At 66.1% G+C, this 55,630-nt stretch carries 58 protein-coding genes, 1 tRNA gene and 1 riboswitch (1 of these 60 cut by a window edge); of the genes, 35 read left to right on the top strand and 24 right to left on the bottom strand.

Going from position 1 to position 55,630, the window contains the following annotated elements; all coding sequences use genetic code 11:
• Positions 1-9 precede the first annotated feature (9 nt).
• From hydA to B2585_RS02770, 6 genes are read left to right on the top strand one after another with little or no spacing between them, the layout of a single operon-like run.
• Positions 10-1,467 carry a dihydropyrimidinase gene (gene hydA, locus B2585_RS02795; RefSeq protein WP_292019748.1) on the top strand — a complete coding sequence of 486 codons (1,458 nt, stop codon included), beginning with the start codon at positions 10-12 and terminating at the stop codon, positions 1,465-1,467.
• A gap of 1 nt (position 1,468) precedes the next feature.
• Entirely contained in the window at positions 1,469-1,891 is a 423-nt protein-coding gene (locus B2585_RS02790) for a VOC family protein (RefSeq protein ID WP_292019746.1), read from the top strand.
• A gap of 11 nt (positions 1,892-1,902) precedes the next feature.
• Positions 1,903-2,670: an ABC transporter ATP-binding protein gene (locus B2585_RS02785; protein WP_292019868.1), complete on the top strand. Its 768-nt coding sequence runs from the start codon at positions 1,903-1,905 to the stop codon at positions 2,668-2,670.
• A 39-nt stretch (positions 2,671-2,709) separates the two neighbouring features.
• Positions 2,710-3,573, top strand: coding sequence for an ABC transporter permease (locus B2585_RS02780; protein ID WP_292019744.1), 864 nt, complete (start codon positions 2,710-2,712; stop codon positions 3,571-3,573).
• The gene (locus B2585_RS02775) at positions 3,570-4,421 is read left to right on the top strand and encodes an ABC transporter permease (RefSeq protein ID WP_292019742.1); all 852 of its coding nucleotides are present in this window, start codon (positions 3,570-3,572) and stop codon (positions 4,419-4,421) included. The genes B2585_RS02780 and B2585_RS02775 overlap by 4 nt, the downstream gene beginning before the upstream one ends.
• A 34-nt stretch (positions 4,422-4,455) precedes the next feature.
• A complete protein-coding gene (locus B2585_RS02770; protein ID WP_292019740.1) occupies positions 4,456-5,439 on the top strand; it encodes an ABC transporter substrate-binding protein in 984 nt (327 codons plus the stop codon).
• A gap of 53 nt (positions 5,440-5,492) precedes the next feature.
• Here B2585_RS02770 and B2585_RS02765 read toward each other — a convergent pair whose 3' ends face one another.
• The 3 genes from B2585_RS02765 to B2585_RS02755 are packed head-to-tail and all read right to left on the bottom strand — an operon-like array spanning position 5,493 to position 8,859.
• On the bottom strand, positions 5,493-5,993 hold the full coding sequence (locus tag B2585_RS02765) for a GFA family protein (protein WP_292019738.1): 501 nt from the start codon (positions 5,991-5,993) through the stop codon (positions 5,493-5,495).
• 44 nt (positions 5,994-6,037) lie between these two features.
• On the bottom strand, positions 6,038-6,430 hold the full coding sequence (gene cueR / locus B2585_RS02760) for a Cu(I)-responsive transcriptional regulator (RefSeq protein ID WP_292019736.1): 393 nt from the start codon (positions 6,428-6,430) through the stop codon (positions 6,038-6,040).
• Positions 6,427-8,859 carry a heavy metal translocating P-type ATPase gene (locus tag B2585_RS02755; protein ID WP_292019734.1) on the bottom strand — a complete coding sequence of 811 codons (2,433 nt, stop codon included), beginning with the start codon at positions 8,857-8,859 and terminating at the stop codon, positions 6,427-6,429. The genes cueR and B2585_RS02755 overlap by 4 nt, the downstream gene beginning before the upstream one ends.
• A gap of 138 nt (positions 8,860-8,997) precedes the next feature.
• Here B2585_RS02755 and B2585_RS02750 point away from each other — a divergent pair, with 138 nt between their 5' ends.
• The 8 genes from B2585_RS02750 to dxs all read left to right on the top strand — a co-directional run bounded on the left by B2585_RS02750 (position 8,998) and on the right by dxs (position 15,691).
• Positions 8,998-9,198, top strand: coding sequence for a heavy-metal-associated domain-containing protein (locus B2585_RS02750; RefSeq protein ID WP_292019732.1), 201 nt, complete (start codon positions 8,998-9,000; stop codon positions 9,196-9,198).
• A gap of 61 nt (positions 9,199-9,259) precedes the next feature.
• Complete coding sequence (locus B2585_RS02745) at positions 9,260-9,502, top strand: DUF4170 domain-containing protein (RefSeq protein ID WP_292019730.1); 243 nt, start codon at positions 9,260-9,262, stop codon at positions 9,500-9,502.
• Between the two features lie 7 nt (positions 9,503-9,509).
• The gene (locus tag B2585_RS02740; protein WP_292019726.1) at positions 9,510-10,793 is read left to right on the top strand and encodes a 3-deoxy-D-manno-octulosonic acid transferase; all 1,284 of its coding nucleotides are present in this window, start codon (positions 9,510-9,512) and stop codon (positions 10,791-10,793) included.
• Positions 10,790-11,683 (top strand): tetraacyldisaccharide 4'-kinase, encoded by an 894-nt coding sequence (gene lpxK / locus B2585_RS02735; protein WP_292019724.1) that lies wholly within the window; start codon positions 10,790-10,792, stop codon positions 11,681-11,683. The genes B2585_RS02740 and lpxK overlap by 4 nt, the downstream gene beginning before the upstream one ends.
• A gap of 31 nt (positions 11,684-11,714) precedes the next feature.
• Positions 11,715-12,650, top strand: a complete 936-nt coding sequence (locus B2585_RS02730) for a histone deacetylase family protein (protein WP_292019722.1) — start codon at positions 11,715-11,717, stop codon at positions 12,648-12,650.
• Positions 12,647-12,889, top strand: a complete 243-nt coding sequence (locus tag B2585_RS02725; RefSeq protein WP_292019721.1) for an exodeoxyribonuclease VII small subunit — start codon at positions 12,647-12,649, stop codon at positions 12,887-12,889. The genes B2585_RS02730 and B2585_RS02725 overlap by 4 nt, the downstream gene beginning before the upstream one ends.
• On the top strand, positions 12,889-13,749 hold the full coding sequence (locus tag B2585_RS02720) for a polyprenyl synthetase family protein (RefSeq protein WP_292019719.1): 861 nt from the start codon (positions 12,889-12,891) through the stop codon (positions 13,747-13,749). Before B2585_RS02725 ends, B2585_RS02720 begins: the two co-directional genes overlap by 1 nt.
• A gap of 13 nt (positions 13,750-13,762) precedes the next feature.
• Positions 13,763-15,691 carry a 1-deoxy-D-xylulose-5-phosphate synthase gene (gene dxs / locus B2585_RS02715; RefSeq protein WP_292019717.1) on the top strand — a complete coding sequence of 643 codons (1,929 nt, stop codon included), beginning with the start codon at positions 13,763-13,765 and terminating at the stop codon, positions 15,689-15,691.
• A gap of 72 nt (positions 15,692-15,763) precedes the next feature.
• On the opposite strand, the gene B2585_RS02710 is transcribed toward dxs, so the two are convergent.
• A complete protein-coding gene (locus B2585_RS02710; protein ID WP_292019715.1) occupies positions 15,764-16,630 on the bottom strand; it encodes an SDR family oxidoreductase in 867 nt (288 codons plus the stop codon).
• Positions 16,631-16,704: 74 nt separating this feature from the next.
• Here B2585_RS02710 and ade point away from each other — a divergent pair, with 74 nt between their 5' ends.
• The 3 genes from ade (at position 16,705) to B2585_RS02695 (ending at position 20,420) form a co-directional block, all read left to right on the top strand.
• Positions 16,705-18,510, top strand: a complete 1,806-nt coding sequence (gene ade, locus B2585_RS02705; RefSeq protein WP_292019713.1) for an adenine deaminase — start codon at positions 16,705-16,707, stop codon at positions 18,508-18,510.
• Positions 18,510-19,994: an AMP nucleosidase gene (locus tag B2585_RS02700; RefSeq protein WP_292019710.1), complete on the top strand. Its 1,485-nt coding sequence runs from the start codon at positions 18,510-18,512 to the stop codon at positions 19,992-19,994. Before ade ends, B2585_RS02700 begins: the two co-directional genes overlap by 1 nt.
• A 138-nt stretch (positions 19,995-20,132) precedes the next feature.
• Positions 20,133-20,420 (top strand): HU family DNA-binding protein, encoded by a 288-nt coding sequence (locus B2585_RS02695; protein WP_292019708.1) that lies wholly within the window; start codon positions 20,133-20,135, stop codon positions 20,418-20,420.
• A 59-nt stretch (positions 20,421-20,479) separates the two neighbouring features.
• On the opposite strand, the gene B2585_RS02690 is transcribed toward B2585_RS02695, so the two are convergent.
• A complete protein-coding gene (locus B2585_RS02690; RefSeq protein ID WP_292019706.1) occupies positions 20,480-21,043 on the bottom strand; it encodes a YdeI/OmpD-associated family protein in 564 nt (187 codons plus the stop codon).
• A gap of 115 nt (positions 21,044-21,158) precedes the next feature.
• Here B2585_RS02690 and B2585_RS02685 point away from each other — a divergent pair, with 115 nt between their 5' ends.
• Complete coding sequence (locus B2585_RS02685) at positions 21,159-22,055, top strand: DMT family transporter (RefSeq protein WP_292019704.1); 897 nt, start codon at positions 21,159-21,161, stop codon at positions 22,053-22,055.
• A gap of 9 nt (positions 22,056-22,064) precedes the next feature.
• On the opposite strand, the gene B2585_RS02680 is transcribed toward B2585_RS02685, so the two are convergent.
• A complete protein-coding gene (locus B2585_RS02680; RefSeq protein WP_292019702.1) occupies positions 22,065-22,682 on the bottom strand; it encodes a glutathione S-transferase family protein in 618 nt (205 codons plus the stop codon).
• Between the two features lie 78 nt (positions 22,683-22,760).
• Between B2585_RS02680 and B2585_RS02675 the strand changes: the two genes are divergently transcribed.
• The 3 genes from B2585_RS02675 to B2585_RS02665 are packed head-to-tail and all read left to right on the top strand — an operon-like array spanning position 22,761 to position 24,625.
• The gene (locus tag B2585_RS02675; protein WP_292019701.1) at positions 22,761-23,444 is read left to right on the top strand and encodes a helix-turn-helix transcriptional regulator; all 684 of its coding nucleotides are present in this window, start codon (positions 22,761-22,763) and stop codon (positions 23,442-23,444) included.
• A gap of 60 nt (positions 23,445-23,504) precedes the next feature.
• Positions 23,505-24,200, top strand: coding sequence for a cytochrome c biogenesis CcdA family protein (locus tag B2585_RS02670; RefSeq protein ID WP_292019699.1), 696 nt, complete (start codon positions 23,505-23,507; stop codon positions 24,198-24,200).
• Positions 24,201-24,211: 11 nt separating this feature from the next.
• On the top strand, positions 24,212-24,625 hold the full coding sequence (locus B2585_RS02665; protein ID WP_292019697.1) for a thioredoxin family protein: 414 nt from the start codon (positions 24,212-24,214) through the stop codon (positions 24,623-24,625).
• Here the strand turns inward: B2585_RS02665 and B2585_RS02660 are convergent.
• Together B2585_RS02660 and aroC are read right to left on the bottom strand one after the other, a co-directional pair.
• On the bottom strand, positions 24,622-25,545 hold the full coding sequence (locus B2585_RS02660) for an AEC family transporter (protein ID WP_292019695.1): 924 nt from the start codon (positions 25,543-25,545) through the stop codon (positions 24,622-24,624). The two genes, B2585_RS02665 and B2585_RS02660, sit on opposite strands and share 4 nt — an antisense overlap.
• The gene (aroC, locus tag B2585_RS02655) at positions 25,545-26,648 is read right to left on the bottom strand and encodes a chorismate synthase (RefSeq protein WP_292019694.1); all 1,104 of its coding nucleotides are present in this window, start codon (positions 26,646-26,648) and stop codon (positions 25,545-25,547) included. Before aroC ends, B2585_RS02660 begins: the two co-directional genes overlap by 1 nt.
• 212 nt (positions 26,649-26,860) lie before the next feature.
• Positions 26,861-26,967: riboswitch (TPP riboswitch) on the top strand.
• Positions 26,968-27,008: 41 nt separating this feature from the next.
• Here aroC and thiB point away from each other — a divergent pair.
• The 3 genes from thiB to B2585_RS02640 are packed head-to-tail and all read left to right on the top strand — an operon-like array spanning position 27,009 to position 30,212.
• The gene (gene thiB / locus B2585_RS02650) at positions 27,009-27,995 is read left to right on the top strand and encodes a thiamine ABC transporter substrate binding subunit (protein WP_292019691.1); all 987 of its coding nucleotides are present in this window, start codon (positions 27,009-27,011) and stop codon (positions 27,993-27,995) included.
• On the top strand, positions 27,971-29,533 hold the full coding sequence (locus B2585_RS02645; protein ID WP_292019689.1) for a thiamine/thiamine pyrophosphate ABC transporter permease ThiP: 1,563 nt from the start codon (positions 27,971-27,973) through the stop codon (positions 29,531-29,533). Before thiB ends, B2585_RS02645 begins: the two co-directional genes overlap by 25 nt.
• A complete protein-coding gene (locus tag B2585_RS02640; RefSeq protein WP_292019687.1) occupies positions 29,520-30,212 on the top strand; it encodes an ATP-binding cassette domain-containing protein in 693 nt (230 codons plus the stop codon). The genes B2585_RS02645 and B2585_RS02640 overlap by 14 nt, the downstream gene beginning before the upstream one ends.
• A 1-nt stretch (position 30,213) precedes the next feature.
• Here B2585_RS02640 and B2585_RS02635 read toward each other — a convergent pair whose 3' ends face one another.
• The 9 genes from B2585_RS02635 to dapF form a co-directional block, all read right to left on the bottom strand.
• The gene (locus B2585_RS02635; protein WP_292019685.1) at positions 30,214-30,969 is read right to left on the bottom strand and encodes a pyrroline-5-carboxylate reductase family protein; all 756 of its coding nucleotides are present in this window, start codon (positions 30,967-30,969) and stop codon (positions 30,214-30,216) included.
• A gap of 96 nt (positions 30,970-31,065) precedes the next feature.
• On the bottom strand, positions 31,066-31,863 hold the full coding sequence (locus B2585_RS02630) for a cytochrome c1 (protein ID WP_292019683.1): 798 nt from the start codon (positions 31,861-31,863) through the stop codon (positions 31,066-31,068).
• 19 nt (positions 31,864-31,882) lie between these two features.
• Positions 31,883-33,205: a cytochrome b gene (gene petB / locus B2585_RS02625; protein ID WP_292019681.1), complete on the bottom strand. Its 1,323-nt coding sequence runs from the start codon at positions 33,203-33,205 to the stop codon at positions 31,883-31,885.
• Positions 33,206-33,216: 11 nt separating this feature from the next.
• Positions 33,217-33,780, bottom strand: a complete 564-nt coding sequence (petA, locus tag B2585_RS02620; protein WP_292019679.1) for a ubiquinol-cytochrome c reductase iron-sulfur subunit — start codon at positions 33,778-33,780, stop codon at positions 33,217-33,219.
• A 221-nt stretch (positions 33,781-34,001) separates the two neighbouring features.
• On the bottom strand, positions 34,002-34,607 hold the full coding sequence (locus B2585_RS02615; protein WP_292019867.1) for a glutathione S-transferase: 606 nt from the start codon (positions 34,605-34,607) through the stop codon (positions 34,002-34,004).
• An 8-nt stretch (positions 34,608-34,615) separates the two neighbouring features.
• Positions 34,616-34,894, bottom strand: coding sequence for a hypothetical protein (locus B2585_RS02610; RefSeq protein ID WP_292019677.1), 279 nt, complete (start codon positions 34,892-34,894; stop codon positions 34,616-34,618).
• A 58-nt stretch (positions 34,895-34,952) separates the two neighbouring features.
• Positions 34,953-35,573 (bottom strand): FMN-binding negative transcriptional regulator, encoded by a 621-nt coding sequence (locus B2585_RS02605; protein ID WP_292019675.1) that lies wholly within the window; start codon positions 35,571-35,573, stop codon positions 34,953-34,955.
• Complete coding sequence (mtaB, locus tag B2585_RS02600; protein WP_292019673.1) at positions 35,573-36,835, bottom strand: tRNA (N(6)-L-threonylcarbamoyladenosine(37)-C(2))-methylthiotransferase MtaB; 1,263 nt, start codon at positions 36,833-36,835, stop codon at positions 35,573-35,575. The genes B2585_RS02605 and mtaB overlap by 1 nt, the downstream gene beginning before the upstream one ends.
• Positions 36,835-37,668, bottom strand: a complete 834-nt coding sequence (dapF, locus tag B2585_RS02595) for a diaminopimelate epimerase (RefSeq protein ID WP_292019672.1) — start codon at positions 37,666-37,668, stop codon at positions 36,835-36,837. The genes mtaB and dapF overlap by 1 nt, the downstream gene beginning before the upstream one ends.
• A gap of 95 nt (positions 37,669-37,763) precedes the next feature.
• Between dapF and B2585_RS02590 the strand changes: the two genes are divergently transcribed.
• Positions 37,764-37,839 (top strand) — tRNA-Lys (locus B2585_RS02590).
• A gap of 164 nt (positions 37,840-38,003) precedes the next feature.
• On the opposite strand, the gene B2585_RS02585 is transcribed toward B2585_RS02590, so the two are convergent.
• The 3 genes from B2585_RS02585 to B2585_RS02575 are packed head-to-tail and all read right to left on the bottom strand — an operon-like array spanning position 38,004 to position 40,059.
• Positions 38,004-38,459, bottom strand: coding sequence for a DUF3237 domain-containing protein (locus B2585_RS02585; protein WP_292019670.1), 456 nt, complete (start codon positions 38,457-38,459; stop codon positions 38,004-38,006).
• An 8-nt stretch (positions 38,460-38,467) separates the two neighbouring features.
• Positions 38,468-39,397, bottom strand: coding sequence for an alpha/beta hydrolase (locus B2585_RS02580; protein ID WP_292019667.1), 930 nt, complete (start codon positions 39,395-39,397; stop codon positions 38,468-38,470).
• Between the two features lie 2 nt (positions 39,398-39,399).
• Positions 39,400-40,059, bottom strand: a complete 660-nt coding sequence (locus B2585_RS02575) for a TetR/AcrR family transcriptional regulator (protein WP_292019665.1) — start codon at positions 40,057-40,059, stop codon at positions 39,400-39,402.
• Between the two features lie 140 nt (positions 40,060-40,199).
• Between B2585_RS02575 and B2585_RS02570 the strand changes: the two genes are divergently transcribed.
• The 5 genes from B2585_RS02570 (at position 40,200) to B2585_RS02550 (ending at position 45,838) form a co-directional block, all read left to right on the top strand.
• Positions 40,200-41,078 (top strand): shikimate dehydrogenase, encoded by an 879-nt coding sequence (locus B2585_RS02570; RefSeq protein ID WP_292019663.1) that lies wholly within the window; start codon positions 40,200-40,202, stop codon positions 41,076-41,078.
• A 21-nt stretch (positions 41,079-41,099) separates the two neighbouring features.
• Positions 41,100-42,074 carry a TRAP transporter substrate-binding protein DctP gene (gene dctP, locus B2585_RS02565; protein WP_292019661.1) on the top strand — a complete coding sequence of 325 codons (975 nt, stop codon included), beginning with the start codon at positions 41,100-41,102 and terminating at the stop codon, positions 42,072-42,074.
• Positions 42,075-42,140: 66 nt separating this feature from the next.
• Positions 42,141-42,662, top strand: a complete 522-nt coding sequence (locus B2585_RS02560; RefSeq protein WP_292019659.1) for a TRAP transporter small permease — start codon at positions 42,141-42,143, stop codon at positions 42,660-42,662.
• Positions 42,655-43,950: a TRAP transporter large permease gene (locus B2585_RS02555; protein ID WP_292019657.1), complete on the top strand. Its 1,296-nt coding sequence runs from the start codon at positions 42,655-42,657 to the stop codon at positions 43,948-43,950. The genes B2585_RS02560 and B2585_RS02555 overlap by 8 nt, the downstream gene beginning before the upstream one ends.
• A 4-nt stretch (positions 43,951-43,954) precedes the next feature.
• Complete coding sequence (locus B2585_RS02550) at positions 43,955-45,838, top strand: bifunctional sugar phosphate isomerase/epimerase/4-hydroxyphenylpyruvate dioxygenase family protein (protein ID WP_292019655.1); 1,884 nt, start codon at positions 43,955-43,957, stop codon at positions 45,836-45,838.
• 6 nt (positions 45,839-45,844) lie between these two features.
• Here B2585_RS02550 and B2585_RS02545 read toward each other — a convergent pair whose 3' ends face one another.
• The 3 genes from B2585_RS02545 to B2585_RS02535 form a co-directional block, all read right to left on the bottom strand.
• The gene (locus B2585_RS02545; RefSeq protein ID WP_292019653.1) at positions 45,845-46,873 is read right to left on the bottom strand and encodes a Hint domain-containing protein; all 1,029 of its coding nucleotides are present in this window, start codon (positions 46,871-46,873) and stop codon (positions 45,845-45,847) included.
• Positions 46,845-47,717, bottom strand: coding sequence for a hypothetical protein (locus tag B2585_RS02540; RefSeq protein WP_292019651.1), 873 nt, complete (start codon positions 47,715-47,717; stop codon positions 46,845-46,847). The genes B2585_RS02545 and B2585_RS02540 overlap by 29 nt, the downstream gene beginning before the upstream one ends.
• A gap of 296 nt (positions 47,718-48,013) precedes the next feature.
• Entirely contained in the window at positions 48,014-49,456 is a 1,443-nt protein-coding gene (locus B2585_RS02535) for a mannose-1-phosphate guanylyltransferase/mannose-6-phosphate isomerase (RefSeq protein WP_292019650.1), read from the bottom strand.
• A gap of 158 nt (positions 49,457-49,614) precedes the next feature.
• On the opposite strand from B2585_RS02535, the gene modA reads away from it, so the two are divergent.
• From modA to modC, 3 genes are read left to right on the top strand one after another with little or no spacing between them, the layout of a single operon-like run.
• Positions 49,615-50,373, top strand: a complete 759-nt coding sequence (gene modA, locus B2585_RS02530) for a molybdate ABC transporter substrate-binding protein (protein WP_292019648.1) — start codon at positions 49,615-49,617, stop codon at positions 50,371-50,373.
• 3 nt (positions 50,374-50,376) lie between these two features.
• The gene (modB, locus tag B2585_RS02525; RefSeq protein WP_292019646.1) at positions 50,377-51,066 is read left to right on the top strand and encodes a molybdate ABC transporter permease subunit; all 690 of its coding nucleotides are present in this window, start codon (positions 50,377-50,379) and stop codon (positions 51,064-51,066) included.
• Positions 51,063-52,145, top strand: a complete 1,083-nt coding sequence (gene modC, locus B2585_RS02520; RefSeq protein WP_292019644.1) for a molybdenum ABC transporter ATP-binding protein — start codon at positions 51,063-51,065, stop codon at positions 52,143-52,145. Before modB ends, modC begins: the two co-directional genes overlap by 4 nt.
• On the opposite strand, the gene B2585_RS02515 is transcribed toward modC, so the two are convergent.
• Complete coding sequence (locus tag B2585_RS02515) at positions 52,142-53,008, bottom strand: 2-dehydro-3-deoxygalactonokinase (RefSeq protein WP_292019642.1); 867 nt, start codon at positions 53,006-53,008, stop codon at positions 52,142-52,144. The genes modC and B2585_RS02515 overlap by 4 nt on opposite strands.
• A 124-nt stretch (positions 53,009-53,132) precedes the next feature.
• On the opposite strand from B2585_RS02515, the gene B2585_RS02510 reads away from it, so the two are divergent.
• Both B2585_RS02510 and B2585_RS02505 read left to right on the top strand, forming a co-directional pair.
• Positions 53,133-54,278 (top strand): UDP-galactopyranose/dTDP-fucopyranose mutase family protein, encoded by a 1,146-nt coding sequence (locus tag B2585_RS02510; RefSeq protein ID WP_292019640.1) that lies wholly within the window; start codon positions 53,133-53,135, stop codon positions 54,276-54,278.
• Positions 54,279-54,347: 69 nt separating this feature from the next.
• Positions 54,348-55,630, top strand: the 5' portion of a protein-coding gene (locus B2585_RS02505) for a M10 family metallopeptidase C-terminal domain-containing protein (protein ID WP_292019638.1). 625 nt of this gene lie beyond the right edge of the window; 1,283 of the gene's 1,908 nt are visible here — the first part of the coding sequence; the start codon lies at positions 54,348-54,350; its stop codon lies beyond the right edge, outside the window.

Raw genomic sequence — 55,630 nt, 5'->3', positions numbered from 1 at the left:
AGAGAGAACATGGCCACCAAAGTCATCAAGGACGGAACCATCGTCACCGCCGACCTGACCTACAAGGCCGACGTGCTGGTCGAGGACGGCAAGATCATCGAGATTGGACAGGGGCTTTCGGGCGACGAAACGCTCGACGCGACAGGCTGCTACGTCATGCCCGGCGGGATCGACCCGCACACGCACCTCGAGATGCCGTTCATGGGCACCTACTCCTCGGACGACTTCGAGAGCGGAACGCGCGCAGCCCTTGCGGGCGGCACCACGATGGTCGTGGACTTCGCCCTGCCCAATCCGGGCGAGAGCCTGCTGGACGCGCTCAAGCGCTGGGACAACAAATCGACCACGGCCTCCTGCGACTACTCCTTCCACATGGCTGTGACATGGTGGAGCGAGCAGGTCTTCGACGAGATGGAGACGGTGGTGAAGGAGCGTGGGATCAACACGTTCAAGCACTTTCTCGCCTACAAGGGCGCGCTGATGGTGAACGACGACGAGCTTTATTCTTCGTTCATGCGCCTTGCCGACCTTGGCGCGACCCCGATGGTCCATGCCGAGAACGGCGACGTGGTCGCGGAACTGTCGGCCAAGCTGATCGCCGAGGGCAACACCGGGCCCGAGGGCCACGCCTATTCCCGCCCCCCGCAGGTGGAGGGCGAGGCGACGAACCGCGCGATCATGATCGCCGACATGGCCGGCGCGCCGCTCTACGTCGTTCACGTTTCGTGCGAGGACAGCCACGAAGCGATCCGGCGGGCCAAGATGCAGGGCAAGCGCGTCTGGGGCGAGCCGCTGATCCAGCACCTGACGCTGGATGAGAGCGAATACTTCAACCAGGACTGGGACCACGCCGCACGCCGCGTCATGTCGCCCCCGTTCCGCAACAAGCTGCACCAGGACAGCCTGTGGGCGGGCCTGTCCTCCGGATCGCTGTCGGTCGTGGCGACCGATCACTGCGCCTTCACCACCGAACAGAAGCGCTATGGCGTGGGCGATTTCACCAAGATCCCGAATGGCACCGGCGGGCTGGAGGATCGTATCCCGATGCTCTGGACCTATGGCGTCGGCACCGGGCGGCTGACGATGAACGAGTTTGTCGCCGTGACCTCCACCAACATCGCCAAGATCCTGAACTGCTATCCGCAGAAGGGCGCGATTCTTGTCGGGGCGGACGCCGACATCCTCGTGCTCGACCCGGAGAAGGAAAAGACGATCACGGCGGACAAGCAGGTGTCGTCCATCGACTACAACGTGTTCGAGGGCAAGCATGTGAAAGGCCTGCCCCGCTACGTCCTGACCCGCGGCATGGTCGCCGTGATGGATGGCGCGATGCAGGAGAAGCAGGGCCACGGCAAGTTCATCGCGCGCGAGCCGAACGCCACCGTGAACCGCGCCCTGTCCAAGTGGAAAGAACTCTCCGCGCCGCAGCCGATCGAACGGTCGGGCATTCCGGCGACGGGGGTGTGAATTGACGACCCCCGCCACACCCACCGGCGTTCTCGAAGCCGCGGTCTATGTCGATGACCTCGACCGGGCCGAGGATTTCTATGCCGGCGTGGTGGGGCTCGACATCGTGACGCGGAACGATCCGCGCCACATCTTTTTCGCCTGCGGGCCCAGCGTCGTCCTCGCCTTCGTGGCCGAGGAAACGCGCGTCCCGCCGAACGAAGACCAGCTTCCGGTCCCGCCGCATGGCGCGGTCGGGCCGGGGCACATCTGTTTTTCCGTACCGGGCGAAGACCTGGACGGATGGGTCGACCATCTGGTGACCAAAGGGATAGGGATAGAGTCGGACTTTCACTGGCCCCACGGGCCGCGCTCCATCTATGTGCGCGACCCGGCGGGGAACTCGGTGGAATTCGCCGAACCGAAATTGTGGGGACTTACGTGAGCAAAAAACCCGTGATCGAAGCCAATGCGCTCGATCTGACCTTCGAGACGAACGACGGCCCGGTGCAGGCGCTGAAGGGCGTCGACCTCGCCATCGAGAAGGGCGAATTCGTCAGCTTCATCGGCCCCTCGGGCTGTGGCAAGACGACCTTTCTGCGCTGCATCGCGGGGCTGGAAAAGCCGACGGGCGGGTCGCTGACCGTCAACGGCATGACCCCGGACGAGGCGCGAAAGGAACGGGCCTATGGCTATGTCTTCCAGGCGGCCGGGCTGTATCCGTGGCGCACCATCGCGGGCAACGTGCGTCTGCCGCTGGAGATCATGGGCTATCCGAAATCGGAACATGCCGAGCGGGTCGAGAAAGTCCTCTCGCTCGTGGATCTCGAGGGCTTCGGCAAGAAGTTCCCCTGGCAGCTGTCTGGCGGGATGCAGCAGCGGGCCAGCATCGCCCGCGCGCTGGCCTTCGATGCCGATATCCTGCTGATGGACGAACCCTTCGGCGCGCTGGACGAGATCGTGCGCGATCACCTGAACGAACAGCTGCTCGAACTGTGGGCGCGGACGGAAAAAACCATCGCCTTCGTCACGCACTCGATTCCCGAGGCGGTCTACCTGTCGACCAAGATCGTCGTCATGTCCCCCCGCCCGGGGCGCATCACCGACATTATCGACAGTCCGCTCCCGAAGGAGCGGCCGCTCGACATTCGCGACACCAAGGAATTCCTCGACGTGGCCCATCGGGTCCGCGAGGGCCTGCGCGAGGGGCACAGCTATGACTGAGGCAGCATACCGCAGTCGCCCCGTAGCGGAGGGGCGCGCATGAAAAGCATCGTCCCCATCCTCACGGTCGTCGCGGCCATCGTCGTCATCTGGTACGGCGCGGCGGTCTGGATGAATTCCCAATGGGCGCTGGATCAGGCCGGACGGGCCGAGGTCGAGCTGTCGTTCGGAGAACTCGTCACCGATACGCTCTCGCAGGAGCGCCCGCGCCTGCCCGCCCCGCATCAGGTGGTGGCGGAACTGTGGGATTCGACGGTCGGCAAGAGCATTACCTCCAAACGCTCGCTCGTCTTTCACGGCTGGATCACGCTGTCCGCCACGCTCCTCGGCTTCGCGTTCGGCACCGGAATGGGCATCCTGCTGGCCGTGGGTATCGTCCATAGCCGCGCGATGGACATGGGCGTAATGCCCTGGGCCATCGCGAGCCAGACGATCCCGATCCTCGCCATCGCGCCGATGATCATCGTGGTCCTCAGCTCGCTCGGCGTGACCGGGATCATCCCCAAGGCGATAATCTCGGCCTATCTGAGTTTCTTCCCGGTCGTCGTCGGCATGGTGAAGGGCCTGCGCAGCCCGGCGCATATGGACCTCGACCTCATGCACACCTACTCGGCCTCCAGAAATCAGACGTTCTGGAAGCTGCGGATGCCCGCCTCGATGCCCTACCTGTTCGCGTCGCTGAAGGTCGGCATCGCCGCCGCACTCGTCGGGACCATCGTGGGTGAGCTGCCCACCGGTGCGATCCGGGGCCTTGGCGCACGGATGCTGTCGGGGAGCTATTATGGCCAGACCGTTCAGATCTGGTCCGCCCTCATCGCCGCCGCGATCCTTGCCGCGCTTCTCGTGGGCATCATCGGGATCATCCAGCGCAACACGCTCAAACGGATGGGGATGGCGCAATGAGTTGGGGCTGGCTGATCTTCGCACTCGCGTTCTGGGCCGGGGCCTATGCGCTCAACGTCTGGCTCGCCAATTCGCGCTATTCGGACACGCGCGCGGTGCGGCTCGGGGTGCCGGTGATCTTCGGCATCACGATCCTCGTCGTCTGGCAGGGCCTCGTGCGCGGGCTGAACGTGCCGATGGTGATCCTGCCCGCGCCAACGGACATCTGGTTGCGTATCATCGCCTCGGTCCCGACGTTGTGGGAGGATTTCGTCCAGACCTTCGTGAAGGGCGCGCTCACCGGCTACGTCATCGGGTGCAGCGCGGCGGTCATCACGGCGATCCTGATCGACCGCTCGAAGTTCCTGCAACGCGGGCTCCTGCCCGTGGGCAACTTCATCGCGGCGCTTCCCATCGTGGGCACCGCGCCGATCCTCGTCATGTGGTTCGGCTTCGACTGGCAGTCGAAAGCGGCGGTGGTCGTGGTCATGGTGTTTTTCCCGATGCTGGTGAACACGGTCGAGGGCCTCGCGGCCTCGACCCGGATGCAGCAGGACCTGATGGCCACCTATTCGGCCAGTTACCCGCAGACACTGCGCAAACTGCGCCTGCCCGCAGCCATGCCGTTCATTTTCAACGGGCTTAAAATCACGACAACCCTCGCCCTGATCGGGGCCATCGTTGCCGAGTTTTTCGGCAGTCCGATCAAAGGCATGGGTTTTCGCATCTCGACCGAGGTCGGGCGGCTCAGGCTTGATATGGTCTGGGCTGAAATCGCAGTCGCCGCACTCGCCGGGAGTGCCTTCTACGGCGCGGTGGCACTGATAGAAAAAGGGGTGACCTTCTGGCACCCGTCGCAACGAGGCTGAGCACAAAAACTTACCAACGGGAGAAAGACCAATGATGAAAAAAATGACACTGACCGCCGCCGCGCTGGCGCTGACCTCCGGGGCCGCACTGGCCCAGGACGAGGTGACGCTCCAGCTCAAGTGGGTCACGCAAGCACAATTCGGCGGCTACTACGTCGCACTCGAAAAGGGGTTCTACGAAGAAGAGAACCTCGATGTCACGATCAAGCCGGGCGGCCCCGATATCGCGCCCCCGCAGGTCATCGCCGGTGGCGGGGCCGACGTGATCGTGGAATGGATGCCGGCCGCGCTCGCCGCACGCGAACAGGGCCTGCCGCTCGTCAACATCGCCCAGCCGTTCAAGTCGTCCGGCATGATGCTGACGTGCCTTGAAGAAAGCGGGATCACCAGCCCCGACGACTTCCCGGGCAACACGCTTGGCGTCTGGTTCTTCGGCAACGAATACCCGTTCCTGTCGTGGATGAGCACGCTGGGCATCCCGACCGACGGCGGGGAAGAGGGCGTCGAAGTGCTCAAGCAGGGCTTCAACGTCGACCCGCTTCTTCAGAATCAGGCCGCCTGCATCTCGACGATGACCTACAACGAATACTGGCAGGTCATCGACGCGGGCATCGGTGAGGACGAGCTCATCACCTTCAAGTACGAAGATCAGGGCGTCGCGACGCTCGAGGACGGTCTTTATGTGCTCGAAGAGAATCTCGAAGACCCCGAGTTCGTCGACAAGATGGCCCGCTTCGTCTCCGCCTCGATGAAAGGCTGGAAATGGGCCGAAGAGAACCCGGAAGAGGCCGCGATGATCGTGCTTGAATACGATGAAACCGGCGCCCAGACCGAGAAGCACCAGATCCGCATGATGGGCGAAGTCGCCAAGCTGACCGCCGGATCGAACGGCGCGCTCGACCCGGCCGACTACCAGCGGACCGTGGAAACGCTCCTCGGCGGCGGGTCGGACCCGGTCATCACGAAGGAGCCGGAAGGCGCCTACACGACGGAAATCACGGATGCCGCGCTGAACTGAGCGTCAGTCCACTGGCAAAAGGAAGGGCGGCCTGCGGGCCGCCCTTTTTCGTCTCATATCCCCCAATGCGCCTTGCCTATGACGACCGGCGTTTGGATCGTGACGGATGGGTTGAGGGTATCGTCCAGCTTCCGCATGTGCCCGTTGAAACAGGGAATACCCGGCAGGATCACCGCGTTCTGCTGCGCCGCCTCCAGAAAGATCTGCTTGCTCGCATCCGGTATGACGTCGAACCAATTCGGGTCGTCGAATGTGCCGGCATAGACCCCAACGATGTCCAGGAAGCGTTCGAACGACAGATGTGTCTTGGTTCCGCAGGTTTCGCAGAAATGGACATGGACCTTCATGCCGCTGCCGGCCGACCGGGTCGTCCACACCTTTGGCGCACCGGAAATGATGTCGAACACCGTCTTGTCGAAGATCGGTTCGACCATGTGTGTGCCCCCCGTTGCCCTCTGACAGAAATGACAGTGGCACAGCGTAACGTGGCCCGGTTCATCCCGCGCCTCGTACCGCAGACCGCCACACAGGCATCCGCCTTGCTGTGGTTTCATCCGCCCCCTCCTTCAATTCCGAGAACGTAAGAATACCACAGTTTCTACGACTCGCGTCCGCCCATGCTTTCAAGGATCGGGCAATCCGGCCTGTCGTCGCCGTGACAGGCATGAACGAGGTGCGTGAGCGTGTCGCGCATGGCGGTGAGATCCGCGATCTTGCGCTCGATCTCTTCAAGGTGACCCTTGGCGATCTTCTTGACCTCCGCCGAGGCGCGCCCCTTGTCCTCGTAGAGCGCGAGCAGGGCGCGACATTCCTGGATGGAAAAGCCCAGTGCGCGGGCGCGGGCCAGGAACGTCAGGTTGTGGATGTCCACGTCCGAGAACGCCCGGTATCCGTTCGGGTCGCGGTCCGGCGTGACCAGCCCGATCTCTTCGTAATACCGGATGGTCTTGGGCGGCAGGCCCGCCTGAGCGGCAGCGTCGGAAATGTTCATGTCGGCACCTTCACAAAACGGAGTCGGAGGGCATTCGTCAGGACGAAGACCGAGGACATCGCCATCGCAAAGGCGGCGAGCATCGGCGACAGCAGCACCCCGAAGGCGGGATAAAGCGCCCCGGCGGCGACCGGGATCAGCACAACGTTGTAGCCGAAGGCCCAGAACAGGTTTTGGCGAATGTTGCGCATGGTGCGGCGGCTCAGGTGGATCGCGGTCGGCACGCCGGTCAGTTCGCCCGACGACAGCACCACGTCCGCCGCGCCAATGGCCACATCCGTGCCCGTCCCGATGGCAAGCCCGATGTCGGCGGCGGCGAGCGCGGGGGCGTCGTTGATTCCGTCGCCCACAAAGGCGGTCGTGCCATGCGTCGCGCGCAGAGCCTCCAGCGCCTTGACCTTGCCACGCGGCAGGACTTCGGCGGTCACATGGTCGATGCCCAGTCGCCGCGCGATGGCATCGGCCGTGCCTTGCGCGTCGCCCGTGATCATCGCGACCTCGATGCCCATGTCGTGCAGCGCCTTGATCGCGCGGGGTGTGGTTTCCTTGATCGGGTCTTCCACCGCGACAAGCGCGGCCACCGCCCCGTCGATGGCGACGAAGAGTGGCGTCTTGCCGAGAGCGGCGAGCCGCGCGGCGTCCTCGGCCAGCGCGCTGGTGTCGACTTTCTCGCGGTTCATCGGCCGCTCGGCCCCGATCAGGACGGCGTGGCCCTCGACCTCGGCCTTCAAACCGAAGCCGGGAAGTGCCTTGAACCCCCTGGGTTCGGACAGCGTCAGGCCGCGTGCTTCGGCGGCCCGCTGGATCGCGCGGCCAATCGGGTGTTCGGATTGCGATTCGACGCTTGCGGCGAGCCGTAGCGCCGTGTCCGTGTCGTCGCCGATCAGGTCGGTGAGTTCCGGCTGGCCCTCGGTGAGCGTCCCGGTCTTGTCGAGCGCGACGACCTTCACCCCCTCCATGACCTGAAGCGCGTCACCCTTGCGAAACAGCACGCCCAGCTCGGCACCGCGCCCGGTGCCGACCATGATGGAGGTCGGCGTGGCAAGGCCCATCGCGCAGGGGCAGGCGATGATCAGCACCGCGACACCCGAGACCAGCGCGAAGGACAATGCCGGGTCCGGACCGATCGCGAACCAGACCGCCACCGTGAGCGCGGCGATGGTCATGACCCCGGGTACGAACCACCGCGTGATCCGGTCGACGAGCGACTGGATCGGCAGCTTGGCCCCTTGCGCCTGTTCGACCATGCGGATGATCTGCGACAGCGTGGTGTCGGCCCCCACCCGCGTGGCCTGCACCCGCAGCGCGCCGTTGCCGTTGACCGTGCCGCCGGTCACGGAATCGCCCGTCGCCTTCTCCACCGGCACCGGCTCACCCGTAATCATGCTCTCGTCCACCCAGGACTCGCCCGAGACGACCGCGCCATCGGTCGCGATGGCCTCACCGGGCCGGATGACGAGGGTATCGCCTGCCCGCACCTCGTCGGTCGGGAGATCCACGACGGTCCCGCCCCGTTCGACCCGCGCAGTCCGGGGGGCGAGCTCCATGAGCGCGCGGATCGCCTCGCCCGTCCGTCCCTTGGCGCGCGCCTCCATCCAGCGGCCGAAGAGGATCAGGGTCACGATCACGGCAGCGGATTCGAAATAGACGTTGGCGGTGCCCGCCGGGAAGAGCCCGGGCGCAAAGGTCGCAAGCGTGGAATAGACGAACGCCGCCGCCGTCCCCACCGCGACGAGCGAATTCATGTCGGGCGACAGGCGGACAAGCTGCGGAACACCGGCGATAAAGAACCGCCGCCCGGGGATCGCGAGGACCAGCGCGGTCAAGAGGAATTCGCCCACCCGCAGCGCCTGCATCCCGACCAGACCGTGCAGCCAGTCATGAAACGGCGGATAGGCGTGCCCCCCCATCTCGGCGATGAACACCGGCAGGGTCAGGAGCGCGGCGAGCCATGTCATCCGCTTGAGCCGCGTGGTCTCAGCCGCCTTGCGGGCCTCGAGGTCCAGCGAGCCGCCCGACCGCACCTCGGCGCGGTAGCCGGTCGCATTCACCGCCGCCGTGATGGCGGAGGGGGCGATGGTGCCGGCGGCAAAGACCACCCGCGCGGCGTCGCTCGCGGGGTTGGCATGGGCCTCAAGCACCCCCGGCAGGGCGTTCAGCGCCGCTTCGACGGTGGCGACCGCCGCCGCATCGACCAGCCCCTCGACCGCCAGCGAAATCTCATCGGTCACGACCGGATAGCCCGCCCGCGCCAGCGACTCGGCGGTTTCGCCCAGATGCCCCGGCTCGGTGAAGCTGAAGTTGGCGCTTTCTCCGGCGAGGTTCACCGACGGATCGGCCACGAAGGGCAGGCCCTTGAGCGTGTCCTCTACCCGGCCCACACAGGAGGCGCAGTGCATGCCCTCCACCTTGATCGTCATGTCGTTCATTCGCGTCGCTCCAGTGTCGACCCCTCACATAAGGCCTCCAGTCACTGGAAGGTCAAGAGGCCGCAATGCAAGAGCCGCCAGGGCGATTGACGAACGGGGGAAGCGGCCCTAGCTCACGGACAGACACAGGAGAGACCCATGACGACCTTTTCCGTACCCGAGATGAGCTGCGGCCATTGCAAGGCCAAGATCGAGGATGCCGTTCTCGATGCCGACGAGGGCGCTTTGATCGACTTCGACATGGACGCGCGGGAGGTCGATATCGATTCGACGCTCGACACCGCCGCGCTGGCGGAGGCCATCAAGACGGCCGGGTACGAGTCCAGCCCCAAGGCCTGAGCGGCTTTCACCTCTCCCGGCCCTGCGATAGGGTCGCGGCAGGCAACGGCGGAGACGGAACATGGCGCAACGACTTCACCTCGTGTTCGGGGGCGAGCTGGTCGATCCGACCAGAACCGAGTTCAAGGATGTGGACGACATCCACATCGTCGGCATCTTCCCGGACTATGCCACGGCCTATGACGCCTGGCGCGCCGAGGCGCAGCGCACGGTGGACAACGCCCACATGCGCTATTTCATCGCCCACCTGCACCGGTTGCGCGACGAGGAAACGCCCGCGTCGCCGACCGAGGAGCTGGAATAGGCTTCTCATGGCGAAACGCCCCGGCCTTTCGGTCTATCTCGCCTCCCAGAAACTGCGCGCCCGCTCCCGGGCCGAAGCACGGCTCAAACGCGGGCTGGCCGAAGGCTCGGAGGACGTGACCCGCGCGGCGGAGCGGTTCGGCAAGCCGCGCTGCGACCGCCCCGTAGGTCCGCTCGTCTGGCTCCATGCCGGAAACGAGGTCGAGGCGCTGGGGTTTCCCGAGCTGATCGACCGGCTGGCTGAAGAGCGCGACGACCTGAATTTCCTCGTGACCACGTCGGGCCACGACCCGGACCACCCGCTCGAGGCACGACTGCCGCCGAACATCATCCTGCAATACGCCCCTTACGATCATGCCGATGCCGTGGACACCTTCCTCGGCCACTGGAAGCCCGACATCTGCCTCTGGGCCGAAAACCGGTTCGAGCCGGGGCTGATAGACCGCGCGGCCAAGGCGGGCCTGCCCATGATACTAGTGGATGCGCGGGTGCCCGACAGGCCCGGCTGGCGTTGGCTTCCCGGCATCCGCCGCTCGCTTTTGCGCCATTTCGAACATGTGCTGGCGGGCGACACCGCCGCGCGGGACGGGCTGATCGCTTTGGGCGTCGACTCCCAGCGGGTCGAGGCAGTCGGGTTCCTCCAGGAGGGGACGGCCCCCCTCACCTGTAGTCAGGCCGAGCGTGACATGCTCGCCGAAGAGCTGGCCGCGCGGCCGGTCTGGTTCGCCGCTGGCGCCGATCCGGGGGAGTTCGAAGACCTCGTGCGCATCCAGCAACAGGTCATGCGCCGGTCCCACCGCCTGTTGCTGATCCTCGCCCCGCGCGATCCCGCGGACGGCCCCGGCCTTGCCCGCGCGCTGGAGAGTGACGGATGGGTCGTGGGTCTGCGCTCGGTCGAGGATGAGCCGGAACCGGATGTCGAGATTTTCATCGCCGACGTGCCGGGGGAATTCGGTCTGTGGTATCGCCTCGCGCCCATGTCCTTCATGGGCGGCACGCTCGCCGGTGGTGCCGTGCGCAACCCGTATGAGGCCGCCGCGCTCGGCTCGGCGGTGCTTTTCGGCCCCAAGACGGGACCGTGGCGCGAGAGCTTCGAACGGCTGCGCGGCGCGGGGGCGGCGCGGTCGGTGGAGGATGGCAAGATGCTGTCGCGCGCGGTGGAACACCTGCTCGCCCCCGATCAGGTCGCGCATATGGCCGCCGCAGCCTGGGACGTGACCACGAACGGGGCCGAGGCGACCGACCGGGTGGTCGAGATCACGCTCGACACCCTCGACCGGGTGGGCGCGTGATCCTACGCGACCGGTTGTTCGGCGCGCGGCCCCAGCCCGTCACCATGCCGGTTCCTGTCATCGCGGTCGCGAGCCTCACGCGGGGCGGCACGGGCAAGACACCGATGGCCATCGCCCTCGCCCAGCGCCTCCGCGATGCGCGGCGCACAGTCTCGGTGGTCATGCGCGGACCGGGTGCGCCGCTCAAGGTCGATGAACGCCGTCACGGCACGGCGGACGTGGGCGACGAGGCGCTGCTGTCGGCGGCCTTCGGCGCCACATGGGTCGGCGCTGACCTCCCTGCCACAGCGCGCGCCGCCTGCGGGGACGGGGCGGAGGTGCTGATCGTCGAGGAGGACGGGATGACCGCGATCGCGCCGGACCTGCGCCTTCTGGTCGAGGATGCGGTGAGCGGGTTCGGCAACGGGCGGCGCTGGCCTTTGGGTCCGCTGCATGAGCCGCTGTCCAAGGGTCTCGCCCGCGCCGACGCGCTCATCACGCCCGGCCCGACCAGCGCCCAGGAGCGATTCAGCCCAACCCCGATCCCGCGCTTTCCCGCCCGGCTCGCGCCGCTTCAGACCGGCATGAACTGGAGTGGCCTGCGCGTGCTGGCCTTCGCGGGTATCAGCCGCCCGGAGCGGTTCTTCGCCACGCTCCACGACCTTGGGGCCGAACTCGTTCGCACGCAGGCTCTGACCGATCATCAGGAGATGACTTCGACGCTCCTCACCCGGCTGGACCGGGAGGCGGCGATGGCCCGCGCGCAGCTTGTCACGACCGAGAAGGACGCCGTGCGCCTGCCCGCGCGATTCCGGCCCAAGGTGCTCGTCCTGCCAGTCCGTCTGGAACTTGCCGACTGGGCCCCGCTGGACCGGCTGATTGCCGAGCGGATCGGCCCCGCCTCTGCTTGATGCCACCCCGGCTTTCCCCTAGCGTCCGTGCATGACGACTGCATTGTTTTCCCACGACGCCTGCCTCGACCACGTCACCCCGCCGGGCCACCCCGAGCAGGTTGCGCGGCTGGAGGCCATCGGGCGCGCCCTCGCCACCGACACCTTCGCCCCGCTCGACAGGCGCGTAGCGCCACTGGGCGAGGAAAAGCATGTCCGCCTGGCCCATCCGCTGGTCCATTTCGACAGGATTCGCACGTCGGGGCCCGACGAGGGCTACACCCAGATCGACGCCGACACCTCCATGTCGCCCGGCAGCTTCGAGGCGGCCCTGCGCGCGGTGGGCGGCAATGTCGCCGCCGTGGATGCCGTGCTTGCGGGCGACGTGCGCAACGCCTTTGTCGCGACCCGTCCGCCCGGCCACCACGCGGAGAAGGCCAAGCCGATGGGGTTCTGCCTGTTTTCCAACGTGGCGATCGCCGCGCTCCATGCAATCGAGCACCACGGGCTCGACCGCGTGGCCGTGATCGACTTCGACGTCCACCACGGCAACGGCACGCAGGACGTGCTGTGGAACGAAAGCAGCATCCGCTTCGCCTCCAGCCACCAGATGCCGCTGTACCCCGGCACCGGCGCGCCCGGCGAGCGCGGGGCCTACGACCAGATCCTGAACGTGGGCCTCGGCTCCGGCAGCGGCTCGGACATCATGCGGCAGGCCTGGGGGGACCGTATCCTGCCGTGGATCGCGGACTATGAACCGCAGCTCATCCTCGTCTCCGCCGGGTTCGACGCGCATACCGACGACCCGCTCGCAGGGTTGAACTGGCGCACCGAGGACTACGAATGGGTCACCAACCGGATCGTCGATGCGGCCGAGGACGTGTGCGAGGGCCGGGTGGTCTCCACCCTTGAGGGCGGCTATGATCTCGACGCGCTGGCGGTCAGCACCGCGGCGCATGTGAAGACCCTGATGGAGCGTGGCGCATGAGTGAGACCCCGGTAAAAGACATGAGCTTCGAGCAGGCCATGCGCGAGCTTGAGCAGGTCGTGAGCCAGCTTGAACGCGGCGACGTGGCGCTTGAGGAATCGATCAAGCTTTACGAACGCGGCGCCGCGCTCAAGGCCCAGTGCGAGACCAAGCTCAAGGCCGCCGAGGAAAAGGTGGCCCAGATTACGCTGGATCGTGACGGGACCCCGACGGGAACGACTCCTGTCGAGACCGAGTGATGTTCACCGAGCTGCTGGCGGCCCATAACCGGATCGCGCGCTCCTGTCTGTCCGAAGCGCTGCCCAAGACCGGGCCGCTTGCCGAACCGATGGCCTATGCCTGCGAAGGCGGCAAGGGATTGCGCGGCTTCCTCGTGATCGAGAGCGCGGCCTTGTTCGGCATCCCGCCGGAGCAGTCGCGCTTTGGCGCCGCCGGAATCGAGGCGATGCATGCCTGTTCGCTCGTCCATGACGACCTGCCCTGCATGGATGACGACGACTTGCGCCGGGGGCGACCGACCGTCCATGTGAAATGGGACGAGGCGACCGGTGTGCTGGTAGGCGACGCCCTGCAATCCGTGGCGTTCGAGCTTGTCGCCCATCCCGACGCCGGGTCCGGCGAGGTGCGTGCCGAACTGGCCCGGACCCTCGGGCGCGGCGCGGGCGGGCTGGGAATGGTCATGGGTCAGGCGCTCGACCTCGCCGCCGAAGTGGCAACCGACCCGCTCACGCTGGACGAGATTATCGCGCTTCAGGCGGGCAAGACCGGGGCGCTGTTCGAATGGTCCGCCTTTGCCGGTGCGATCCTCGGCGAAGCCAACCGCGAACCGCTGCGCCAGTATGGTGCAGCACTCGGTCAGGCGTTCCAGATCGCCGACGACATCCTCGATATCGAGGGCGACCCCGACACCGTCGGCAAGGCCGTACGCAAGGATCAGGACGCCGGAAAAGCCACCTTTGTCTCGGCCCTTGGCATGGACGGCGCGCGAAAGCGTGCCCATATGCTGGTGGAAACCGCCTGTGACGTGCTGTCCCAATACGGCCCGAAAGCCGAAAACTTGCGGGAAGCCGCACGCTTCGCTATTTCGCGGACGAATTGATAACGAGGCCCCCATGCCCGACGCGCCAGCCACACCGCTTCTCGACCGCATCGCATCCCCTGCCGACATGAAGGGGCTGTCGGTGTCGCAACTGCGGCAACTGGCGGATGAGCTTCGGGCCGAGACGATCCATTCCGTGTCAAAGACCGGCGGGCACCTTGGCGCGGGTCTGGGCGTGGTCGAAATCACCGTCGCGCTTCACGCCATTTTCGACACGCCGCATGACAAGCTGATCTGGGATGTCTCGCACCAATGCTACCCGCACAAGATCCTGACCGGGCGGCGCGACCGCATGACCTCGATCCGGCAAAAGGACGGGCTGTCGGGATTCACCAAGCGCACCGAGTCGCCTTACGATCCGTTCGGCGCGGCGCATAGCTCCACCTCGATCTCGGCGGCCCTCGGGTTCGCCGTGGCCCGTGACCTTGGCGGATCGCCCGAGAACGGGATCGGGGATTGTATCGCCGTGATCGGCGACGGCGCGATGAGCGCGGGCATGGCCTTCGAGGCGCTGAACAACGCGGGCGCGCTCGACAAACGCCTGATTGTGGTGCTGAACGACAACGAGATGTCCATCGCCCCGCCAGTTGGTGCCATGTCCTCCTACCTGTCGCGCCTCTATGCGGGCGAGCCGTTTCAGGAGTTCAAGGCCGCCGCCAAGGGCGCCGTGCGCCTCCTCCCCCCGCCGTTTCAGGAGGGCGCGCGCCGCGCCAAGGAAATGCTCAAGGGCATGACCGTGGGCGGCACGATGTTCGAGGAGCTGGGCTTTTCCTATGTCGGCCCCATCGACGGGCACGACATGGACCAGCTCACCCAAGTGCTGCGCACGGTCCACGACCGCGCAACCGGCCCGGTGCTGATCCATGCGATCACGAAGAAGGGCAAGGGTTACGCCCCCGCCGAGGAACGCGATGACCGGGGCCATGCGACGGCCAAGTTCGACGTGCCCACCGGCAAGCAGCACAAGTCGCCCTCGAACGCGCCTTCCTATACCTCGGTCTTCGGCAAGACGCTGACCAAGCTGGGCGAGACCGACGACCGGATCGTTGCGGTCACGGCCGCCATGCCGGATGGCACCGGGGTCGACATCTTTGGTGCGCGCTTCCCGAACCGCGTGTTCGACGTCGGCATCGCCGAGCAGCACGGCGTTACCTTTTCCGCAGGCCTCGCTGCGGGCGGGATGCGGCCCTTCTGCGCCATCTACTCCACCTTCCTGCAACGCGGCTACGATCAGGTGGTGCATGACGTGGCGATCCAGCGCCTTCCCGTGCGCTTCATGATCGACCGGGCCGGACTTGTCGGCGCGGACGGAGCGACCCATGCGGGCAGTTTCGACATCGCCTATCTCTCGAACCTCCCGGATTTCGTCGTGATGGCCCCCTCGGACGAGGCGGAGCTGGTCAACATGATCGAAACCGCGCGCGGGATCGACGACCGCCCGTCCGCCGTGCGCTACCCGCGCGGCGCGGGTGTGGGCACCGAAATGCCCGAGACACCAACCGCGCTGGAAATCGGCAAGGGCCGCATCGTGCAGGAGGGCAAGCGCGTCGCGCTCCTGTCCCTCGGGCCCCGCCTCGCCCATGCCCGCAAGGCCGCCGAAACGCTGGCCGCCAAGGGGATCACCCCGACCATCGCGGACGCCCGTTTCGCCAAGCCGCTGGACGAGGAGTTGATCCTGGGCCTCGCGCGCGACCACGAGGTGCTCATCACCATCGAAGAGGGCGCGATCGGCGGGTTCGGAAGCCATGTCGCGCAGCTTCTGGCGGAAAACGGCGTTTTTGATTCGGGGCTGAAATATCGCTCGATGGTCCTGCCGGACACCTTCATCGACCAGGCCACCCCGGACGAAATGTACGAAAGCGCGGGCCTGACCGCTGACCATATCGTCGAGAAAGTGCAGGCCGCCCTGGGTATCGCGACACTCGGATCTCAGCGCGCCTGACGCCCCTGCACAACACGCGCGCTCGTCGGCCGGTCGCGGCACGCGGCGCGACCCGGCCCGCTCCGCTGAGCCTTAGCTTTCGGCGGCCAGAAGCGCCTCCAACCCTTCCCGGTAGGTCGGATAGATCAGCTCGACACCAAGCTCGTGCTTCATCCGGTCGTTCCGCACCCGCTTGGACTCGGCATAGAAACTGCGCGCCATCGGCGTCATCTCGGCCTCGTCGATGCTCTCCTCGGGCGGCACAGGCACACCCAGAAGCTCCGCGGCATAGGCGATGACGTCCTGCGGCGGCGCAGCCTCATCGTCACAGACGTTGTAAATCCGCCCCGGCCGTGGATGCGCGATAGAGGCGGCGAGCACCTGCGCAATGTCCTCCACATGAATGCGCGAAAACACCTGACCCTCTTTCACGATCCGCCGCGCCGTGCCCTTGCGCACCTTGGCGAAAGGTCCGCGCCCTGGGCCATAGATTCCGGCGAGACGGAAGATGTGAAGCGGGAGCATCTTGGTCTCCTTGGCGAGCATCCACCATTCGCCCTCGGCCTTCACCCGCTGCTTGCCGCGCTCGGTGCCGGGGGTCAGCCCCGTTTCCTCGTCCACCCATCCACCTTCGTGGTCGCCGTAGACGCCCGTGGTCGACAGGTAGCCAACCCAATCGAGCCGATCCGCGACCGCCGCGATCTCATCCCGCCAGTCCGCGATGACCGGGTCGCCGTTTTCGCCCGGCCCGGCGGAGACGAGGATATGGGTCGCCGACCGGATCGCCGGGGCGAGGTCTTCGCCCGGCCAGATCACGGGTTCGACCCCTTCCGCGCGCAAAGCCTCGGCCTTTTCCGCCGACCGCGTGGTTCCGAGGACCCGCCACCCTTGGGGGATCAGCTGACGGGAAAGCGCGCGGGCGGAGTAGCCATGTCCGAAGGAAAGCAGGGTGCGTGTCATACGGGCGCATTCTTCACCGGCTAGCTCCGGATGCAACCCCTTGCGCCCGCGCAAAATTACAGGACAATTGCTCCATGACAGAGTTTCCATTGAAATCATGGGCCGAGACCGCCCCGCGCCTCGTCGCGGTCGCCGCCGGACGCGAGCCCGCCGACCTCGTCATCCGGGGCGGCAAGGTCGTGAACGTCCACACGCGCGAAGTGCTCGACGGCTGGCAGGTGGCCATCGCCGAGGGCCGCTTCGCCTATGTCGGGCCGGATGCGTCGCACTGCATCGGTGACGCGACCGAGATCATCGAAGCCGAAGGCAGATACCTGATTCCCGGCCTGTGCGACGCGCATATGCATATCGAAAGCGGCATGCTTACCCCCGCCGAATTCGCGGCCGCCGTGATCCCGCATGGCACGACCAGCATGTTCACCGACCCGCATGAGATCGCAAACGTGCTGGGGCTGGAAGGCGTGCGGCTCATGCATGACGAGGCCGCGCTTCAGCCGGTCAACATCTTCACCCAGATGCCCTCCTGCGCGCCTTCCGCGCCGGGGCTCGAGACCACCGGGCGCGAAATCACGCCGGAGGACGTGGCCGAGGCCATGACATGGCCCGGCATCATCGGGCTGGGCGAGATGATGAACTTTCCCGGCGTGGTCCACGGCGATGCCAAGATGCTGGCCGAGATCGCCGCGACGCAGAACGCGAACAAGACGGTCGGCGGGCACTATGCCAGCCCCGACCTCGGGCCGGCCTTTCACGCCTATGCGGCGGGTGGTCCGGCGGACGATCACGAAGGCACCTGCGAGGCCGACGCGATTGCGCGGGTCCGGCAGGGGATGCGCAGCATGATGCGGCTGGGGTCAGCGTGGTACGACGTCGAAAGCCAGATTACCGCGGTGACCGAAAAGGGCCTCGACCCGCGCGGGTTCATCCTGTGCACCGACGACAGCCATTCCGGCACGCTGGTCAACGAGGGCCACATGAACCGCGTCGTGCGCCACGCCATTGCCTGCGGGGCCGATCCGCTCGTCGCGCTCCAGATGGCGACGTTGAACACCGCGGCGCATTTCGGGCTGGAGCGCGAGCTTGGCGCCATCGCGCCCGGTCGCCGCGCCGACGTGATCCTGACCTCGGACCTCACCACGCTGCCCATCGAACGCGTCATCGCGCGGGGGCGGACGGTGGCCGAGAACGGCAAGATCACCGTGACCTGCCCGCATCTGGACTGGCCCCTCCATGCCCGCGACACGGTGCATCTGGGCAAGCTCCTTGCCGCCGATGACTTCAGGATCGCAGCGCCAGAGGGCGCCAATTCCGTCACCGCCAAGGTCATCGGCGTGGTCGAGAATCAGGCGCCGACCAAGGCGCTGACCGCCGATCTTCAGGTTTCGGACGGCACCGTGGAGCCGGACGAAGCCAACGACATCGCCCAGATCGCGCTGGTCGAACGCCACCGGGGCACGGGGGATGTGACCAACGGCTTCGTTTCGGGCTTCGGCTACACCGGCGACATGGCGATGGCCTCCACCGTCGCCCATGACAGCCACCACATGATCGTCGTCGGCACCTCGCGCCGCGACATGGCGCTGGCCGCGAACCGGTTGGGCGAAGTGGCCGGCGGCATCACCGTGTTCAAGGACGGCAAGGAGATCGCGCTGGTCGAACTGCCCGTCGCGGGCCTCATGTCGGACGAGCCGGCCGAGACGGTCGCGGTCAAGGCACAGGCGATGGTCGAGGCGATGGCCGCCTGCGGCTGCACGCTCAACAACGCCTATATGCAGCACTCGCTGCTTGCGCTGGTGGTCATCCCTGAATTACGCATCTCCGATCTCGGTTTGGTCGACGTGACCAAGTTCGAGCTGACCGAACTGTTCGAGGAGCCCTGATGTCCGCCGACCTGACCCTGCCGATCAAGACGCCGCCGAAGGTCGAAGCGGAGTTCTTCACCGATGCCGCGAAAGCTGTCGACCGGCTGTGCGAGCTCTACGATGCCGCCTGTGACTTCCTGACCGAGAAATTCTCGGAATCCGCAGAAGTGGCCGAGCAGCCCGAGACACGGTTCCGCGCCTATTACCCGGAAATCCGACTGCGCACGACCAGCCATGCGGCGACCGACAGCCGCCTGTCCTTCGGGCATGTCGCTGGGCCGGGCACCTATTCGACCACGATCACCCGGCCCGACCTGTTCCGGAACTACCTCGAACAGCAGATCGGCCTTTTGATCCAGAACCACGGCCTTCCGGTCGCCATCGGTCATTCCACGACGCCGATTCCGGTGCATTTTGCCGTGGCGGGCCGCCCGGATATCACCGTCCCGCAGGAAGGCGCGATGCCGTTTCCGCTGCGCGACGTGTTCGACGTGCCGGACCTGTCCAATACCCACGACGATATCGTCAACGGCGTGGACTATGTGCATGAGGACGGCTCGCATCCGCTGGCCCCGTTCACCGCCCAGCGCATCGACTATTCGCTCGCCCGACTGAGCCACTACACGGCGACCAAGGCCGAGCATTTCCAGAACCACGTCCTGTTCACGAACTACCAGTTCTACGTCGAAGAGTTCGAGCTCTTCGCGCGCGCCATGCTGGCCGACAAGGACAGCGGCTACACCGGCTTCGTGGGTCCGGGGAATGTCGAGATCACGACGCCCAAGGGCGAGATTCCGGTGCTCGCCAAGCTGCCGCAGATGCCCGCCTACCACCTGAAGCGGGCGGACGGATCGGGCGTCACGCTGGTCAACATCGGTGTCGGCCCGTCGAACGCCAAGACGGCGACCGACCATATCGCGGTGCTGCGCCCGCATGCGTGGCTGATGGTCGGGCATTGCGCCGGGCTCAGAAACTCCCAGCGGCTGGGCGATTTCGTGCTCGCCCATGCCTATCTGCGCGAGGACAAGGTGCTCGACGCCGATCTGCCGATCTGGGTGCCGATCCCCCCGCTCGCGGAAATCCAGATCGCGCTGGAGGATGCCGTGGCCGACGTGACCGAGCTGGAAGGGTTCGAGCTCAAGCGGATCATGCGGACCGGCACCGTCGCCTCGCTCGACAACCGCAACTGGGAACTGCGCGACCATTCCGGCCCGGTCCAGCGGCTGAGCCAGTCACGCGCCGTCGCACTCGACATGGAAAGCGCCACGATCGCGGCCAACGGATTCCGGTTCCGCGTCCCGTATGGCACGCTCCTGTGCGTGTCGGACAAGCCGCTGCACGGAGAACTGAAGCTGCCGGGCATGGCCAGTGACTTCTACACAACGCAGGTCGGCCGCCATTTGCTTATCGGGATCAGAGCGATGGAACGCCTCCGGGAGATGCCTCTGGAGCGCATTCACAGCCGGAAATTGCGTGCTTTCGACGAAACTGCCTTCCTTTGAGTAGGGTTTTCCCGACGGAACACCATGAAACCCGTTATTTTCTTGCCGATCACGAGCAAAATGGTTGTGCCGCCCCGGCGCGTTCCATTAAATGCCCGCAATGAAACCCCGAAGATGGGACAGTGAGGAGAACCACATATGGCGAAACCTATGACGAAGACCCAGCTCGTTGCCGCGCTGGCCGAGGAAATGGACACGGACAAGAAGTCGGCTTCGGCCGCTCTCGACGCCATTACGTCGATCATCACCAAAGAAGTGTCGGGCGGTGGCGCCGTGACCCTTCCCGGTGTCGGCAAGATCTATTGCCGCGAGCGCCCCGAGCGCATGGTCCGCAACCCCGCCACGGGCGAGCAGATCAAGAAAGACGCCGACAAGGTGGTCAAGATGACCATCGCCAAGGCGCTCAAGGACTCGGTCAACTCGTAAGAGCGACGTCCTGACGAATTCGGAAAGGGTCGCCACGGGCGGCCCTTTTTCGTTGCCGCCTAGCCCGGCAATTCGCCCCGGCCCAGCCGCTCCACCATCCTGGCAAGCCGCCGCGCCCGCGTCTCGGGCTTCTTGGCGCCGAGAAGCTGGTGGTAAATCGTGAACCTCTGCGCCCGTGTCAGCCGGTCATAGCGCTCCCGCGCGCCGGGCGTGATGTCCAGCGCGGCGAGGAAATCCTCGGGAATCACCATATCCCGCTGCCCGGCATAAGCCGCATCCCACCGCCCGTCCGCCTTGGCGGCCTCGACATGGGCAAGCCCCGAAGGCTGCATCCGGCCCTCGGCGATCAGTCGCTCCACATGTCCCACGTTGATCTTCGACCATGCCGATCCCGCCCGGCGCGGGGTCACCCGCTGGATATAGGACACGTCGTCCAGCGACCGCTTCTGTCCGTCGATCCAGCCCCAGGCCAGCACAGCCTCGACGATATCACCCCAGGCGACCGAGGCGATCCCGCTGCCTTTCTTGTAGACCCGCACGAGCAATTCGGTCGCGCTGTCATGGTGCTGCGCCAGCCAGCGCTCAAGGTCGGCGCGCGTCTCAAATGGGATCGGGTCGCTCATCGTGTCACCATAGGCCGACAGATCCACCGCTCACCAGCCCGCCGCACCCCTTGTGCCTCCCGTTTCATCGGATAGGTTCGCCGCACCCCGGCGGCCGGGGCCGAACGGAGGACGAATGGACATTCGCGCGATCATCATGGGGCTGGCCTTTGCGGTCATGTGGTCCTCGGCCTTCACCTCGGCCCGGATCATCGTGGCCGACGCGCCGCCCATGACGGCTCTGGCGATCCGCTTCGTGATCTCGGGGCTTCTGGCAATCGGGATCGCGCGCATGATGGGGCAGCGCATCAAGCTCACCCGCGCGCAATGGATTTCCGTTGTCGTCTTCGGCGTGTGCCAGAATGCGCTGTATCTCGGCCTGAACTTCATCGCGATGCAGACGATCGAGGCGGGCTTTGCCTCCATCATCGCTTCGACCATGCCGCTGATTGTGGGTCTGCTCGGCTGGATCGTGTTCCGCGACCGGCTCCCGTTGCTCGCCGTGGTCGGGCTGGTCGTCGGCTTTGCCGGGGTCGCGCTCATCATGGGCAGCCGGATCTCGGGCGGGGTCGATATGTATGGCCTGATACTTTGCGTCATTGCTGCCGTAGCGCTCGCCGTCGCGACGCTTTCGGTGCGCACCGCCTCGGGCGGGGGCAACCTCCTGATGGTCGTGGGTCTGCAAATGCTGGTGGGGTCCATCGCGCTCGCCCCCTTCGCGGTGGCGATGGAGCCGTGGGAGGTGAACTGGAACCCCGGCCTCATCGCCGCTTTCATCTATACCACACTCGTTCCGGGCCTCGCCGCGACGTGGGTGTGGTTCGAACTGGTGCATCGGATCGGGGCGGTGCGCGCGGCGACATTCCATTTTCTCAACCCGTTTTTCGGCGTGGCTATCGCGGCGGTGCTTCTGGGCGAACAGCTTGGCCTGCTCGACGTGATCGGCGTGGCGGTGGTGACCGTCGGCATCCTGGCCGTGCAGCTTTCCAAACAGAAACCGGCCCCGGTGACGGCGGATCGCGCCGCCACCTGAGCCGCGGCATCATGCCATCGCGGGCGCGTATTTCGCGTCCACCTCGCCTGCCCAGGCAAAGGACGGACGCGCCGCGACCCGTTCGATCCAGGCCAGCACCTTATCGTCCTTGGGCGCCCATTCGCGCATCCAGGAATAGACGGACTGCACCATGAGGTCGGCAGCCGTGAAGCGGTCCCCCAGCAGGTAGTCGCGCCCATCCGCGAAGGTGTCGATCAGCCGTTTCTCGACCTCCGGCACACCCCGGAAGGTGGCGCGCAGGATCGGATGATCCAGACCGGCGGCATGGTGGTTGTAGACCGGCTCCATCACCGAAACCGCGTAGACCAGCCATGCAAGATACGGCCCGCGATCCGGGTGGTCGAGCGGCACGCCCACCCCCGCCTCGGGAAACAGGTCGCAGAGATAGATCATGATCGCGGAGCTCTCAGTGATGGTGACCCCATCGTGGACGAGGGCCGGAACCTTGTGGTCCGGGTGCGGGTTGCGCGGGTCGAACGCGCCCGAGCCGTCCTGCCGTTTCAGGTCGACATGGACCAGCTCGACCTTGTCGCGAATGTCGAGTTCATGGATCAGGGCGAGCATCCGTGTCGCGCGGGACCAATAGGAATGGTAGAGTGTGAACATCGCGTATCCTTTCGCTTTGCGTGTCAGTCTGACCGGATTATGGTCCAAGGCCACTGACAGTTTCCGTCAGGAGGACCCATGGCACGCACCGACCGCCTGTTTCGCCTGCTCGACGCCCTACGCCGTCTGCCCGCCCCCGTCACGGCCACCCGACTGGCCGAGGAAACGGGGGTGTCCGAGCGCACCATTTATCGCGACATCGACAGCCTGCGCGCCGCCGGGGCGCTGATCGACGGTGCGGCGGGCTATGGCTACACCCTGACCGAAGACAGCGCCGTGCCGCCCCAGATGTTCGACCGGCTGGAGCTTGAGGCAGTCGTTCTCGGCCTGTCGTGGCTCGGCCTTCAGGGCGACCCGGCACTGGCAGACGCCGCCGAGCGGGCCTTGGCCAAGGTCACGGCCTCGCTCCCCGCCCGCAAGGCGGAGGAGGCGAAGCACGTCGCCCTCCTCGCCTATGCCTTCGAGACCAAGCCCGAAGTGCCGGAATTCATGGCCACCCTGCGCGAAGCCGCTTGGGACGAACGCGCGGTCGAGATCGACTATACCGACCGGAACGGAGCGCACACCCAGCGCCGCATCTGGCCGCTCTCCATCGTCTACACCGACTACGCCCCGTGGATTCTGGCATGGTGCTGTAAACGGCGCGATTTCCGGCGGTTCCTGATTTCCCGCGTCGCTCGGGTCACGGCGACACAGGAAAGCTTCCGCCCCCGCCGCGTCCCGCTGCTGCGCGAAATGATGGCGCAGAGCTACACGGGTTGAAACATCCGCTCACGCCCTTGTCGGGTGACAGTGAGGCCCGGCTCACGGCAAAGACATCTCATGGAACTGATCCTCGCATATGGCGCAGGCCTTCTGACGCTCATCAACCCCTGCGTCCTGCCGGTCCTGCCGATCGTGCTGGCAACCGCGCTTCAGGCGCACCGCGCCGGGCCTGCCGTGCTGGCCTTGGGAATGAGCGTGTCCTTCGTCACCTTCGGAATGCTGATCTCGACCGTCGGCTACGCCATCGGCCTGACCGAAGATACCGTGGCGACAGCGGGCGCAGTCCTGATGATCGGCTTCGGCCTCGTCATGCTGATCCCGCAGGCCAACGCCGTCTTCGCCTCGGCCACCGCCGGTTTCGCCGCGCGGGCCGACAGCGGGATCGACGGGTTCGACCGCTCGTCGCTCTGGGGTCAGTTCGGCGGAGGGCTGCTCCTTGGCGCGGTCTGGTCGCCCTGTATCGGGCCGACTCTTGGCGGCGCCATCGCGCTCGCCAGTCAGGGGGAAAGCCTGCTACGCGCCTTCGCCATCATGGTGATGTTCGCCGCCGGCGTCTCGACCCTGATCCTCGCCATCGGCTATGGGCTGCGCGCCACAGCGCTGCGTCGCTTCGCCAATGTCTCGCGCCCCGTCCTCGGTGCAGCGTTTCTTTTGGTCGGTTTCGCCATCCTGTTCCGTATCAACCACATGATCGACGCCTGGCTGCTTCAGAACATGCCCGCCTGGCTCGTCGACCTGTCCGTATCCATTTAAGGGAGATCACCATGAACCGTCGCGCATTCCTCGCCACAGCCTCCGCCGCCGCGCTCATCCCGGCGCTCGCTCAGGCTGCCACCATCGCTTACACCCCCGGCGCGGTCGACCGCGCGCTTGCCGCCGGTCAGCCGGTCGTGCTCGATTACTTCGCGCCGTGGTGCGGGACATGTCAGGCCCAGCGCCGCGTGATCGCGCGCCTGATGGACGAGAATCCGGCCTACAAGGACAAGGTGACGTACATCGAGGTCGACTGGGACACCTACAAGCGTGACGCCATCACCACCTCGCGCCAAGTTCCGCGCCGCTCGACCCTCATCGCGCTCGGCCCGGACGGGTCCGAGCTTGCCCGCATCGTCGCAGGCACCAGCTATGAGGACATCAAGTCGCTCTTCGACGCGGCCCTCGCGACCGCCAGCACCTAGAGCAGCAGAAAGATCGCCACGTTCAGCGTCACGAAAGACGCGACCGTGGCCATCAACAGCGCCAGCGAGGCGAGGCCTTCGTGCCCCGTCTCCTGCGCCAGGACCGTGTAGATCGTGAACATCGGGATCGCGGCCGACAGGATCACCGCGACCCGCAGATCGCCGGTCAGACCCAGCCCCAGCACCGCGAACAGAACCACGGCACCGACCGTGGCCAGCGGCTGAACCACCAGCTTGGCGACCGAGATCTGCGCGGCAAGCGCCACGTTCCCCTTCACCGACAACCCGGCGAGCGAGCCGCCGATCACCACCAGCGCCAGCGCGGCGGCGGAACCGGCCACCATCGTCACCAGCCGATCCACCGGTCCGGGCACCGACACACCGATGATCGACACGGCAAGGCCCAGAAGCAACCCGATCACCATCGGGCGCCGGATCACGCCGACCAGAACCTTCCCGATCCTCAGCCCCCCACCCTTGGATGCCTCCATCAGAGCGAGCGCGATGGGAATGATGATCACGTTCTCGACAAGCATGTTCATGGCGAGGATCAGGCCAGCGATATCGGGAAACAGCAGGAGCATCAGGGGCGCCCCCACGAAGCCGGAGTTGGGACAGGCCGCCCCCATCGTGCCAATGGCGCGCCGCTGCGGCCCGGTGATCGCCGTGAACCAGCCGAACGCGATGCCCATCGTGACGAGCGCACCGGCGAGATAGACCGCCATGTAGGGCACGTTGAACACCTCGCCGATGTCGCGCGAGGCCACCGCGTTGAAGATCAGCGCAGGCAGCGCGATGTTCATCACATAGCCGCCGAAGACCTTCATGTCCTGCGGGCGAAACACCCGCCAGCGCACCAATCCATATCCCAGCGCAATGGCCGCGAATATGGGAAAGGTGATCCCGAGAATGTCGAGCATCAGCCGATCTTGCCCCGTGGCCCCTCACCGACCTGCGCGCGGTGCAGCATCAGGTGATCGAGGATGACACAGGCCGCCATCGCCTCCCCCACCGGCACGGCACGGATACCGACACAGGGATCGTGGCGGCCTTTGGTGACGATCTCGGCAGGTTCACCCGCCTTGGTGATCGTCTTGCGCGGCGTGAGGATGGAACTCGTGGGCTTCACCGCGAACCGGCAGACAATGTCCTGCCCCGTTGAAATCCCGCCAAGGATGCCGCCCGCGTGGTTCGAGGAAAAAACCGGCTTGCCGTCGTTCCCCATGTAAATCTCGTCCGCATTTGACTCGCCCGTCAGACAGGCGGCATTCATACCTTCGCCGATCTCCACGCCCTTCACGGCATTGATCGACATCATCGCGGCCGCGAGATCAGTGTCGAGCTTGGCATAGACCGGCGCACCCAGCCCGCCGGGCGCCCCGCGCACCACCACCTCGATCACCGCCCCCACCGAAGACCCCGACTTGCGCAGACCATCCAGATAGTCGGCCCATGTCGCCGCCGCGCCCGCATCCGGCACCCAGAACGGATTGCGCTCGATCTCGTCCCAGTCGAACCGCCCCCGGTCGATCTCGTGCTCCCCCATCCGCGTCATGTAGCCACGAACCTCGACACCCGGCGCGAGCACCTTCAACGCCGCGCGCGCGATCCCTCCGGCCGCAACCCGCGCCGCCGTCTCACGCGCTGAGGACCGCCCGCCACCCCGCGGATCGCGGATGCCGTATTTCTGCCAATAGGTAATATCGGCATGACCGGGCCGGAACTTCTCGGCAATGTCGCCGTAATCCTTCGACCGTTGATCTGTGTTCTCGATCATGAGCTGTACGGGCGTCCCGGTCGTCTCGCCCTCGTAGACACCTGACAGGATACGCACCTGATCCGGCTCGCGCCGCTGGGTCGTGTACTTGTTCTGCCCCGGTTTGCGCCGGTCCAGCCAGTGCTGAATCATCCCCTCGTCCAGCGCCACGCCCGGCGGCACCCCGTCCACGGTGGCGCCCAGCGCAGGCCCGTGGCTCTCACCCCAGGTGGTCACGCGGAAGATATGCCCGAAAGAGTTCATCATGGCCCGGCTCCTTTGCCCGCTTCGGTAGCCGACCCCCCGAAAAACCTCAACTCTTCTTCGGTCCACAAATACCTCAGGAGAGCGCGAGAGGGCAGCGCCCTCTCGCACCGCCGCGGCCCGCCACAGGCGGGGTGCGGCTCCCCATGCGCGTGCGCGAGCACGCACCATTCGGTGACACCCCCTTGCGAGCCCCTGCGCCGGTGCATAGTGTCGGCCTCACCTCGGGGTGCCACGCGTGACGCGCGGCTGAGATGCGATAAGCGAACCCGTTGAACCTGAACCGGCTAGCACCGGCGGAGGGAAGGTCAGGACCTGAATGGTCATCCTGCCGGACTTTCGCCCGTCGCAATGGAGGATGACATGAAAACACCCATCATCGCAGCGGGACTTGTGACCTTGGCGAGCGTCGCCAATGCGCAAGACACCCTGACAGTCTACACCTACGACAGCTTCGTCTCCGAATGGGGACCGGGGCCTGTCATCGAAGAAAACTTCGAGGCGCGCTGCGGCTGCGACCTCGAATTCGTCGCCGTGGGCGACGGAGCCGAGATCCTGTCGCGCCTGCGCCTCGAAGGCGAACGGACCGAGGCCGACGTGGTCCTGGGCATCGACGAAAACCTCGCCGAAGCCGCCCGCGCCACCGCGCTCTTCGCCCCGCACGGGATCGAAAGCCCGCAGCTCGACCTGCCCATCGCTTGGGAGGATGACCTCTTCCTGCCCTTCGACTGGGGCTACTTCGCCTTCGTCTACGACAAGACCAGGGTCGAAACCCCGCCCACCTCGTTCGAGGAGCTGGCCGACAGCGACCTGTCGGTCGTGATTCAGGATCCGCGTTCCTCCACCCCCGGTCTCGGGCTCGTCCTCTGGGTCAAGGCGGTGTTCGGCGACGATGCGGACGCATATTGGGAAAGCCTGAATGATCAGGTCGTGACGGTGACGAAGGGCTGGTCCGAGGCCTACGGCATGTTCCTCGAAGGCGAGGCCGACATGGTCCTGTCCTACACCACCTCCCCCGCCTACCACCTGATCGCCGAGGACGACGATACCAAGGCCGCCGCCGCCTTCGACAACGGCCACTACATGCAGATCGAAATCGCGGGCAAGGTCGCCTCGACCGACACGCCCGAGCTTGCGGATCAGTTCATGGACTTCATCCTCACCGATGGCTTCCAGGGCGCGATCCCGACGACCAACTGGATGTACCCGGCAAAGATGCCCGCAGACGGCCTGCCCGAAGGCTTCGAGACGCTCCACGAGCCAGAGAACGCGCTCGTTTACCTCGGGGCCGAGGCCGAGGCGATCCGCAACGAGGCCATCGAGGAATGGCGCGCGGTGTCCTCGCAGTGACACGCACCACCGGGGCGGGCGCGGCTGCGCTCGCCCTCGTTCTCCTTCTTGCTTTCGGCACGCTCATCGCCGTCGCTCTGCGCGCCGAGGGGGCGGGGGCGTTCGGCGTGGCCGACTGGGCCGCGCTGCGCTTTACGGTCGTGCAGGCGACGCTCTCGGCCGCGCTGTCGGTGGCGCTGGCCGTCCCCGTGGGCCGCGCGCTTGCCCGGCGGCAGTTCCGGGGCCGGGCCGCGCTCGTCATGCTTCTAGGTGCGCCCTTCATCTTGCCGGTAATCGTCGCCGTCTTCGGGCTGATCTCGGTCTTCGGGCGCTCCGGCCTTGTCAGTCAGGCGCTGCTCGCTTTTGGGTTCGAGCCGATCTCGATCTACGGCTTTCACGGCGTCGTCCTCGCCCATGTCTTCTTCAATTTGCCGCTCGCCACACGGCTCGTCCTGCAAGGTTGGCTCGCGATCCCCGCCGAGCGCTTCCGCCTTGCCGCCTCGCTCGGCTTCACCTCTCACGACATCGCGCAGCAGCTTGAACGCCCGATGCTGCGCGAAGTGTTACCCGGCGCGTTCCTCGTCATCTTCCTGCTGTGCCTGACGTCTTTCGCCGTCGCGCTCGCCTTGGGTGGCGGACCGCGCGCCACGACCATCGAGCTTGCGATCTATCAAGCCTTCCGCCTCGATTTCGACCTCGGCAAGGCCGCGCTTCTCGCCCTTGTCCAGTTCGCTTTGGGCGCAGCCGTGGCCCTCGTCGCCTTGCGTGTGGCGCTGCCCTCCGGATTCGGGGCGGGTCTGGACCGCGCCGTGACCCGGTGGGACGCCAACACGCCCGCGCTGCGGGCCCTCGACGCCATGCTCATCACGCTCGCGACGCTGTTCCTCGTCCTCCCGCTGGCCATGATCGCCGTGGACGGCCTCCCGGCCCTCGCGACGCTCCCGTCCTCGGTCTTCACGGCCACGGCACGCTCCGTCGGTGTCGCGCTCGTCTCGGTTCTGCTCACCCTCGCCCTCGCGCTTCCCATCGCGGCCTGGAGCGTCAAGGCCGCCTCGAAGCTGATCGACGGGATCGGCAGCCTCACCATCGCGGCCTCGCCGCTCGTCATCGGCACCGGCCTGTTCATCATCCTCTTTCCCGTCACCGACCCCTTCGCGCTCGCCCTTCCGGTCACGGCGCTGGTCAACGCGCTCATGTCCCTGCCTTTCGCCCTGCGCGCCCTCGTGCCTGCGCTGGGGCAGGTGGAAGCCGATTACGGCCGCCTCGCGGGCAGTCTTGGCATGACCGGCATGGCCCGCCTGCGCCTGTTGTGGCTGCCGCGCCTGCGCCGCCCTCTGGGCTTCACGATGGGCCTGTCGGCAGCCCTGTCGATGGGCGACCTCGGCGTGATCGCCCTGTTCGCAAGCCCCGACACACCCACCCTGCCACTCCAGATCTACCGTCTGTTGTCGGCCTACCGGATGGACGACGCAGCGGGCGCGGCGCTCGTACTGCTCGCCATCAGCCTTGCCCTGTTCTGGGCCTTCGACCGCGGAGGACGCGTGAATGCTGACGCTTGAGAACCTGCACGTCGACCTGGGGGAGTTCACGCTCGACGCCACGCTCACGGTCGGGACCGGCCGCAAGGTCGCCATCCTCGGCCCCTCCGGCGCGGGCAAGTCCACGCTGCTGGCCGCCATCGCGGGGTTCCAGCCCGCGACGGGCCGGATTGCCTGGAACGACGACAGCCTCGCGGGCCGCGCGCCCGCCGACCGGCCGATCACCACGATCTTTCAGGACAACAACCTCTTTCCCCATCTGACCGCGGCGCAGAATGTGGGGCTGGGCCTGCGCCCGGACCTCAGGCTCACCAAGGCCGATGAAACGCAGGTTGAAGAGGCGCTGGCCCGTGTCGGGCTCGACGGCCTCGGCCCCCGCAAACCCGCCCGGCTGTCGGGCGGTCAGGCCGCGCGCGTGGCGCTCGCCCGTGCCCTGTTGCGGCATAAGCCGGTGATGCTCCTCGACGAACCCTTCGGTGCGCTCGGTCCCGCGCTACGGGATGAAATGTTGGGGCTGGTGCGCGACCTCGCGGACGAGACCGGCGCCACGCTCCTCATGGTCAGTCACGAACCTGAGGACGCCCGGACCATCGCGGACGAGGTGATCCTCGTGGCGGACGGCCGCGCTCATGCGCCAGTGCCGACCGCCGAGATATTCGCCAACCCGCCCGAGGCCCTGCGCGACTACCTCGGACGCTAGGCTATCCACCCAATGCGCGGGTTTTCTGCACGGCAGCGTCGAGGCCCGTCGCGATATCCTCGTCCAGTGTCGTGGCTTGCAGCGCGAGCAGACCGGCAGCCGTCGTGCCGGCGTATTCGACCATCTCTTGCACATGATCGGCCGGCGACGGACCCGTCGACATCATCACCCCCGACGCATGAAAAAGCTGGCGCACCGCCCGGTCCGCAACGTCAGGGTCGACGCCGCGCTCGGTGGCATATGTGACCATGGATGCCGCGAACTGGGCGACGAAACCGGGCACGGGACCGGTCATCGCGGTAAACAGCTCGATCTGCGCTTCGTCCGGCACTTCGTCCGTCTCTCCACATGCTCCGAAGAAGGCACTGATCATGGCGCGGTCGGCCGCGGTTACGGATGCCGAGGCGCACCATGGCGAATAGGCCAGCCCCAGGCCCGCTGCCGGAGACGACATCGCCCGCACCACCCGCGGGCTGCCCGTCAAAGCGCAAATCTGATCGCGCGGAATCCCGGCCATCACCGATACGACCAGGGTGTCCCGCGCCCGCATCGCGATCTCGCCGGCGCTTGCCGGAGGCACGCACAGGACGACTGCGTCGCAAGCTTCAACCACCGCCTGCGGGTCCGTCGTCACGGGAAGCCCCTCAACCGGCGACTGGCCCGAGCGGTTCGCGACCATCAGGTCCAGCCCCGAGGCATGTGCGGCCTTCGCCAGGGCCCCACCCAACATGCCGCTTCCGATCAATCCGTATTTCATGGGCGTCTCCTTCTTCGTCCATCATTGCACACTCACGCGCGAAACGAAAAAGGGCGCCCCGAGGGGCGCCCTTTCAAACCGTCTGGCGGTGAAGGATCAGAGATCCAGTTCCTTGCCGTACTTGTGCGGCGCCCAGAGTTTCTTGTTCGTGAGGTAAAGCAGCGCGGCGAGGATCACGAGCATGGTCACCCCGATGAAACCGACCTGCTTGCGCTCCATCATCTTCGGCTCGGCGGTCCACATCAGGAAGGCCGCGACGTCCTCGGCAATGTGGTGCGCGTCGTTGGCGTGGCCGTCGTCGAATTCGACAAGACCATCGGACAACTGCGGCGGCATCGAGACCCAGCCACCGTCAAAGGCGGTGTTCTCATACAGGTACTGGCCGGCCACCTCGCGTTCCTCGCCGGTGAACCCGGTGAGGAAGTTGGCGATGTATTCCGGACCGCCCATGCCCTTGAACAGCTGGGCGAGGCCAGTGCCTGCGGGGCCGTGGAAGCCCGCGCGTGCCTTGGCCATGAGCGACAGGTCCGGCCCCATGCCTTCGCCGGTCACCGCCGGGAAGTTGTCACGCGGCAGGGCCGGGCGCCATTCGTCCGTCTCTGCCTCGTAGATCTCGAAGTTGTCGGCCGCGAAGGCGCGCACTTCATCCTCGGAGTATCCAAGATCGGTCAGCGTGCGCAGCGGCACATACTGAAGACCGTGGCAGGCCCGACAGACATCCATGTAGACCTTGAGGCCGCGCTGAAGCTGCTGCTGGTCGTAGGTGCCGAAGGGACCCTCGAACGAGAAGGCGATATCCTCGATATGCCCGTCTTCACCGGCGGCCACGGCGGCGCTGCCGCCAAAGGCCAAGGTGACTGCGGTGACCGCGGTAAGGGTGAGTTTCCTGATCATTGTTCTAAGATCCTCTCTCTCACTCGGCCGCCGAAGGGGCGTCGGGATAATGCTTCTTGAAGTCGTCCTCGATCGTCGCCGGGGGCGTCTCCGGCTTCTCGAACACGCCGAGCAGCGGGAGGATGATGAGGAAGTAGGCGAACCAGTAGGTCGCACCGATCAGCGAGATCCAGTCATGCGGGAAGTTCGTGTCGCGCGCACCGACCCACGTCAGGACGATGAAGTCGATGATGAGCAGACGGAACCACCACTTGAAGGCCGGACGGTACTTGCCCGAGCGGACCGACGAGGTGTCGAGCCACGGGGCCAGCGCCATCACGAAGATCGCCCCGAACATCGCCAGCACGCCAAAGAACTTGGCGTCGATGATGCCGCCGGTGATCCAGCTTACAAGCTGAACGGCCCAGACATCGGCGGTGAAGGCCCGCAGGATCGCGTAGAACGGCAGGTAGTACCATTCCGGCACGATGTGCGCAGGCGTCGCCAGCGGGTTCGCCTCGATGTAGTTGTCCGGGTGGCCCAGATAGTTCGGCATGAAGCCCACGATGGCCCAGAAGATCAGCAGGACGATCGCCAGCGCGAACAGGTCCTTGATCACGAAGTAGGGCCAGAAGGGCAGCGTGTCTTTCTTGGCTTCTTCCTTGGAGCCGCGCCGCACCTCGACACCGGTCGGGTTGTTGTTGCCCGTGGTGTGGAAGGCCCAGATGTGGACCGCGACGAGCGCGGCGATCACGAAGGGCAGCAGGTAGTGCAGCGAGAAGAAGCGGTTGAGCGTCGCGTTGCCGACCGCCGGCCCGCCAAGGAGCCAGGTCTGGATTTCGTCGCCGATGAACGGGATCGCACCGAAGAGGCCGGTGATGACCGTGGCACCCCAGAACGACATCTGACCCCAGGGCAGAACGTAGCCCAGGAAGCCCGTCGCCATCATGGCGAGGTAAATCAGCATCCCGATGATCCAGGTCACTTCGCGCGGCGCCTTGTAGGAGCCGTAGAAAAGACCGCGGAACATGTGGATATAGACGGCGACGAAGAACAGCGATGCGCCGTTCATGTGAATGTAGCGCAAGAAGAAGCCGCCATTCACGTCGCGCATGATGTGCTCGATCGAGGCGAAGGCCAAGTCGACATGCGGCGTGTAGTGCATCACCAGAATGATACCGGTGACGATCTGAAGAACCAGGCAGAAAGCCAGGACGATGCCCCAGATCCACCACCAGTTAAGGTTCTTCGGTGTCGGAATCATCAGCGTGTCATATGCGAGCGACACGATGGGGAGCCGCTTGTGCAGCCATTTGTCGAAGCCGGAACTCGGCTCGTAATGGTCGTGGGGAATACCAGCCATTTCTCTCTCCCTCAGCCCAGCTGAATGGTTGTGTCGTCGACGAACTGCGCGACCGGAACCAGCAGGTTCCTCGGCGCGGGCCCGCGGCGGATGCGGCCGGCGGAATCGTAGTGCGACCCGTGGCAGGGGCAGTACCACCCGCCGTAGTCGCCTGCGCCGTCACCCAGCGGGACACAACCGAGGTGCGTGCACACGCCCATCATCACGAGCCAGTTCTCGCCCTCGCCCAGCGTCCGGTTCTCGTCCGTCGCGGGCTCTTCGCCGCCAAGGTTCTCGTTGCGCGCGACCGGATCGGGCAGGTCGTCGATCGGCGTCTCGCGGGCCGCGTCGATCTCTTCCTGCGTGCGGTTGCGGATGAAGACCGGCTTGCCCAGCCACTTAACCGTAAGCTGGCTGCCTTCCGCGACACCGGAAATATCGACCCGGATCGAGGCCAGCGCCCGCACGTCCGCCGAGGGGTTCATCTGGTTGACGAGCGGCCAGACGGCGGCACCCGTCGCGACGACACCGGCACCGGCAGTCGCGTAGTAGAGGAAATCCCGGCGGGTCCCTTCGTGATCGTCAGCGTGTGACACGAGAGTTTCTCCCTTTCTGGGCCGCGCGTGGAGCGGCCAACGTCCCAAAAGGCCACGGTTGCCCGTAGCCCATCGCGGCGGTGTTTAGCGGTTAGAAAGGCACCCGTCCAGAAGGCATTGTCACGCGGCCGTGAGATTCAACCACTTATGACCACGCAAGGGGTGTGGCGTGCTGACGCATGAGCCGGGAATTCGGCGAAAATCAGGTCCGTGAGTGCGACTCAACCCGCCGGCTGGGTGGCCACCATGCTCTCGCGCTGCGAGAAGGCCGCGAACCAGTCATCAAGCGCGCCGCGCCCCTTGCGCCAGTTGCGCTCACCGTGGCGGAAATCGAGGTAGCCCAGCGCACAGCCCACGGCGATCTGACCGGCGTCGAGCGGCCCGCGCAGGTGGCTCATCCAGCGGCTTTCCAGCGCGTCCAGCGCCCCTTCGACCTTGCCCCACTGGGCGTCGATCCAGCCCTCGTACTGCATGTTCTCGGGCCGCACCCGGCCTTCGTAAACCATGAGCACGGCGGCATCCATCAGCCCGTCGGCCGTCGCCTCGAGCGTGAGAACCTCCCACACCCGCGTTTCCTTGTAGAGACCGGCATCGGCGCGGGCGTCGAGATAGCGGGTGATGACCCGGCTGTCGTAGAGCGTGCAGCCCTCGGGCCGGATCAGGGCCGGGATTTTCTTGATAGGGTTGGCCGCGACCGCTTCGGGCGCCGGGTTCGTGGGCGAGGTGGCCGCGGTGATCATCTCGACCTCGTCCTCCTGCCCGGTTTCCAGCAGCATGACCCGGACTTTCCGCACGAAGGGCGAAGCCGGGTTCCCGACGAGTTGCATCATGTCGTTCAGACCTTTCGGATTTTCACACGGCCCAGGACCGCAGCGTCGATTTCCAGCCCGGACCCGGCATCGCCGAAGCGAAACACCCGTTTCATCCGCGCCGTTCCATTGGCCTGTTCGGCCTCGCGACGCACCGTAACACCTTCGTCCACCCCGTCCAGCGCATCCTCGGCCCGCTGATCGCGGCGCCCTGACTCGACCTTCCGGGCGAACTTCCATGTCGCGAGCGCGACGGAACCCGCACCTGCGGCATAGACGGCGATGGGAATGAGGGGCAGCGGCATGTTACTCTCCTTTACATTGAGAGTAGGAGTAACCCGCGCCGCTGTCCAATCCTATTGTTCAGTCCACGTCCGGGCGGCGCATCAACGCCGCGAGCGCCGCCAGTTCCTGCCCCAAGCCCTTCCTGAGCTTGCGCGACGCCGCGTGCCGCACCGGCTCCGGCTTGTTCTGGCCCAGCTTCCATGTCCCGTCGACCGTCTCGACGTTCAGCCGCACCGGCACGATGGCGCGCTGCATCTTCTCATAGACTTCGGGCGTCATCTTCTCGGGCCGCCACGGCGCCTTGCGCTTGATCCGGCTCTCGAAAGCGTAGGACTGAAACTCCAAAAGCCCCGGCAACACGTCCTGCGGCCGTCGCTCCAGCTCTCCGCGCAGATGGACGGCGACGTAGTTCCACGTCGGCACCTGATCTTCGACCCCGTACCAATCGGGCGACACATACCCGTCCGGACCGTTGACCGCGATGACGGCGGGCTGCGGCGTCTCCAGCGCCTTGAGGATCGGATTCGAGCGCACCAAGTGCAGCGCCGCGATGGACCCGTCCTCGTTCAAAGTGAAGGGCACATGCGCCATCAGCGGCCCCTCCGCGCCATTCACGGACAGGATGCCGAAGCCGCGTTCACGGGCAAAGGCGATGTTGCGGGTGGTCTCGGTTTTGCGAAAGGCGGGATTGGGATGCATCAGGCCACCAGTTGCCCGCCGGCCTGCCCGGTGATGGTCGCGCGCACGATCTCTCCCTCCGGCTGATCGCTGGCGAAAGTCACCTCGGCGAAATGCTCCGTCCGCCCCATGCGCGGGTTCTCCATCAGCACGGCGTGGGTCACGCCCTTCTGTGCCGCGAGGTGACGCGCGACAGCGGCCTCACCGGCGACCCGCAGACGCGCGGCCCGGTCCTTGATGACGGTCCCGTTGACCTTCTGCGGTATCCGCGCGGCCGGCGTCCCCTCCCGCGCGGAATACGGAAAGACGTGAAGCCACGTCAGATCGCAGTCCTCGACCAGCTTCAGCGAATTCTCGAAATGCGCCTCGGTCTCGGTCGGGAAACCCGCGATGATGTCTGCGCCGAAGGTGATGCCGGGGCGCAGCTTGCGCGCCTCCTCGCAGAACGCGATGGCATCGTCGCGCAGATGGCGGCGCTTCATCCGCTTGAGGATCAGGTCGTCGCCGTGCTGAAGGCTCAGGTGCAGATGCGGCATCAGGCGCGGCTCGCTCGCAATCGCTAGCATCAGGTTTTCATCCGCCTCGATGGAATCGATGGACGAAATGCGCAGGCGCGGCAGGTCCGGCACCAGCCGCAGGATACGCATGACCAGATCGCCCAACCGCGGCTCACCCGGCAGATCGGCACCCCATGACGTCAGGTCCACGCCGGTCAGCACGACCTCGTTGAACCCCTTGTCCACCAGCCGCTTGATCTGATCGACCACGACTCCAGCCGGCACCGAACGCGAATTGCCCCGGCCATAGGGGATGATGCAGAAGGTGCAGCGGTGGTCGCAGCCGTTCTGAACCTGAACGTAGGCACGACTGCGCGTCCCGAACCCGTCGATCAGATGCCCGGCGGTTTCTGTCACCGACATGATATCGTCGACCTGCACCCGCTCGGTCTCGCCCACGAAATCGGGGCCAAGACGCGCCCATGTCGCGGGCGCCATCTTCTCGGCATTGCCGACAACCAGATCGACCTCGGACATGCCAGCGAAGGTCTCCGGTTCTGTCTGCGCCGCGCAGCCGGTGACGATCAGTCTTGCCTCGGGGTTCTCGCGCCGCAGCCGCCGGATTTCCTGCCGTGCCTTGCGCACCGCCTCGGCGGTCACGGCGCAGGTGTTGACCACCACGGCCCCCTCGACGCCCGCATCCTCCGCCAGCGTCTTCATCGCTTCGGTTTCATAGGCGTTCAGACGACAGCCGAGCGTCGCGAAAATTGGGGGTGTCGCCGCCATCAGACAGACTCCAGAAAGGCCCGTGTCAGGGTCGCGTCGAACACATGCGCGGTCGGCCCGGTCATCCAGACCCCGTCCTCGCGCCAATCGAGCGTGAGCCAGCCGCCGTCGACCTCCATCCGCACCGTCCGGTCCGTCAGGCCGCGTTCCACCGCTGCCACGGCGGTCGCACAGGCCCCGGACCCGCAGGCGAGCGTGATGCCCGTCCCGCGCTCCCAGACCCGCATCCTGATCTCGTCGCGCCCGCGCACCTGCGCGAATTCCACGTTCGTGCGCTCGGGAAACAGCGGATCGGTCTCGACCTCGCGCCCGCGCCCGGCCACGTCGATCGCCTCGGCATCCTCGACGAAGAACACGGCATGGGGGTTGCCCATGCCGACACCGACCGGATCGCCCTCCAGCGGCAGATGCAGCCGGTCCACATCACCCGCGAGCGGGATTTCGTCCCACGCGGTCTGCGGCTGGCCCATGTTCACATGCACCTCGCCGTCCACCAGCCGCGCCTCCAGCACACCGCGCGTCGTGCGGATGGTCAGCCGGTCGCGCCCGCCCTCATCGAACAGGTAGCGCGCCACGCAGCGCGTTGCGTTTCCGCAGGCCCCTGCACGGCTCCCGTCGCTGTTCCAGAAGTCGAGGTCGATGTCCGCCGCATCACTGTCGCGGATCTCGGCCAGCTGGTCGAACCCGACCCCGCGGTGCCGGTCGCCCAAGGCCCGCGCCAGCGCCTCGGAAGTCACAGCCTCCCGCCCCCGTGAATCGAAGATCACGAAGTCATTGCCGGCCCCGTGCCACTTCATGAAGGGCAGGCCCGTATCCGTCGGCAGAGCGCTCATGGCGCGCATATACGCCCGGCGCGAAATGAATGAAAGAGAATGCGGTTTTTTCTCTTGACCGCACACGCCCACCGCCTTAGTCAGCCCTCCGCAGTGGGCCGTTAGCTCAGTTGGTAGAGCAACTGACTTTTAATCAGTGGGTCGCAGGTTCGAATCCTGCACGGCTCACCACTGAAATCAATGACTTACCGGTCGTTTTCGCGCCGCTTTCCTCATCGACGGAAGGTGCGCGGTCGGCATGTCACCTCGAATATCCCTCGGGTTGCCCCGCACGTCGCGCCAGTCGTGCCGTTGGTTGAAAACCGCCACGCGGGATGTCCTGCGAGAAACAGTCCCTATTCCACCCGGTAGACGTCGATAACGATCCGTCTGCCCTGCGGGGCGAGCGAGGTCACGAAGAGCGACTCGGACAGCCATCGGTGCGGGCCGTCCGGTGCGTCGAAGACCGGGGCCGCGCGCATGTAGAAGTCCGATGGCGCGACGCTTTCCCCCGCCCTCAACCGCTCACGGACGGTGTCGGAGGACACGCGCATCCCCTTGTTCACGACATAGATGAGCGTCCCGTCCTCGGCTTCGAGGGTGTAGCGCGCCTCGATCCGGCTGGTGCCGTCCGGCTCGATCAGTGGCCAGTCCGAGCCGCCGGGCAGGACGCGCCCTGTCAGGCGCGGTCCATGAACGCGTCCGCCGATGATCGGGATATGCAACCGCTCGCCGTGCGGCGCAGGTCCGGCGGACCGGGGCGGATCGATCTCGGCCTCGATGGTGAAGACCAGCTCGAGCGACGGTGTCACGGGGCCGGTCACAGGGCGGCAAGCCAGTCAGTCATCTTGCGCAGCTTGGCTTGCGCATCGTCGCAATATTCCATCGACCGCAGGTAGCCGTGGATCAGCCCGTCGCCCATGTCGAGCGTCACGGAAACGCCTGCGGCCTCCAGCTTTTCGGCATAGACCACGCCGCTGTCGCGCAGGGGGTCGTTCTCGGCCACCGCGATGAAGGCGGGTGCGAGGCCGCTGTGGTCATCGGCGACATAGGGTGCGACGCGCGGGTCCTCATACAGCAGGTGTTCGTTCTCGGCACCGCCGACGAGCATCCGGTTCACCCCGGCCATGCCCTTGGTCGTGAGAAGCGGGGCCTCGGCATTCTCGATCATGGAGGGCCGGGTGAGGTCGAACTCGGTGCAGGGATAGATCAGAAGCTGACCGAGGAACCCGAAATCCTTCATGGCGAGGGCCACGGCGGCCGAAAGGTTGCCGCCCGCGCTGTCCCCCCCGATGGCGATGCGCGCCGGGTCGATGCCAAGGGTCTCGGCATTGTCCCGACACCAGCGCGCCACGTCGCAAGCCTGGTCGAAGGCCGCCGGAAAGGGATGCTCCGGACACAATGCGTAGTCGAGGCTGACGACCGTCTGGCGGTTCCACGACGCGATGCGTGCGGTGATGTCGGCATGTGTCTCGGGACTGCCCTGCATGAAGGCACCGCCGTGGGCGTAGATCAGGCAATCCTGCGTGCCACCCGACCTGTGCCGGTAGACGCGCACGCGGATGCGGCCCGCCGCGCTGTCGATCCAGTGTTCGGCGCTGTCGTCCACGTCCTCGGGCTTGGGCAGTGCCATGTTCGCGGCCACGACCTCGAAATGCGCGCGGCGGTCCTGCGGGGTCGCGTCCGCTTTCAGCGTCGCCCATTCGGCGTTCCACTTGGACATGAAATCGTTGATCTGCGAATTGAGCATCGTCACCTCTTCAGGACATCGCCGAGCACCATTGCCACGGCGCGGTCGCGCAACCGGGCCTGCCCGTCGCGCGTGTAGATGGATTTGCCGAACAGCGCCGAGAACGTGGGCTTGTTCGACACGTTGAACACGGACAGCGCCGAGATCTGCCAGTGCAGTTCGGTCGCATCGACACCGGCGCGGAAATCGCCCGACGCCTCGCCGCGTGCGATCAGGTTCGCGAGGCGCGAGATGGCCCCCGCGTTCAGGTCACGAATGACTTCGGACTGGCGCAGGTAGTCGGCATGGTGGACGTTCTCGATCATCACCATGCGGATGAAGTCAGGGTTGCGGCGGTGGTGGTCGAAGGTAAAGGCGACCAGCGCCTCGAGCGCATCGCGTGGCGCGAGCGCGTCCAGGTCGAGCTTGCGTTCCCCGTCCCGGACCTTCGCATAGGCGGCCTCCAGAGCGCGCGCGTAGAGGCCCTCCTTGTCGCCGAAATAGTAATAGATCATCCGTTTCGACGTATCGGTCTTGGCCGAAATATCGTCGATCTTGGCGCCGGACAGGCCGCTTCGGGCAAACTCGGCCATCGCCGCGTTCAGGATATCCCGCTTCACGCGTTCCGGGTTCTGCTTCCAGCTACCCTTTGATTTACCGTTATCTTTCAGAGTGTTGGCCAAGTTCCCTCCTCCCGGATGAACGAAGGCGTAGCATGGATATTTTTAAACCGGAAGTTAAAAGTGGTTGACGAATTTAAACCGTGGTTACAATTTGGCGGCGGATCGGGCGACTCGCCCCGACCGAGGGAGGATTGCGAGACATGGCCAGTGGCCCCCTGCAAGAGCGCACATCCAAAGCGCCGGCAGACCACCCGCGCGCGGTGCGCGTCGGGCTTGTGGGGCGCGGCATCCAGCTGTCGCGCACGCCGGCCATGCACATCGCCGAAGGCACCGCGCTTGGCCTCGATTACCGCTACGATCTGATCGACACGGACACGATCGCCGAGGCACCGGCCCTGTCCGACCTGATCGCACAGGCCGAAGCCCAGGGCTTCGCCGGTCTCAATGTCACCTTCCCCTACAAGCGCGATGTGATCGCCCTTCTCGATGAGTTGTCGCCCGCCGCGCAGAAGGTCGGCGCGGTGAACACTGTCGTTTTCGCGAATGGACGGCGGCGCGGGCACAACACAGATTTCTGGGGCTTCGCCGAAAGCCTGCGGCGGGGTCTCCCCGATGCCGCGCGCGACTCGGTGCTCCTGCTGGGCGCGGGCGGGGCCGGCGGGGCCGTCGCCCATGCGCTGCGCGACGTGGGCGTGAAGAACCTGGCAATCTTCGACCGGTCCGGTGGCGCGGCACAGGCGCTCGCCGCGGCCGTCGGCGGACGCGCGATCACGGATCTGGAAGCTGCCACACGCGACGCGGACGGCATCGTCAACACCACGCCGATGGGCATGGCGAAACTGCCCGGCATGGCCATCGACCCGAACCTGATCGACGCGCGTCACTGGGTCGCCGACATCGTTTATTTCCCACGCGAAACGGCGCTGCTTGCCGCCGCGCGGGCAAAGGGCTGCCGGGTGCTCGACGGTTCCGGCATGGCCGTCTTCCAGGCCGTGCGCGCCTTTGAACTCTTTTCGGGGCTTGTCCCCGATGAAAACCGGATGCGGGCCACGTTCGAGGCCTTCACCGAAACAACCTGAAACGCAAAAGGGAGGATTACCATGCGTTTGCTCACCACCATCTCCGCCGCGGCCATCGTCGCAGCCACGGCCGCCACGGCCCAGGACAAGTTCGAGTTGATCTACTCGGACACCGTGCCGGAAACCGACGTCCGGACCGAGATCCTGCGCTCGGCTTTCGGCGAATGCCTCGGCGACGGCTTCGACTTCCAGTCCTATCACGGCGCGACGCTGTTCAAGCAGGGCACCGAGTTGACCGCCATGCAGCGCGGCAACCTCGACATGGGCAACCTCGCCATCTTCGACTTCTACAACCAGGTGCCCTCGACCTCGGTTCTGGGCACGCCGTTCCTGTTCCGTGATTACGAGCACATGCGCGCGGTCTACGACAGCGACGTGCTGGCCGATCTGGAAGCCGAGATCGAAGAGAAGGCGGGCGTCAAGATCCTCGCCTATCCCTACATCGGTGCGCGCCACCTGGGCTACAAAGGCGACAGCGAAGTGATGACGCCTGCCGACCTCCAAGGCGTGAAGCTGCGGATGCCGCCGGGCGAAGGCTGGCAGTTCGTGGGCGAAGCCATGGGCGCGACCCCGGTGCCGGTGCCCTTTACCGAGGTCTACACCGCCATGCAGACCGGCGCGATCGACGGTCAGGACAACGGTTTCCCGGCGACCTACAGCATGAAGTTCCACGAAGTGATGACCCACATGGGCACCACCGCGCACCTGATCGCGGCGAACGAGTTCACCATCTCGCTCGATACCTGGAACGAGATGAACGAGGACCAGCAGGCCAAGGTGCAGGAATGCGCCGACAACTTCGAGGCCGAGCTCGACGCAGAAACCCTGAGGCTCGAAGAAGAACTGCGCGGGAAGATCGAGGAAGCGGGCGTCAACGTCTACCAGCCCGACAACGCCGCCTTCCAGGAGCATGTGCTGGGCGTCTACCGCGACTCAAAGTACTCCGAAGAATGGCCCGAGGGCCTTGTCGACGCCATCGTCGGCGTTGGCATGTAATCGGCACGCATAACGCAACGGCGGCAGGCGGGATCACTCGCCTGCCGTTTTTCCAAGGAGGGGCGGATGGACCGGCTCAAGACTGTGTGGACCTGGCTGGGGCGGCGGGCCGAGAACTTCCTCGCCCTGCTCCTGTTCTCGATGTTCGTGACGTTTCTGCTTCAGGTCGTCTTCCGCTATTTCCTCAACCTGCCGGTGGGCTGGACCGTCGAATGGGTCACGATCGCCTGGCTCTGGGGCATCCTGTTCGGCTTCGCCTTCGTGGTGCGCGAGACCGACATCATCCGCCTCGACGTGCTCTACTCCGCGCTGCCGCGCGGGCCGCGCCGGGTCATGGATGTGTTCACCGGGCTGACCATCGCAGGGATCTTTCTCTACACCCTGCCTGCCAGCTGGGACTACATCGACTTCATGATGCGCGAGCGGACGGCCTATATCCGCGTGCCGTTCTTCTGGGTCTTCATCATCTACATTCCTTTCGCCCTGTCGGTCGCCGTGCGCGGCCTGATGACCGCCTGGGCGGGCATCACGGGATCGGGCCCCCGGTTCGACACCGGGGCGAGCGCGGAGACGCACGACTATGATTGAACCGTTCACCCTGACGCTCATCCTGATCGTCATCCTGTCGCTCTTCGGCGCCTCCGTCGGGCTCGCCATGATGGGGGGGAGCTTCGTCTACCTCGTCCTCATGGGGTTCGACCCTTCGATCGCCTCCGAGACGATGTTGCAGGGGCTGTTCAACAACTACACGCTGCTTGCGATCCCGCTGTTCATCCTCGCCGCCGACATCATGAACATCGGGTCGCTCGCCGACCGGCTACTCCGGTTCGCGCAGGCGCTGGTGGGCCGGTTCCGGGGCGGGCTGGGCCATGTGAACGTGGTTTCGTCGCTCATCTTCTCGGGCATGTCCGGTTCGGCGGTCGCCGATGCGGTGGGCATGGGCAAGATCATCATCAACCTGATGACCCGCGACGGGAAGTATTCCAAAAGCTACGCCGCCGCGATCACCGCAGCCACCGCCACGGTCGGCCCGATCATCCCGCCGTCGATCCCGATGGTGCTTTATGCCATCGTCTCGGACCAGTCGGTCGGCTTCCTTTTCGCCGCTGGCATGGCGCCCGGCCTGCTCATGGCGCTCGCCATGGGTGTGATGAACTACATCATCGCACGCCGCCGGGATTTCCCGGTGGACGAGGTGGTGCCACTGCGCGAATTGCCCAGGATCACGTGGAAGGCGCTGCCCGCGCTCATGCTGCCCGTGATCCTGCTCGGAGGCATCTACGGTGGCATCGTCACCCCGACCGAGGCCGCCGCGGTCGCGGCGTTCTACGCGCTCCTGATCTCGGTGCTGCTTTATCGTTCGGTGACGTTCAAGGCGTTCTACGAGGCGCTCCTCGGCTCGGCCCGCTCGACGGCGAGCGTCGGTGTCCTCGTCGCAGGCGCGATCACGTTCAACTACGTCATCACGCGCGAACAACTGCCGGTCTCCATCGCGGATCTGCTGTCGCAATACGAATTCACCCGGTTCCAGTTCCTGATCGTCATCAACGTGCTGTTCCTGCTTCTGGGCATGGTGCTCGAAGGCGGGGCGATCCTGCTCATCATCGTGCCGATCCTCATCCCCTCCGTTCAGGCGATGGGCATCGACCTTGTCCATTTCGGGGTGATCGTGGTGGTGAACGCAATGCTCGGCCTCATCACGCCCCCCTACGGGCTGCTCCTGTTCATCACGTCGAACATCACCAGCGAGCCGATCGGGCGGATCATTCGTGACGTGGTGCCCTTCATCCTTGCGCTGTTCGTGGCGCTGATGATCATCACCTTCGTCCCGGATTTCGTGCTCTTCCTGCCGCGTCTGCTCGGCTACCAGGGATAACGCCATGAAAACCTCCATCGCGACCGTCTCCATCTCCGGCTCTCTGACCGAGAAGCTGGAAGCGATTGCGGCGGCGGGGTACGACGGCATCGAGATCTTCGAGCAGGACTTCATCGCCCATGACGGCAGCCCGCGCGACGTGGGGCGGATGGTGCGCGACCACGGGCTCGACATCACCCTGTTCCAACCCTTCCGCGACTTCGAGGGGTTGCCGGAGCCTTACCGGACCAAGGCGTTCGACCGGGCCGAGCGCAAGTTCGACCTGATGGCAGAGCTGGGCACGGACCTTGTCCTCTACTGCTCCTCGTGCCACCCGAAAGCACTGGGCGGCATCGACCGCGCGGCAGACGACTTCGCGGCGCTCGGCGAACGGGCGGCGGCGCGCGGGATGCGCGTGGGGTATGAGGCGCTGGCCTGGGGCCGCCATGTGAACGATCACCGCGACGCGTGGGAAATCGTGCGGCGCGCGGACCATCCCAACATCGGGCTGGTTCTGGACAGTTTCCACACGCTCGCCCGGGACATCGACCCAGAAACGATCCGGCGCATCCCCGGCGACAAGATCTTCTTCGTGCAACTGGCCGACGCGCCGCGCATCGACATGGACCTGCTCTACTGGTCGCGCCACTTCCGCAACATGCCGGGGGAGGGCGACCTCGACGTCACCGCCTTCATGCGGGCGGTCATGGCGGCGGGCTACGCCGGACCGGTCAGCCTGGAAATCTTCAACGACCAGTTCCGCGGCGGCTCCACCCGCGGCGTGGCCGAGGACGGCTACCGCTCGCTCATGGCGCTCATGGACGATGTGCGGCGGACCGAACCGGGGCTCACGCTCGACATGCCCGAGATGCCCGGGCGGGTCCGGGCGGATGGCGTGTCTTTCGTCGAATTCGCGACTCGCGGGGACGAGGCACAGTCGCTGGAGGCCCTGCTTGAAACGATGGGGTTCACGAAAACCGGCACCCACCGCAACAAGGCAGTCACGCTCTGGCAGCAGGGCGAGGTCCGCATCGTTGTGAATCAGGAGACCAAGGGTCACGCGGGCGCCACCTTCAACACGCGCGGCACCACGGTCTGCGACATCGGGCTCGCCGTCGCCGATGCCGGGGCCGTCACCGCGCGTGCCACCGCGCTCGGGACCGAACCGTTCGCACAACCCATCGGACCGGGCGAGTTGGACATTCCCGCGATCCGCGGTTTGTCGGGATCGGTGCTGCATTTCATCGACGACCGCAGCGGGCTGGCCGATGTCTGGGACGTGGAGTTCGGCGCGGGCACGACCCCCGAGGGCGCCGGGATCACCCGGATCGACCACCTCGCCCAGACCATGAGCTATGAAGACATGCTGTCCTGGACGCTGTTCTACACGTCGATCTTCGACATGCGGAAATCGCCGATGGTTGATGTGTTCGACCCCGACGGGCTCGTGCGCAGTCAGGTCGTCGAAAGTCCGGATGGCGCGTTACGCATCACCTTGAACGGTGCCGACAGCCACCGCACGCTCGCTGGGCGGTTCCTGTCCGAAACCTTCGGCGCATCCGTGCAGCATGTGGCGCTCGCCACCGACGATATTTTCGCCACCGCCGAATCCCTCGCCGCGCGGGGATTCGAACCCTTGCCGATGCCGCAGAATTACTATGACGACCTCGCCGCCCGGTTCGACATCGACCCCGCGCTTCTGGCGCGGATGCAGACACTCAACCTGCTCTATGATGAAACCGACACGGGCGCGTTCTTCCAGACCTACTCCCGCGCTTTCGCGGGCGGGCTGTTCTTCGAGATCCTGCAACGCGAGCCGGGCTACGCGGGTTTCGGCGCCCCGAACGCACCGTTCCGGATCGCCGCCCAGAAGCGGCAGCGGCGCAGCAAGGGCGTTCCCAGCAAGTAGCGCGCGTCAGGCCGGTGCGAGCTCGTGAATGATCGGGTCGCCCTGCTCGTGCACCGCGAAATCTCGCAGGTCCGCGACCAGCTCCTGCGTCTGCTGAGATGTCAGGAACGGGGCCGCCGGATCGCAGGAAACATCGTTGTCCCGCATCGCCGCCTCGATCTCGCGCCGGTCAGCGTCCGGCAGATGGGCCAGCGCCTGCTCGCCCGGAAACAGGCTCTCGACCGGCGCACCTTCGGCAAGAATGGCCTCGTGGCGAGGCAGAAGAAGCGTGAAATACTCGATCTGCCGCTGCCCCGACTTCTGGCGAATCCCCCTCCAACCGACGAGGCCCTTTGCCGGAACCGCCACGACCGGGTGCCCCGTCGCAATCTCGACCCCCGGCCCGGACAGGAAAATCCGGTGCAGGGGAGACACGGACAGGTCCGCCTCCGGCACATTCGGCGCGATGGCGTGGGCCGGGATCAGCACAGGTTTCTGGCTGTGATCGCCCGCCGGAAAGGTCACCTTGCGCCGCCCGGCGAACAGGATCGGCGCAGGCCCGTTCGTCGCGGTCAGCACCAGATCGCCCACCCCGAGCCGCTCGATAGGCACCTCGCCCGTCGGTGTTGCAATGCTGGTCCCGCGTGCAAGGCACAACAGCATGACCGACGCCGCGCCGGGATCGAGCGTGATGGTCTGCATCACATCATCCGACCCCTTGTAGTTGATCGTGTAGATCCCGCCCGCGACCGAAAAACTGTCGACATGTGTGAAAAAGAAAGTGTCCTCCGGCCCCTCGCTCTTGATCTCGATGCTGAAGTCGTCATTGAACGCGGCGAGGTCGAACCAGAACTCGTCCGGCTCGTCGTCGTCTTTTCCCATGAACGCCAACTCGATCCCCGACGCGTCACCTCCGGCGAAATCACCTCCGTCCGTAAACGTGATGATGTTCGCATCATCCTCGTCGATGGCGAAATCCGACACGTCGATTTCCAGCAAACCCCCACTTTCAGGCAGGGTCGCGTCGTCAATGTTGATCGTGAGCGTCTCGGGCATTCGGCGCCTCCGAAATGAATGTCTTTTCGAACAGCGAACCGATTACAAAACTCTTGGTCAGGACGCGGAACCGATCGAAATGACCGATCCCCGACCTGCAAAACTCGCGGCACAGGATGTCGCAGACCTCGTCGGTCCGCCCCGGCCAGTTGCGCGACAAGGCCCGCGCCGTAAGCAGAATATCCCAGCCAAGCGGCTTGAACCGCGCGCACTCGAAATCGATACCCAGCAGTCCCCGGTCGGGGGACAGGATGAAATTGGACAGCGCCGCGTCGTTCTTGGCGAGCGAGACGCAGGGAAAGTCGAAATCGCGCAGGAACAGAGACACATCCGAGATGGCCCCGCAGCCATCGAGCGCCGCGACCCCATCGAGGTATTCACCCCAGTTTCCGCTCGTGCCGTCCACGCGGCGAATACGCGAAAACGCGCCGTACCACCGGCCCAACCGCGTGCAGGTGGCGGCCAGCGTGCGGGACGTCACCGACTCGTTCAACGGACGGCCGGGAACAAAGTCACGGATCACGGCGCGGGTGCGCGGTTCATGGCCCCGAAGGCGCGGAACAAGTCCGCTCGCCCGCGCCGCCTCCATCGCCCCAAGCTCGCGCTGGTAACGATCCGACGCCTTTTCCCCCTCGCCAAAGACCTTCACCACCACATCGCCCCCGTCCATCTCGGCACGGAACACGACCGAGTGGGCCGAGTGTTTCAGGAAGGACACGTCCAGCGAGGGCGCCGCATCGGCATGGGCAAAGGCGTCGAACAAAGCCGGGCCGACGCGCGCGACGAAGTCGGTCGCGCTCATGCCCCCGGCCTTGCCTTGCTGTCCTGCCTGCGCTCTGGCCACGCCATCCGCCTTTCGGTCAATCTGTCGCAGCCACCGGGTCTCGGGGCCGCCTGAAGGTAAGGTTTACCTACAGTTCGGGACGAAATTGGGGGCGAGTCGTCACAAATTGATGCGTATTTAAGGCAAAATGGACGATTTGGTGACAACGGCGCCAGATTGCGGCGAGGGTGGCGCAAAGCCTCAGACCAGCGGGCGATCCCGCCACAATTCATGCGGAAACGGACCAAAAAGGCAGAAAGGGAAACAATCCGTTTTCGGAAAGTGGCCAATGACCCGCCAGGATCGGTCACCTGACCTCAATCGCGTGCGTAAATGTCCTCGTACCGGACGATATCGTCCTCACCGACATAGGTGCCGGTCTGCACTTCGATCAGCACCATCGGCACCCGCCCCGGATTCTCCATCCGATGCTTGGAGCCGACCGGGATATAGACACTCTCGTTCTCGGTCACGAGCGTCACGGTATCCTCCACCGTCACCTTCGCCGTGCCCTCGACCACGATCCAGTGCTCGGAACGATGGTAATGGCTTTGCAACGAGAGCGACGCACCGGGATGGACGAGGATACGCTTCACCTGAAACCGCCCGCCCACGACAAGGCTCTCGAACCAGCCCCACGGGCGGTGATCCTTGGGGAAATGCGTGGCTTGATCGGCACCCTTGGCCTTGAGCGCATTGACCGCGAGCTTCACGTCCTGCGCCCGGTCCATGTTCGCGATCAGCACCGCGTCGTTCATCGCCACGGCGAAGATGTTGTCGAGCCCGATCCCCACGACCTCCAGTCGCTCGCTCTCCGAACGCAGCAGCGTGTTCGTGCAATCAATCGCCGTCGCGTCGCCCGAGGTGACGACCCCGTCCGCATCCGGCCCCGCCTCGCGCCACACGGCGTCCCAGCCGCCAAGGTCGGACCACTCGGACGAAAACGGCACGACCGACAGGTTCGAGGCCCGCTCCATCACGGCGTAGTCGATGGAAATGTCCTCGGCCCCCTGCCACGCCTCCGGCGAGAGCCGCAGGAACCCAAGATCCACCCGCGCCTCGTCCAGCGAGCTGCGCACAGGGTCGATGAGCGTGGGCGCATGGGCCTCGAACGCCTCGATGATGTCGGCCACGCGGAACAGAAAGATGCCCGCGTTCCACAGGTAAGTTCCCGCCGCGACCAGCTCTTCGGCCCGCGCCGCGTCCGGTTTCTCGATGAACCGTCCCAGCTTGATCGGCGCGCCGGTGGCATCCGGCTTTTCACTGAGTTCGAGGTAGCCATAGCCTGTCTCGGCCCGGGTCGGCGTAATCCCGAATGTCACGAGGTCGCCCGCCTCGATTGCCGCGAGCCCTGCCTCAACCGACCGGTGAAACGCCGCCTCGTCCGGCACGACGTGATCCGCAGGCGCCACCAGCATGATCCCCTCGGGATTGGTCGCCGCGATCCGCAGCGCCGCGGCCAGAACCGCAGGCGCCGTGTTGCGCCCCTCGGGTTCGATCAGGATATCGCCGGGGTCGATCCCGATGGCGTGAAGCTGCTCGGTCACGATGAACCGGAAATCCGAATTGGTCACGACCACCGGCGCCTCGAACGAAATCGCGTCGGTCCCGCCCGACAGCCGTTTGGCCGAAGACTGGAACAGCGTCGTCTCACCCACGAGCGGCACGAACTGCTTGGGATAGCTCTTGCGCGACAAGGGCCACAGGCGCGTGCCGGAGCCGCCGCACAGCAGAACGGGCGTGATCGTCTTGGTGCTCATCCGCGGTCCCTTTCGACGCTTGAGATCGCGCTTACCTTGCCCCGCGACCATGACGATCTCAAGGCGGATTCAAGAAGTTAGGCCCGGCGCACTCCCAACCCCGGCGGCCAAATGACCGCTTGCCACCGGGGGTAGCGGCGCGGTTAAGGTGTGGCGTGATGCGACGCTTGCCCCTCTTCCTCACCGCCCTTCTGACCCTCCTGCCCCTCACCGCCGGGGCCGGACAGATCACCGTGTTCGCCGCCGCGAGCCTTGGCGAGGTGTTGGAGGACGTGAGCGCGGAGTTCGAGGCCGCGACAGGACACGACGTCGTCTTGTCCTTCGCTGGCTCGTCCGTCCTCGCCCGCCAGATCGCGCAAGGCGCGCCCGCGGACCTGTTCATCTCGGCCAACCGGGCGTGGATTGACAACCTCATCGAAAACGGCGCCATCGACCCCGACAGCGAAGTGGAGGTCTTGCGGAACGACCTCGTCCTTATCGCACCGGGCCGTCCGAAACCGATCACGCTCGGCCCCGACACGGACCTTGCCGCGCAGCTTGGCGATGGCGTCCTCGCAATGGCATTGGTCGAGGCCGTCCCGGCGGGCATCTACGGCAAGGCGGCGCTGGAGGCGCTGGCTCTCTGGCCCCAGGTGGCGAGCCGCGTCGCGCAGGCCGACAACGTGCGCGCCGCGCTGGCCCTCGTCGCGACGGGCGAGGCGCCGCTGGGCATCGTCTATGCCACCGACGCCCGCGCCGAACCGCGCGTGGGCGTCCTCGCCACATTCCCGGCGGACAGCCACCCGCCCATCGTCTACCCGGCGGCCGCAACCACGTCGAGCGGGAACCCCGTGAACCAGGAGTTCCTCGCCTTCCTCACCGGACCGGAGGCGCGCGCGATCTTCACCGCCGCCGGCTTCGGCGTCATTCCGGAGTAGCGGGTGGACTGGCTCGGGCCGCAGGAATGGCAGGCGGTGGCCCTGTCGCTCAAGGTGGCCATCTGGGCCACCCTCGCCTCGCTTCCCCTCGGTATCTTCGTCGCCTATGCGCTCGCCCGCTGGCGGTTTCCGGGGCGACAGATCCTCAACGGCCTCGTCCATCTGCCGCTGATCCTGCCCCCCGTCGTGACCGGCTACCTGCTGCTCCTGACGTTCGGGCGGCAGGGGCCGCTGGGCGCGGTCCTCGAACCGCTGGGCATCGTCTTCGCCTTCCGCTGGACCGGCGCCGCGCTCGCCGCCGCGATCATGGCCTTCCCGCTTCTCGTCCGCGCGATCCGGCTGTCCATCGAGGCGGTGGACCCGAAACTGGAACAGGCCGCGGCCACGCTGGGCGCCTCCCGCATCCGCGTGTTTCTGACCGTCACCCTGCCGCTGGTCCTTCCCGGCATCCTTGCCGGTGCCATCCTCGCCTTCGCCAAGGCGATGGGGGAGTTCGGCGCGACGATCACCTTCGTCTCCAACATCCCCGGCCAGACCCAAACGCTGCCCTCCGCGATCTACGCCTTCCTTCAGGTGCCCGGCGGCGAAAGCTCGGCCCTGCGCCTCGTCGCGGTGTCCATCGCCATCGCGATGCTCGCGCTCATTCTGTCCGAGGTCGCGGCCCAGCGCATCGCGCGGAGGGTGCGCGGATGACGTTGGAGATCGACATTCACCAGACCCTCGGCGCCTTCACCCTTGAGGTCGCCTTCACCGCGCCTGCGGGGGTCACGGTGCTCTTCGGTCGCTCGGGGTCGGGCAAGACCAGCGTCATCAACGCCGTCGCGGGCCTCACCCGCCCCGACCGGGGGCGCATTGCGGTCGGGGGCGAGGTCCTGATGGACAGCGATACCGGCGTCTGGCTTCCACCGCACAAGCGCCGTCTCGGCTACGTCTTTCAGGACGCGCGGCTGTTTCCGCACATGAGCGTGGCGCGCAACCTCGACTATGGCACCCGCTTCGCACCACCCGGCGCGACCGGACCGGCCCGCGACCGGGTGATCGAGATGCTGGGGATCGGCGCGCTCCTCACCCGCCGACCCGGCGCACTTTCGGGCGGCGAGCGGCAGCGCGTCGCCATCGGGCGCGCGCTTCTGTCCAGACCCCGGATGCTCCTCGCCGACGAACCCCTCGCCGCGCTGGACGAGGACCGCAAGGCCGAGATCCTTCCCTATTTCGAGCGTTTGCGCGACGAGCTCGACATCCCGATCCTCTACGTCAGCCACGCCGCCGCCGAGGTCGCACGCCTCGCCACCACCATCGCGGTGCTGGAGGACGGCGGCCTGCGCGCGGCCGGACCGGCGGGCGAAGTCATGGCGGACCCGCGCGTCACCCCGCTCGGACCCGGTGCCGCAGGCGCGGTTCTTGAGGCCACCGTGATCGCCCATCACGACGACGGGGTGTCCGAGCTGGACGCGGGCGGCCTACGTATTCTCATCCCCCGTGTCGCGCCGCCCGTGGGCACCCCGCTCCGGGTCCATATCGAAGCACAGGACGTCATGCTCGCCACCACCCGGCCCGAGGGGATCTCGGCGCTCAACGTGTTCGAAGCAACGGTGCGCGACATCCGCATGGGCGACGGCCCCGGCGCGTTGGTGCAGCTTTCGGCGGGCGGCAACCTGATCCTCGCTCGGATCACCCGCCGCTCGGTCGCGACGATGAACCTGCGCGAAGGGCAACAGGTCTTTGCGGTCCTGAAAGCCGTGTCCGTGGCGCGCGACGCGGTCGGGGCCTAGCCCCGGATCGCGCGGAATCCGGCAAGAATAGTGTCTTCTTCCTCCCCGGTTTCCAGCAAGACCCCCTGCGCGGACATGGCGCTGCGATAGGCCTCCATCCGCGTGCCCGACCCCACCAGCGCCACGCGCTGACCCAGCCAGTAGGGCCGCGCACCTGCGAGTTCCAGCCCGAGGAACAGGCCCCAGACCTCGTTCAGAACATCAGCCTCGGGTGCCCGCCCCAGCCGGTGCGCGGCCTCGATGGACCCCAGCCGCGCTGCAAGGCTTTCGGGCCGGGACAGGGCATCCGACACCGCCTCGCCCATCCCCTGTCCGGGCTGTCCCGACACACCGAGACCGGCGAGTGTCTGGCGCACCAGGTCGCCGGTCAAATGGCTTTGGAAACTGACGATCTCGCCTGCGCTGATATGGACCCAGCGCGTGCGCATCCCGGTCAGGCACAGCACCCCATCAAACGTATCGTTGAGCGCAAGGAATCCACGTACCCGCACGGCATCGGACAGCATCAGACCCGCAGGCGTCTCCTGCCGGATACCCGTGACCAGCGACACGCGCATCCGTCCGTCCCGCGCCTCGACGGGCGTAACATCGCCCGCCTCGGGCGGCCGGCACGGCACCGCGCGCAGCTCTGGCGCGCGCCAGCCCTCCGGCCCCGCCGGATCGCCGGCGATCAGGATGTCGGTCTCGCTGTCGTCGTCCAGATGATGCGCGATCAGCGGGCCGAGGACCGCCTCATACCCGGTCTCACCGCCCACGTCGGCCTCTTCGCGCGCCGCGACCTCACCATCCGCGCCAATCACCCAAATCCGCAACCGGCCCTCGGACCAGTCGACGGCCATCCAGTTGGACCCGTCCCTGCTCACATCATCGCCCCTCAGAAAAACAAGCCACATCGTTGTGCCACCATAACCGCCGGCGCGACAAGCCCGCGCCTTGCGCGACCCCGGCCTTCGTGGCACAGGAGGGCGCGTCAGCGGAGGAAAATCCATGAAATTCCTGATGGTAGGCGCAGGGTTCTCGGGGGCGGTGATCGGGCGGCGCATGGCCGAGGCCGGGCACGACGTGACCGTGATCGACGCCCGCGACCACGTCGCCGGCAACTGCCATACCGAACGGGACGCGCAAACGGGCGTCATGGTCCACGTCTACGGCCCGCATATCTTCCACACGGATGACGAAGAGGTCTGGAATTACGTCAACGCCTTCGGGCGGTTCAAACCCTACCGCAACCGGGTGAAATCCACGACGCAGGGCGCGGTCTATTCGCTCCCTATCAACCTGCATACGATCAACCAGTTCTTCGGCAAGACGATGCGCCCGGACGAGGCGCGCGCGTTTATCGAGGAGCAGGCCGACACCTCCATCAACGACCCCCAGACGTTCGAGGAACAGGCGCTGCGCTTCGTCGGCCCTGACCTCTACGAAGCCTTCTTCAAGGGCTACACTGAGAAACAGTGGGGCTGCTCGCCGACCGAGCTTCCCGCCTCGATTCTCAAGCGGCTGCCGGTGCGGTTCAACTATGACGACAATTACTTCTTTCATAGGTTCCAGGGGATGCCGGAGCACGGCTACACGCCGCTGGTGCAGGCGATCCTCGACCATCCGAACATCACCCTGAGCCTCTCCACACCCTATGATCCGGCGATGCGCGCGGACCACGACCACGTCGTCTGGTCGGGCCCGCTGGACGGGTATTTCGGCTACGACCTCGGGCGGCTGGGCTACCGCACGCTCGACTTCGAACGCTTCACGGCCGAGGGCGACTGGCAGGGTTGCGCGGTGATGAACTACGGCGACCCGGACGTGCCCTTCACCCGGATCACCGAGCACAAGCATTTCGCAACGTGGGAGGAGCATGAAGGCAGCGTGCTCTACCGCGAGTTTTCCCGCGCCTGCGGCCCCGATGACATCCCCTACTACCCGATCCGTCTGGTGGAGGAGAAAGCGTTGCTGGCCGATTACGTCGCGCGCGCCGAGGCCGAAAGCGGCGTCACCTTCGTCGGGCGGCTGGGCACCTACCGCTACCTCGACATGGACGTCACCATCCGCGAGGCGCTGGACACGGCCACCGCCTTTGCCGTCGCGATGGACAGCGGCGTGCCGCTCCCGGTGTTCTCCGCGCAACCGCTCTAGGCCGGTTTACCATTGCCGAGAGTTTTACTCCCTTTTGAGATAAACAAACCGTAAACATGGGCGGGCGTCGTGGGGGCGTCGAACGCCGGGGTGGTGATGACCGACATTGCAGGTGACAGGACGACCTTGGCCGAGCTTTCGGTCGGGACGACCCGCGCGGGGGCGATCGAGACCGTCTTTGACGAGGACTGGTACCGGCTGGACCTGACCGCAGGGCAGGAAGTGACCATCACCCTGCGTGGCGCAGGCACCTCCGCGCTCGCCGACCCGATCCTGGACCTATACGACCCCACCGGCGCGCTCGTGGCGCTCGGTCTCGACATCGCGCCGGACAACCCGGCCGCGCAGATCACGCACACCGCGAAACGTTCCGGCACCTATTATGTCGATGCCTATGCCTCCGGCGCGATCACTGGCGGCTACGCGCTCACCGTCGCGTCACTGGGCGGCACCCCCGCCGAGGCGCTCTTGTGGGGGAGCCAGGTGGCCGACACCGACATCGCAGTCCATTTCGCCGGCGCGGGCACACTGGTCGACGGCATCACGTCCGAGGGCTGGACGCCCTATGAAATCGACCGCGCGATGGCGGCCTTCGCCCGGATCGAAGCGGTCACCAACGTCACCTTCAGCCGCACCGCCTCCGCCAGCGCCGCCGACTTCACCATCGGGCTCGACACCGATGAACTCGAAGCCTTCCGCGTGCTGGGCTACTTCTCTCCGCCCGGCGCGCCCGGCGCAGGCACCGGCACCATGAACGGTGCGCAGTGGGACAGGCTGCCGGGCGGCGACCTCGAACGGGGCGGGGCGGGCTTCGTCGTCTTCACGCATGAAATGCTCCACGGCCTCGGCCTCGCCCATCCGCACGACACCGGCGGGACCTCGACCCAGATGCGCGGCGTCACCTACGCGTTCGGTGATTTCGGGAGCGCGGCGCTCAATCAGGGCCTCTACACGACCATGTCCTACAACTCCGGCTGGAACGCGGGCGACGTGGGCACCTACGGCGCGCTGTCGGGCGACTGGGGATATGAGGCGGGGCCGATGGCGCTCGACATCGCGGCGCTTCAGGCGCTCTACGGCGCGAACCTCAGCACCCGCACGGGCGACGACACCTACCTCCTGCCGGAGCTGAATGCGGTCGGCACGGCGTGGGAGGCGATCTGGGACGCAAGCGGAACCGACACCATCGCCTATGACGGCTGGCGCGACGCGGTGATCGACCTGCGCGCGGCCACGCTGGACTATGGCCCCGGCGGGGGCGGCCACCTCTCCGCCGCGCGCGCCATCGCGGGGGGCTTCACCATCGCGCAGGGCGTGGTGATCGAGAACGCGCGCACCAGCGGCGGCAACGA

This window comes from Maritimibacter sp. UBA3975, assembly GCF_002384975.1.
Taxonomy (GTDB): domain Bacteria; phylum Pseudomonadota; class Alphaproteobacteria; order Rhodobacterales; family Rhodobacteraceae; genus Maritimibacter.
This window is presented reverse-complemented; position numbering and strand designations above follow the sequence as displayed.

Bases quoted from the DNA above. Each gene is read 5' to 3' on its own strand.
- hydA (WP_292019748.1), top strand. From the start codon at position 10: ATGGCCACCAAAGTCATCAAGGACGGAACCATCGTCACCGCCGACCTG.
- B2585_RS02780 (WP_292019744.1), top strand. From the start codon at position 2,710: ATGAAAAGCATCGTCCCCATCCTCACGGTCGTCGCGGCCATCGTCGTC.
- B2585_RS02775 (WP_292019742.1), top strand. From the start codon at position 3,570: ATGAGTTGGGGCTGGCTGATCTTCGCACTCGCGTTCTGGGCCGGGGCC.
- B2585_RS02770 (WP_292019740.1), top strand. From the start codon at position 4,456: ATGAAAAAAATGACACTGACCGCCGCCGCGCTGGCGCTGACCTCCGGG.
- B2585_RS02765 (WP_292019738.1), bottom strand. From the start codon at position 5,993: ATGAAACCACAGCAAGGCGGATGCCTGTGTGGCGGTCTGCGGTACGAG.
- cueR (WP_292019736.1), bottom strand. From the start codon at position 6,430: ATGAACATTTCCGACGCTGCCGCTCAGGCGGGCCTGCCGCCCAAGACC.
- B2585_RS02755 (WP_292019734.1), bottom strand. From the start codon at position 8,859: ATGAACGACATGACGATCAAGGTGGAGGGCATGCACTGCGCCTCCTGT.
- B2585_RS02750 (WP_292019732.1), top strand. From the start codon at position 8,998: ATGACGACCTTTTCCGTACCCGAGATGAGCTGCGGCCATTGCAAGGCC.
- B2585_RS02745 (WP_292019730.1), top strand. From the start codon at position 9,260: ATGGCGCAACGACTTCACCTCGTGTTCGGGGGCGAGCTGGTCGATCCG.
- B2585_RS02740 (WP_292019726.1), top strand. From the start codon at position 9,510: ATGGCGAAACGCCCCGGCCTTTCGGTCTATCTCGCCTCCCAGAAACTG.
- B2585_RS02730 (WP_292019722.1), top strand. From the start codon at position 11,715: ATGACGACTGCATTGTTTTCCCACGACGCCTGCCTCGACCACGTCACC.
- B2585_RS02725 (WP_292019721.1), top strand. From the start codon at position 12,647: ATGAGTGAGACCCCGGTAAAAGACATGAGCTTCGAGCAGGCCATGCGC.
- B2585_RS02720 (WP_292019719.1), top strand. From the start codon at position 12,889: ATGTTCACCGAGCTGCTGGCGGCCCATAACCGGATCGCGCGCTCCTGT.
- dxs (WP_292019717.1), top strand. From the start codon at position 13,763: ATGCCCGACGCGCCAGCCACACCGCTTCTCGACCGCATCGCATCCCCT.
- B2585_RS02710 (WP_292019715.1), bottom strand. From the start codon at position 16,630: ATGACACGCACCCTGCTTTCCTTCGGACATGGCTACTCCGCCCGCGCG.
- ade (WP_292019713.1), top strand. From the start codon at position 16,705: ATGACAGAGTTTCCATTGAAATCATGGGCCGAGACCGCCCCGCGCCTC.
- B2585_RS02700 (WP_292019710.1), top strand. From the start codon at position 18,510: ATGTCCGCCGACCTGACCCTGCCGATCAAGACGCCGCCGAAGGTCGAA.
- B2585_RS02695 (WP_292019708.1), top strand. From the start codon at position 20,133: ATGGCGAAACCTATGACGAAGACCCAGCTCGTTGCCGCGCTGGCCGAG.
- B2585_RS02690 (WP_292019706.1), bottom strand. From the start codon at position 21,043: ATGAGCGACCCGATCCCATTTGAGACGCGCGCCGACCTTGAGCGCTGG.
- B2585_RS02685 (WP_292019704.1), top strand. From the start codon at position 21,159: ATGGACATTCGCGCGATCATCATGGGGCTGGCCTTTGCGGTCATGTGG.
- B2585_RS02680 (WP_292019702.1), bottom strand. From the start codon at position 22,682: ATGTTCACACTCTACCATTCCTATTGGTCCCGCGCGACACGGATGCTC.
- B2585_RS02675 (WP_292019701.1), top strand. From the start codon at position 22,761: ATGGCACGCACCGACCGCCTGTTTCGCCTGCTCGACGCCCTACGCCGT.
- B2585_RS02670 (WP_292019699.1), top strand. From the start codon at position 23,505: ATGGAACTGATCCTCGCATATGGCGCAGGCCTTCTGACGCTCATCAAC.
- B2585_RS02665 (WP_292019697.1), top strand. From the start codon at position 24,212: ATGAACCGTCGCGCATTCCTCGCCACAGCCTCCGCCGCCGCGCTCATC.
- B2585_RS02660 (WP_292019695.1), bottom strand. From the start codon at position 25,545: ATGCTCGACATTCTCGGGATCACCTTTCCCATATTCGCGGCCATTGCG.
- aroC (WP_292019694.1), bottom strand. From the start codon at position 26,648: ATGATGAACTCTTTCGGGCATATCTTCCGCGTGACCACCTGGGGTGAG.
- thiB (WP_292019691.1), top strand. From the start codon at position 27,009: ATGAAAACACCCATCATCGCAGCGGGACTTGTGACCTTGGCGAGCGTC.
- B2585_RS02645 (WP_292019689.1), top strand. From the start codon at position 27,971: ATGGCGCGCGGTGTCCTCGCAGTGACACGCACCACCGGGGCGGGCGCG.
- B2585_RS02640 (WP_292019687.1), top strand. From the start codon at position 29,520: ATGCTGACGCTTGAGAACCTGCACGTCGACCTGGGGGAGTTCACGCTC.
- B2585_RS02635 (WP_292019685.1), bottom strand. From the start codon at position 30,969: ATGAAATACGGATTGATCGGAAGCGGCATGTTGGGTGGGGCCCTGGCG.
- B2585_RS02630 (WP_292019683.1), bottom strand. From the start codon at position 31,863: ATGATCAGGAAACTCACCCTTACCGCGGTCACCGCAGTCACCTTGGCC.
- petB (WP_292019681.1), bottom strand. From the start codon at position 33,205: ATGGCTGGTATTCCCCACGACCATTACGAGCCGAGTTCCGGCTTCGAC.
- B2585_RS02615 (WP_292019867.1), bottom strand. From the start codon at position 34,607: ATGCAACTCGTCGGGAACCCGGCTTCGCCCTTCGTGCGGAAAGTCCGG.
- B2585_RS02610 (WP_292019677.1), bottom strand. From the start codon at position 34,894: ATGCCGCTGCCCCTCATTCCCATCGCCGTCTATGCCGCAGGTGCGGGT.
- B2585_RS02605 (WP_292019675.1), bottom strand. From the start codon at position 35,573: ATGCATCCCAATCCCGCCTTTCGCAAAACCGAGACCACCCGCAACATC.
- mtaB (WP_292019673.1), bottom strand. From the start codon at position 36,835: ATGGCGGCGACACCCCCAATTTTCGCGACGCTCGGCTGTCGTCTGAAC.
- dapF (WP_292019672.1), bottom strand. From the start codon at position 37,668: ATGAGCGCTCTGCCGACGGATACGGGCCTGCCCTTCATGAAGTGGCAC.
- B2585_RS02580 (WP_292019667.1), bottom strand. From the start codon at position 39,397: ATGCTCAATTCGCAGATCAACGATTTCATGTCCAAGTGGAACGCCGAA.
- B2585_RS02570 (WP_292019663.1), top strand. From the start codon at position 40,200: ATGGCCAGTGGCCCCCTGCAAGAGCGCACATCCAAAGCGCCGGCAGAC.
- dctP (WP_292019661.1), top strand. From the start codon at position 41,100: ATGCGTTTGCTCACCACCATCTCCGCCGCGGCCATCGTCGCAGCCACG.
- B2585_RS02560 (WP_292019659.1), top strand. From the start codon at position 42,141: ATGGACCGGCTCAAGACTGTGTGGACCTGGCTGGGGCGGCGGGCCGAG.
- B2585_RS02555 (WP_292019657.1), top strand. From the start codon at position 42,655: ATGATTGAACCGTTCACCCTGACGCTCATCCTGATCGTCATCCTGTCG.
- B2585_RS02550 (WP_292019655.1), top strand. From the start codon at position 43,955: ATGAAAACCTCCATCGCGACCGTCTCCATCTCCGGCTCTCTGACCGAG.
- B2585_RS02545 (WP_292019653.1), bottom strand. From the start codon at position 46,873: ATGCCCGAGACGCTCACGATCAACATTGACGACGCGACCCTGCCTGAA.
- B2585_RS02535 (WP_292019650.1), bottom strand. From the start codon at position 49,456: ATGAGCACCAAGACGATCACGCCCGTTCTGCTGTGCGGCGGCTCCGGC.
- modA (WP_292019648.1), top strand. From the start codon at position 49,615: ATGCGACGCTTGCCCCTCTTCCTCACCGCCCTTCTGACCCTCCTGCCC.
- modC (WP_292019644.1), top strand. From the start codon at position 51,063: ATGACGTTGGAGATCGACATTCACCAGACCCTCGGCGCCTTCACCCTT.
- B2585_RS02510 (WP_292019640.1), top strand. From the start codon at position 53,133: ATGAAATTCCTGATGGTAGGCGCAGGGTTCTCGGGGGCGGTGATCGGG.